Origin of the sequence: Kocuria sp. KRD140, from assembly GCF_017168375.1 — a bacterium.
Lineage (GTDB): Bacteria > Actinomycetota > Actinomycetes > Actinomycetales > Micrococcaceae > Kocuria > Kocuria marina.
Window position 1 is genome coordinate 456,881 of sequence record NZ_JABFAW010000001.1, and the last position, 40,666, is coordinate 497,546.

A 40,666-nucleotide genomic window follows, 5' to 3' on the forward strand; every position below is an offset into this window, starting at 1 on the left:
GTCGGGAACCTGTCAGCAATGGGGAGACCTGCCCGTGGTCGACTTCCCAGGATGGGGCCGACAGCCTGAGCACCTCCGACACAGCTCACACCACGACGGGAGACCCCATGCCGATGCCCAAGCGGATCGATGCCGAGGACTATTCCGCTCGACTGGAGCCCCACCAACGTCCCCACCTCGAGGCGCTTCGAGACCTCAGCCGTGGCGTGGCGCCGCACGCGCGGGAGGTCCTGAAGTGGAACCAGCCCACGTACGTGCTCGACGACAACACCACTCTGTGCATGCTGTAGAACTTCAAGCACCACTGCTCCCTGCGGTCCACCCCCGAGTTCTTCGCACCCCACCAGTCACGGGTAGCGGCTGTGGGGGAGGCGTACGGCGCCGGGTTCATCAAGCTTCCCTACGACCGGCCCCTGCCCATCACGCTGCTCGAATCCCTCATGCGGGACCGGCTCCGCGATCAAGGCGCGTAGCAAAACCTTTCGGAGACCGTAGGGCCCCAGCCGCTGTTCGCGCGATCGATCACAGCGTCCACGGTCAGGACGCAGAGTGGAGTAAAGGCAGCTCGGACGGCGTCCGGACTGCCTTTACTCCACTAGAACATCGGATCGACACCCACACGCAGATGCCGCGACGAGAACAGCTCGCAGCGGTCCGCCATACGGCCGACCCGCGTGGGTCAGCGACCGATCACGGCTCCCGCCACGTGGCGGAACCGGCCATGCCGCCCCACGGCCCCACGCGCTCGCGGGGTTCGCGCTGGGGTGCCTCGCCGGCGTCCTGGAGGTCGCCCACGCGGTGCACCTTCACGAGGTTGGTGGACCCGGCGTGGCCCGGGGGCGAACCGGCGCAGATGATGACCATGTCCTCGGTGTTGGCGAGATCATGCTGGAGCAGGTAGTGGTCCACCTGACGAGTCATGTCGTCGGTGTGCTCCACGCGATCCACCCGGATGGGCTGGACGCCCCACAGCAACTGCAGCCACGCCTGCACGCTCTTCTCGGGGGTGAACGCGAGGATCGGGCGTTCCGGGCGCAACCGGGACAACCGGCGGGCCGAGTCACCCGTCTGGGTGAACGTGCAGATGTAGTTCACGTCCAGCTGCCGGGCGATGGTCACCGCCGCGCGGGTGATGGCGCCGCCGCGCGTGCGGGGCTCGGTGCCCAGCGGGGGCATGCGGTCCATGCCCTGCGTCTCGGTGGCCAGGATAATGTTCGACATGGTCTCGAGCGTCTTGATGGGGTACTTGCCCACCGAGGTCTCGCCCGAGAGCATCACGGCGTCCGCGCCGTCGAGCACGGCGTTCGCGCAGTCCGAGGCCTCGGCGCGCGTGGGGCGCGGGTTGTCGATCATGGACTCGAGCACCTGGGTGGCCACGATCACGGGCTTCGCCCAGCGGCGGGCGAGCTCGATCGCGCGCTTCTGCACGATCGGCACGGCCTCCAGCGGCAGCTCCACACCGAGGTCGCCGCGGGCAACCATGATGCCGTCGAACGCGTCGATGATCTCGTGCAGCGCATCCACGGCCTGAGGCTTCTCGATCTTGGCGATCACGGGGATCTTGCGATCCTCCTCCGCCATGATCTCGTGCACCCGGGTGATGTCCTGGGCGTCCCGCACGAAGGACAGCGCGATGATGTCGACGCCGCGCTGCAGGGCCCAGCGCAGGTCCGCCTCGTCCTTCTCGCTCAGTGCGGGGACGTTGACGGCCACGCCGGGGAGGTTGATGCCCTTGTGGTCGGACACGGTCCCGGCGACCACGACCTCGGTGGTGACGGCGGTGTCCGACACGGCCGTGGCGCGCAGGGCGACCTTGCCGTCGTCGATCAGCAGCGGGTCCCCCACGTTGACGTCGCCGGGCAGGCCCTTGTGGGTCGTGGAGCACAGCTCCTTGGAGCCGGGGACGTCCTCGATCGTGATCGTGAAGGTGTCACCCACGTCCAGCGCATGGGGGCCGTCCGCGAAGTTGCCCAGCCGGATCTTGGGCCCCTGCAGGTCCGCGAGGATCGCGACCGTGGTGCCCAGCTCTTCGCTGGCCCGGCGCAGGTTCTCGTAGGACGTATTGTGCACGGTGTGGTCACCGTGACTCATGTTGAGGCGAGCCACGTTCATTCCGGCCTGGATCGCCTGGGTGACGTTCTCGTACGAGGAGATGGCGGGGCCGATGGTGGCCACGATCTTCGCTCGACGCATGGGTGACTCCCTTTCGAATGGCGGATGGTTGGCGCATATGACGAAGCGGCCGGGTCGAGCAGCCTGGTGCTGCCCGACCGCGGCCGCTTCGCCGATGTCCGTTCCTAGCTTAGCAACGAGCCCTGGGAATTGATATGGCAGAACTCATGGCGGGTGCCGGGAGGATCACGGATGCGTGCGGGTCACAGGCTCAGGTCGATCGCCCGCTCGGACGGGGTCACGGGTTCTGGCAACCGGGTCTGGCCTGTCAGGTGGCGTTCCACGTGAGCGGCGCACGCCCGGCCCTCCGCGATGGCCCACACCACGAGGGACTGCCCACGACCTGCGTCACCGCACGAGAACACCCCGTCCACGGCGGTCATGTAGGTCTCGTCCCGCGCCACGTTGTCCCGGGAGTCCAGCGCCACGGGTAGCTGCTCGGTGAGCTCGCGGGACTCATTGCCCGTGAATCCCAGGGCGAGCAGGATCAGGTCCGCAGGCAACACCTTCTCGGTGCCGGCCACGGGACCGCGGGAGCCGTCCTCGCGGTACTCGGTCTCCGCCACGCGCAGTCCCGTGACCCGGCCGTCCTGCCCCACGAACTCCACCGTAGAGGCCAGGTACGTTCGTTCGCCGCCCTCCTCGTGGGACGTGGAGACCTCGAAGACCCGGGGCATCATGGGCCACGGTTCCTCGTCCGCGCGGTCCACGGGAGGCTTGCGACCGATCGCGAGCGACGTCACGGACGCCGCACCCTGGCGCAGCGCGGTGCCGATGCAGTCGGAACCGGTGTCACCGCCGCCCAACACGATCACGTGCTTGCCGCGCGCGTCGATGGGGTCGGGGACGTGGTCCTCGGCCACCAGGTGGTTGGCTCGCACGAGGAAGTCCATGGCGTAGTGGATCCCCGCGAGCTCACGGCCGGGGATCGCGAGCTCACGGGGCCGCGTGGCACCCGTGGCCACGATCACGGCGTCGTAACGCCTGCGCAGCGCGTCCCACGTGATGTCCGTGCCGATCTCCACGCCCGGGCGGAACTTGGTGCCCTCCTGGCGCATGATCTCGAGCCGGCGTTCGAGCACGGACTTCTCGAGCTTGAAGTCGGGGATGCCATAGCGCAGCAGACCGCCGATCCGGTCGTCCCGTTCGTACACGGCCACCGTGAACCCCGCCTGCGTGAGCTGCTGGGCCGCTGCGAGTCCGGCGGGACCGGAACCGACCACCGCGACCGTCTTGCCCACGAGCCGCTGCGGGACGTAGGGCTTGATGAGGTCGTCGTCGAACGCCTTCTCGCCGATCGCGTACTCGACCTGCTTGATGGTCACGGGCTCCTGGTTGATCCCGAGCACGCACGAGGACTCGCACGGCGCGGGGCACACGCGCCCGGTGAACTCCGGGAAGTTGTTGGTCGCGTGCATCCGCTCGGAGGCCTCGTCCCACCGGTCACGCCACACGAGGTCGTTCCACTCGGGGATGAGGTTGCCCAGGGGACACCCCTGGTGACAGAACGGCACACCGCAGTCCATGCAGCGCCCGGCCTGCTCGTGCAGCGTCCCCGCCTCCTGGCGTTGCTGCACCTCCGCCCAGTCCATGAGGCGCACCGGGACGGGGCGCTTGGGACGGTCCTCGCGTGTGCGGACCTTGAGAAAACCACGGGGATCAGCCACGGCCGGTCACCTCCAGAATCTTGTGCCAGGTGCCGTCGCCGTCCGGGTCGTCCCCGGCGGCTTCGGCCTCGTTGCGCAGTGCAAGCACCGCGGAGTAGTCCCGCGGCAGCAGTTTGGTGAAGCGCGACATCGTGCGGTCCGGGTCCGCGAGCAGTTGACGCGCGAACTCGGACCCGGTCTCCTCACCGTGGCGCTTGATGAGGTCGGCGAGCAACTCACGGTCGTTGGCGTCCGGGTGCTCGAGGTGCAGTTCACCGCTCTCGCGGGCCTGCTTGTTCACGTCCCGCTCGTCCAGGTCCAGCACGTATGCCACACCGCCGGACATCCCGGCCCCGAAGTTGCGGCCCGTCTCACCCAGCACCACGGCCACACCCCCGGTCATGTACTCGCAGCCGTGGTCACCGATGCCCTCGACCACCGCGGTGGCCCCGGAATTGCGCACCAGGAAGCGCTCCCCCACGGTGCCGTTGAAGAACATCTCGCCGCTCGTGGCGCCGTAACCGATCACGTTGCCCGCGATCACGTTCTCGTGGGCCACGAACCCGGCGTCGCGCGGGGGCCGCACGACGATCCGTCCGCCGGAAAGACCCTTGCCCGTGTAGTCGTTCGCGTCCCCCTCGAGCCGCAGCGTGATACCGCGGGGCACGAAGGCGCCCAGCGACTGGCCGGCCTGACCGGTCAGGGTCACGTCGATCGTGTCATCCGGCAGTTCCCGGGTCCCGAGCGCGCTGGTCACGGTGTATCCGAGCATCGTGCCCACGGCGCGGTCCGTGTTGATCACGCGTTCCTGTACGCGCACGGGTTCACCGCGTTCGATCGCCGGTTGCGCGAGCGGGATGAGCTTCGTGTCGAAGTGCTTCTCGAGTTCGTGGTCCTGGACGCCGGTATTGCGCAGTCCGCCCGTGACCCCTTCCGCGCGGAACGAATCGAGCACGGGGCTCAGGTCCAGCCCCTTGGCCTTCCAGTGCGCCACGGCCTCCCGCGTGCGCAGTACCTCGGCGTGCCCCACGGCCTCCGCGATGCTGCGGAACCCGAGTTCGGCGAGGATCTCGCGCACCTCTTGGGCAATGAACTCGAAGAAGTTCACCACGTGCTCGGCCTTGCCCGTGAAGCGCTTGCGCAGTTCGGGGTTCTGCGTGGCAACTCCCACGGGGCACGTGTCCAGATGGCACTTGCGCATCATGATGCAGCCCTCCACCACGAGCGGCGCCGTGGCGAAGCCGAATTCCTCGGCGCCCAGCAACGCGGCGACGACGACGTCGCGCCCCGTCTTGAGCTGGCCGTCCGCCTGCACGACCACGCGCTCGCGCAGCCCGTTCAGCCGCAGGGTCTGCTGGGTCTCCGCGAGTCCCAGCTCCCACGGCATGCCCGCGTGCTTGAGCGAGTTCAGGGGCGCCGCGCCCGTGCCGCCGTCGTGGCCGGAGACCAGTACGACGTCGGCCTTGGCCTTGGTCACGCCCGCCGCGACCGTCCCAATCCCGCGTTCCGACACGAGCTTGACGTGCACGCGAGCGCGAGGGTTGGCGTGCTTGAGGTCGTAGATCAGCTGCGCGAGGTCCTCGATCGAGTAGATGTCGTGGTGCGGCGGCGGGGAGATCAGCGAAACCCCCGGGGTCGCGTGGCGCGTGCGCGCGATCCATGGGTAGACCTTCTGCGCCATGAGCTGCCCGCCCTCGCCGGGCTTGGCGCCCTGGGCCATCTTGATCTGCAGGTCGTCCGCGGTCGCGAGGTACAGGCTCGTGACCCCGAACCGGCCAGAGGCCACCTGCTTGATCGCCGAACGCCGCTCGGGGTCGATCAGCCGCTCGACGTCCTCACCGCCCTCGCCCGTGTTGGACTTGGCGCCCAGACGGTTCATGGCGATCGCGAGCGTCTCGTGGGCCTCCGCGGAGATCGAGCCGTAGCTCATGGCACCCGTGGAGAACCGCTTGACGATCTCGCTCACGGGCTCCACCTCGTCGATGTCCACGGGCTCGCGCGTGGACGCGAAACTCATGAGTCCGCGCAGGGTCGCGAGCTCCTTGGCCTGGTCGTCCACACGGGACGTGTAGGACTTGAAGATGTCGTAGCGGCCCGTGCGGGTCGCGTGCTGCAACCGGAAGACCGTGTGCGGGTCGAACAGGTGCCGCGGTCCCTCGCGGCGCCAGTCGTACTCGCCGCCCGTGGCGAGGTCCCGGTGCGGTTCGGTGACGCCGTCCTCCGGATAGGCCAGGCGGTGTCGGGACTGGATCTCCGCGGCGATCACGTCCAGACCCACACCCTCGATCTGGGTCCGTGTGCCCGCGAAGTAGTCGTCCACGAGCTCGCTCGACAGGCCCAGGGCCTCGAACGTCTGCGCACCGCAGTACGACTGCACGGTGGAGATGCCCATCTTGGACATGATCTTCTGCACGCCCTTGCCCAGCGCCTTGATGAGGTTCGCCACGGCCTGTTCTTCCGTGACCCCCCGGATCTCCCCGCGGCGCACGAGTTCCTCGGCGGATTCCATGGCCAGGTAGGGGTTCACGGCCGACGCCCCGTAGCCCAGCAGCAGGGCCACGTGGTGGACCTCCCGCACGTCCCCCGATTCCACGATCAGGGCCACCTTGGTGCGGGTCGCCGAGCGCAACAGGTGGTGGTGCACGGCGGAGGTCAGCAGCAGGGACGGGATGGGAGCCCACACGCCGTTGGAGTCCCGGTCGGAGATGATGACGAACTGCACCCCGCGGTTCACGGCCGCGGAGACCTTCTCGCAGATCTCCGCGATCCGGGCCCGCAGCGAGTCCGCACCGTCCACGGGACGGTACAGCCCGCGCACGCGCAGGCTCAGGGGCACGCCGTCGTCGTCCAGGTGCACGAACTGGTCCAGCTGGTCGTTGTCGATCACCGGGAAGTTCAGCTGGATCTGGCGCGTCCGGGTCTGCTGCGTGGAGAGCATGTTGGCCATGGGCCCCACGGCACCGGCCATGGACGTGACGAGTTCCTCGCGGATCGCGTCGAGCGGCGGGTTGGTCACTTGCGCGAAGGACTGCACGAAGTAGTCGAACAACAGCCGCGAGCGGTTGGACAGCACCGCCACGGGCGTGTCCGTGCCCATCGCGTAGATGGGCTCGGCGCCGGCCGCGGCCATGGGACCGATGATCAGCTTGAGCTCTTCCTCGGTGTAGCCGAAGGTCTTCTGTCGTAACCGGATGGAGTGCGGCGGGTGGGTCATGTGCTCGCGTTCGGGCAGCTCCGTGATGGGCAGCACCGAGTCCCGCACCCAGTCCTGCCACGGCTTGGTGGCGGCGAGTTCGGCCTTGATCTCGCTGTCCTCCACGATCCGGCCCTCGTCCGTGTCCACGAGGAACATGGTCCCCGGGGACACCCGGCCCTTGCGGACGACGACGCGCTCCCCCACGTCCACGACGCCCACCTCGGAGGCGAAGATCACCAGACCGTCGTCGGTCTGCCAGAACCGCCCCGGGCGCAACCCGTTACGGTCCAGGACCGAGCCCACGCGCACGCCGTCCGTGAAGGACACGCACGCGGGACCGTCCCACGGCTCCATGAGCGTGGCGTGGTACTGGTAGAAAGCCTTGAGCTGCGGATCCATGGTCTCATGGTTCTGCCACGCCTCCGGGATCAGCATGAGCATGGTCTCGGTCACGGGCCGGCCCGCGAGCTGGAGCAGCTCGGCAACCTCGTCGAGCGACTGCGAGTCGGACGCGCCCTCCGAGCAGATGGGGAACAGGTCCTCGGGCTGGCGGCCCAGCACGGCCCCGGACAGCGAGGACTGGCGTGCGCGCATCCAGTTGCGGTTGCCCACCACGGTGTTGATTTCACCGTTGTGCGCGAGCGTTCGCATGGGCTGGGCGAGCGGCCAGGACGGGAACGTATTGGTGGAGAAGCGCGAGTGCACCACCGCGAGCTTGGTCGTGAACCGCGGATCGGACAGGTCCGGGTAGAACGGTTCGAGCTGAGCCGTGGTGAGCATGCCCTTGTACACGAGCGTGCGGGACGAGAAGGACGGGAAGTACACCCCGAACTTGTTCTGCGCGCGCTTGCGCACGCGGAACGCCTTCTGGTCCAGTTCGAGCTGGGCGGCCACGGGATCGTAGGACGTTGCGTCCTGCGCAAACAGGGACGCCGCCCGCTCGTTGTGACTGCTGTCGGAGACGAAGAACTGCACGAACGTTGGCATCACGGCGCGCGCGGACGCGCCCACGGCGTCGTCGACCACGGGGACGTCCCGCCAGCCCAGGACCGTGAGGCGTTCCATGCGGGCGAGTTCCTCGAGCGAGCGCTTGAGCTCCTCGAGGTGCTTACCGCCGGTGGGCATGAACGCCGTGCCCACCACGTAGGCCCCCTGGGGCGGCAGCGGGAAGTCCACCACCTCGCGCAGGAACTCGTCCGGGATCTGGGTCAGCAGACCGGCGCCGTCCCCGGTGCCCTCGTCCCCACCTACCGCACCGCGGTGCTCGAGGTTGCGCAGGGCCGTGAGCGCGGCGTCCACGATGTCGTGGGAGGCCACGCCGTCCAGGGTGGCCACGACGGCCAGACCGCACGCGTCCTTCTCGTCCTCCGAGCGGTACAGGCCCTGATCCTCGGGCACTGCCGAGAAACGCTCGAACGGGGACACCGGTTCGGCGGCGTCGCGTGGTTCGGGTGCGTCCCGGTGGACGGGATCCGTGGTGCTCACGCGATGCTGCTCGCGGGAGTTCGGGGCTGCTATCTGGTCACTGCTCATGGCGGTACTCCTCACCAAGGGCCGGCAGGTCGAATGCGTCGGACGAGGCCCGGGGAGCACTCGGTGGGTGCGCAGCGGGCGACGCGGGATCCAGGTGACGCGCGTGTCCGCCCCGTTGCGGAAGGAAGCGGCCCGTGGGCCGTGGATCGAACCGGCGGGTCCCACGGATGAGCGGGACAGGCACGGTGCTCGGGTAATTTACCACGTAGGCCACGTCACACGAACATGCGTGACGGATCGCACGGACGACGACGCGGGCCCCGCGGAGTCGTGAAGAGCTCTGCGGGGCCCGCGTGCGGCGTCGTGGTCGGAGACCCGGAGGACGCGTCAGGAACGCACGGCCCGGGCAGGCTCGGCCGCTGCCCCGGCACGAGAGCGGGCACGCCTACCCAGGACCGCGAAGAGGATGATGCCCGCGATGACGATCAGCAGCGAGGTCCACACGTGCACGCGCACACCGGCGATCATCAGGGCCGGGTCCACGCGCAGGAACAGCTCGATGAGCAGTCGCCCGATCCCGTAGTAGATCATGTACAGCGCGAAGATGCGCCCGTGCGGGTCCCGCATGCGGCGGTCGATTGCGAGCAGCAGCACCACACCCAGCAGGTTCCACAGGCTCTCATACAGGAACGTGGGGTGGAACAGCGTGTCCGCGGGCAGCCCCGCGGGGAAGTTCGGGGACGCCGGGGAGATCTCGAGCCCCCACGGCAGTGTGGTGGGTCTGCCGAACAGTTCCTGGTTGAACCAGTTGCCCCACCGTCCCACGGCCTGGGCAAGCAGGAGTCCGGGGGCCACGCAGTCCGCGAACACGGCGAGCGACAACCCGTTCTTGCGCGAGACGAACCACGCGGCCACGGCGCCGAACAGCACGGCGCCCATGATGCCGAGTCCGCCCTCCCAGATCCGGAAGACGGCCAGGGGGTCCGCGCCGGGCCCGAAGTACCCGGCGGGGTCCGTGATCAGCACGTGGTAGGCGCGCGCCCCCACGATCCCGGCGAGCACCGCCCAGAACACGATGTCCCACAGTACGTCCGGGTCCTGACCGCACTGCTTCCAGCGCCGCATGGTGAGCCAGATGGCCAGGGCCATCCCGAGCAGGATGCACAGCGCGTAGAAGTGCACCGTGAGCGGCCCCAGGTGGATGCTGCTGATGCTCGGGGACGGGATGGAGGCGTGCAGCACCGGCGGCATCAGTCGCGTCCCGCGAGGTGCGCGGCGAGCTCACCCACGGCCTGCGGCCCGCCCTCACCGAGCGCGCGCACGAGAGCCGTGCCCACGATCACGCCGTCCGCGTACGCCCCGATCTCCAGCACGTGCTCGCGGCTGGACACCCCCAGGCCCACGCACACCCGCTCCGCACCGGCCCCGCGTGCGCGGGCGACGACGTCCTCGGCGGCCGAGGACACCTGGTCCCGGGTCCCGGTCACGCCCATCACGGACACCGCGTACACGAAGCCGGAGGCCGCGCTCACAGTCATGTCCATGCGCTCACGGGTGGTGGACGGGGCCACCAGGAAGATCCGGTCCAGACCGTGCTCCTCGGAGGCCGCGAACCATTCCGAGGCCTCGTCCGGGATCAGGTCCGGGGTGATGATCCCGGCTCCCCCGGCGTCCTTGAGCCGGCGCGCGAACTCGTCCACCCCCGCCTGCAGCACGGGGTTCCAGTACGTCATCACCACGGGGACCGCGTCCGTCTGCTCGGCGACGGCGCGCACCACGGTGAACGCGTCCTCGACCCGGAAACCGTTGGCGAGCGCCTGGGTGGTCGCCGCCTGGATGACCGGTCCGTCCATCACGGGCTCCGAGTAGGGGATGCCGATCTCGATGATGTCCGCGCCGTTGCGACCCAGGGCCACGGCGGCGGCGGCGGACTCCTCGACGGTGGGGTACCCGGCGGGCAGATAGCCCACGAGGGCCGGGCGGCCCTCGGCCTTGCACCGTTCGATCCGCCGCGACAGCGCGGAGTCCGCGCTGCGCGTGAGGTCACGCGGGACGATGCGTTCGGTCAAGCCCGCAGGGGTGTGCTCGGTGGTGCTCACAGTTGTTCGCCTTTCTGCGCCACGCGTTCCTCGTGGCTGTCCTGCGGGAGGAGGTCGAACCATTCCCCCGCGGTGGCCACGTCCTTGTCGCCGCGCCCGGAGAGCGAGACCATGATGATCTTCTGCGCCGCTTCCTCGGGCCCGAGTTCCGCGACCCAGCGGGCAGCGACCTCGCGGGCGCCGGCGAGCGCGTGGGAGGACTCGATGGCCGGGAGGATGCCCTCGGTGCGGCACAACAGCCGGAAGGCGTCCATGGCCTGGACGTCCGTGACCGCTTCGTAGTTCACGCGCCCGATCGAGTGCAGGTAGGAGTGTTCCGGCCCCACGGCGGGGTAGTCCAGGCCGGCGGAGATCGAGTGGGACTCCACGGTCTGCCCGTCCGGGTCCTGCATGAGGAACGTCTTGGCGCCGTGCAGCACGCCCGGTCGGCCCAGTGTGATGGTCGCGGCGTGGCGGCCGGTCTGCACGCCGTCACCCCCGGCCTCGTTGCCGTAGAGCTGCACGGACTCATCGTCCAGGAAGCCGTGGAAGATCCCGATGGCGTTGGACCCGCCGCCCACGCACGCGGTCACGGCGTCCGGGAGGCGGCCTGCCTGCTCGAGGATCTGCGCGCGGGCCTCCTCACCGATCTGTTCGTGGAAGTAGCGGACCATAGCCGGGAACGGATGCGGTCCGGCGGCGGTGCCGAGCAGGTAGTGAGTGGTCTCCACGGACGCGACCCAGTCCCGCAGGGCCTCGTTGATCGCGTCCTTGAGGGTGCGGGAACCGTTCTTCACGGCCACGACCTCCGCTCCCAGCAGCCGCATGCGCGCGACATTGAGCGCTTGGCGGCGCGTGTCCTCCTCGCCCATGTACACGCAGCACTCCATGCCGAACAGAGCCGCTGCGGTGGCCGTGGCCACACCGTGCTGGCCCGCGCCTGTCTCGGCGATCAGCCGTGTCTTGCCCATGCGCCGGGCCAACAGGGCCTGCCCCAGCACGTTGTTGATTTTGTGGGAACCGGTGTGGTTGAGGTCCTCACGCTTGAGGAACACGCGCACCCCGAGTTCCGCGCCGAAGCGCTCGGCCTCGGTGAGCAGGGAGGGTCGGCCGGAGTACTCGCGGGAGAGCCGCTGGAACTCGTCCTGGAAGGTCTCATCCGTACGAGCCTTGTCGAACGTCTCGGTCAGTTCGTCCAGGGCCGCCACGAGGGACTCGGGCATCCACCGGCCACCGAAGTCCCCGAAGTAAGGGCCCGGGGCGTGCCGGAGGGACTCGGCGTCCCGTGCGGAAGCCTCCCCCGAGACCTGGGCCGCGGCGAGTTCCTCCTGCGCGGCGCTCGGGGTGGCCCCCGCCAAGTACTCGGCCCGGGACATTGCGCCGACCTCCCGGAAGCGACCGATGGTCTGCGCGGGGTCCTCGGCGCGCACGAGCACCTCACCGGTCAGCACCGCGTTGGCGCCGTGGCCCGCGTACAACCGGATCTGCTCCTCCCCCAGGACACCGGACTCCGCCACGATCACGGCCTCGCGTGGCAACCGCTCGGCGAGCCGACCGAACGTGTCCACGTCCACGTCCAGGGTCTTGAGGTTGCGGGTGTTCACCCCGATGATCCGCGCACCCACGGCGACGGCGCGATCGATCTCCTCCTCGGTGTGCGTCTCCACGAGCGCATGCATGCCGAGGTGGTGGGTCAGCTCGAGCAGCTCCCGCAGGGTGGCGTCGTCGAGGGCCGCCACGATGAGCAGCACGATGTCCGCACCGTGCGCGCGGGCCTCCCACACCTGGTACTCCTCGACCACGAAGTCCTTGCGCAGCACGGGGATGCCCACGGCGCGGCGTACGGCGTCGAGGTCCGCGAGCGAGCCCCCGAAGCGGCGCTGCTCGGTGAGCACGGAGATCACGGAGGCCCCACCGCGCTCGTACGCGGCGGCCAGCTGCGCCGGGTCCTCGATCGCTGCGAGCGCACCCTTGGACGGGCTCGAGCGCTTGACCTCGGCGATCACCTGCACGGACGCGGGATCCGAACCGCGCAGCGCGGACTCGGCGTCCAGCGCGGGAGTCTGTTCCGCGGCGGCATGGCGCACGTCCTGCAGGGACACCGATGTCTTCCGGGTCTCGAGGTCCTCGCGCACCCCCTCGATGATCCGGTCCAGCACCGTACCGGTGTGCTGCTGCGTCATGCGATTCCTCACTTAGTTCTCGGTGCACGCCGGCGTGCGGTGCACCCGGCGCACGGACGACGATGACCAGTTCCCCGACAGCGCGGAACTGGTCATCGACGGATGAATGCGGTACCGATCCCCTGCGGCGATCAGTGGGACTTGGTCTTGGACCCGCCCTTGCCGTACCCCATGGACTTGAGCACGCCGCCCACGATCACGCCCACGATGATCAGACCGATGCCCACGACCGTCACAGGGACCGAAGCCATCACGAAACCCACGCAGCCCACGATGACACCCACGGTCATCACGCCCACACAGGCCCACGCGGCCACGGTGTTGCCGTGGCCCACCGCGGCGGTGTGGTCCAGGATGATCTGATCGGTGTTCGACATGCGTGTCCACTCTCCCGTGCCGGTTGAGCCGCTCGGCTCTTGGATTGCCGGTCCCGCGTGAGCCGTGGGACCGAGGATTCTCTGACCCCATTGTGCCACTTCCCGGCGCGTGCGCGCCGCAGCCCACGCGGTTCAGTCGGTTTGTGTAGGATCCTCGCCGCGGGTCAGCGCGTCCCACGTGTCGATGTCGTCCACGTGCTCCGCGGCCTGGGTCTCCCCTGCCGAGGCCTCGCCACCCCGCGGATGCATCGCGGCCGTCGTCGCGGCGGTTCCCACGCTGCCGGCGACCGCAGCGCGATCGTAGCGTTGCGCATTGCGCCGTCGCGCGTGCCGGGCGACCACCGCGAGCCACACGCCGCACAGTGCGAGCAGCACCGCGGCGGTCACGGCGGCCCACGGCCACCCGGTAAGGGCGTAGTCCCCGCCGTCGTTGATCACACCCGTCTGCGCGCCGACCGTGGGTTGCGCGGCCGCACGCGAGTCCCCTGTGACGGCCAGCACCGCGAGCACCGCGCCCACGCCCGCTAGCGCGACGACGGCGCCCACGATCATGCGCAGCACCCGGCCTCCCAGCGTGGAGGCCACCGCGGCCACGGCGGCGACAAGACCCAGGGCGGTGACGGCCGGAGCGGCGTCGGCCCCGGGGACGTCCACCGTGACCGACTGCAGGGACGTGGGGACGTCCGCGTGGATCCAGGTGGCGGTGGTCGTGGCGAACAACGCCAGGGCACACAACAGCGTGACCAGGACGGCGGGTGCGGTGCGGCGCAGCAACGTCAGCTCCTCGGGGGACGGGAGGCCCGGGTGTCCGTGCCCGGCTCGCGCAGGGTCTGGGCGATCAGCGCGGCGCGCAACGGCGCGGTGGCCTTGTTGAGGGATTCCTGGGCCTCGGACTCGGGATCCGAATCAGCCACGATACCGCCGCCCGCCTGGACGTACGCCGTACCCTCGAGCAGCAGCGCCGTGCGGATCGCGATCGCCATGTCCATGTTCCCCGCGAAGTCCATGTAGCCCACGACGCCGCCGTAGACGGCCCGGCGCAGCGGCTCGTACTCGTCGAGCAGGCGCAACGCGCGAGGCTTGGGCGCGCCCGAGAGCGTGCCCGCGGGGAACGTGGCGGCGAGGACGTCGTAGGCGGTGACGTCCTCGCGCATGCGCGCGACCACCGTGGAGCACAGGTGCATGATGTGGCTGAAACGCTCGATCTCCATGAACTCGCTCACGTCCACGCTGCCGGGCTCGGCGACCTTGGAAAGATCGTTGCGGGCCAGGTCCACGAGCATGAGGTGCTCCGCGCGTTCCTTCTCGTCCGCGAGCAGGTCCTGGCCCAGGGCCACGTCCTCGTCCACCGTGGCACCGCGCGGGCGGGAGCCCGCGATCGGGTGGGTCATGGCCTGGCGGCCCGTGACCGTCACGAGCGCCTCGGGTGAGGAACCCACGATCGAGTACGGCCGACCTTGGGCGTCCTCGAACGAGTACAGGTACATGTACGGGCTCGGGTTGATCCGGCGCAGCGTGCGGTAGACGTCCAGCGAGCTCGCGTGGCACTCAGCCTCGAAGCGGCGCGAGACCACCACCTGGAAGATGTCGCCGTCCACGATCGCCTGCTTGCCGCGGTCGATCGCGGACATGAACAGCTCCCGGTCCCACGACTGGCGCGCGACGGACTCCACGTCCGTGAGCTCCGGTGCTCCCTGCTCCGCGATGGACACCGTAGTGCGCTCGAGCGGGGTGGCCAGGCGGGTCACCATGGAGCGCAACCGGGACACGGCGTCGTGGTAGGCGGCATCCACGTTCTCGTCCGTGCCGTTGACGTTCACGGCATTGGCCACGAGCAGCACGGAGCCGTCCTTGCTGTCGTGCACGGCCATGTCCGCGACCAGGTTCATGGCCAGCTCGGGCATGTGCAGGTCGTGCGGTGTGCAGCAACTGCATGGTCGCGCGCAGTGCGTCGAGGGGATCGCCGTCCACCGGTGCCCCGGCCGGTGCGTCACCGATCCAGTGCGCCTGCCCGTCCCGGGAGGTCAGCGTGGCCACGGAACCGGCACCCACGAACGAGTAGCGGGACCACACCCCGCCCTCCGCAGCGGACTCGAGCAGGAACGTGCCCGGGCGGGGTTCGCCCTCGCGGGTCACGAGCGCGCGGTACAGACCCACGGGGGTCAGTGAGTCCGCGAGCACCGTGGTGCGCACCGGGATCACGCGGCGGGTCGCGGCATACTGCCGGAACTCCTCAAGGGTGGGGGTGATGTTGCCGAGTTCGTGCATTTAAACCGCCTGTTCCGCGTGGAGGTCTCGATCGTCGAAACACGTGCGCGAGCCCGTGTGGCATGCCGCGCCGTGCTGGTCCACCTGCACGAGCAAGGCGTCCCCGTCACAGTCCAGGCTCACGGAGTGCACGCTCTGGTAGTGCCCGGAGGTGTCCCCCTTGCGCCAGTACTCCTGGCGGGACCGCGACCAGAAGGTCACGCGACCCTCGGTCAGGGTGCGGTGCAGGGCCTCGTCGTTCATCCAGCCCAGCATGAGCACCTCCTTGGTGTCGTACTGCTGGATGATCGCCGCCACGAGTCCCGCCTCGTTGTGCGAGAGCTGCTCGGCGATGCGGGGGTCCAGGTTGTGGGTCGTGAACTCGGCCGTGGCGGTACTCATCCGCGTCTCCTGGTTCTGGGACATCAGCGCACCTCGTAACCTGCGGCACGCAGGGCGTTCTTGACGTCCGCGATCGCGTCGTCCGGGCCGAAGTGGAACACCGAGGCCGCCAGCACCGCGTCCGCGCCGACGGCGACCGCGGGCGGGAAGTGCTCGGGTGCCCCGGCCCCGCCCGACGCGATGAGCGGAACGTTTACCCGATCCCGCACGGCGGAGATCATCTCCAGGTCGAAGCCCTCGCGGGTCCCGTCCGCGTCCATCGAGTTGAGCAGGATCTCCCCGACCCCGCGTTCCTCGGCCTCCCAGGCCCACTCGAGCGCGTCCAGGCCCGTGAGCGTGCGCCCACCGCGCGTGGTGACCTCGAAACCGGACGGGGTGTTGCCCGTGCGTTTCGCGTCCAGGGACAGCACGAGCACCTGGTTGCCGAAGCGGTTCGTGATCTCGTCGATGACCTCCGGGCGCGTGACCGCCGCGGTGTTGATCGAGGCCTTGTCCGCGCCGCAGCGCAGCAACCGGTCCACGTCCTGCGCCGTGCGCACGCCGCCCCCCACGGTCAGGGGGATGAACACCTTCTCTGCGGTGCGGGCCACGACGTCGAACATGGTGTCCCGCTCGCTCGAGGACGCGGTCACGTCCAGGAACGTGAGCTCGTCCGCGCCGGCCAGGTTGTAGCGCGCCGCGAGTTCCACAGGATCCCCCGCGTCCCGCAGGTTCTCGAAGTTCACGCCCTTGACCACGCGCCCGGCGTCGACGTCCAGACACGGAATGACTCGTACGGCCACACCCATTACGCCACCGTCCTTACTGCTCTCGACTTCTCTTCGCCCGCGCCCGCGTCAGATCCGCGCGGCCTGGATGGGTGAGACCAGGATGGCCCGGGCCCCCACTTCGTAGAGCGCGTCCATGACCTTGTTGGTGTCGCTCTTGCGCACCATCGCGCGAACGGCCACCGCGCCGTCGTGACCGAGCGGGGAGATCGTGGGGCCCTGCATACCCGGGGTGATCTCGGTGGCGGCGGCCAGCAGGTCCTCGGTGATGTCGTAGTCCATCATCACGTACTGCCGCGCGACCAGCACACCCTGCAGACGACGTCGCAGCACGCGCAGTCCCTCGGGTTCCGGTTCGTCGCGGCGGCGGATGAGCAGCGCCTCGGAGGTCATGATCGGTTCGTCGAAGATCTCGAGGCCCGCCGCGCGCAGGGTGTTGCCGGTCTCCACGACGTCCGCGATCGCGTCCGCGACACCCAACCGAATGGAGGATTCTACGGCGCCGTCCAGGCGCACGACCTCGGCATCCACGCCGCGGTCCGCGAGGTAACGCTCCAGCAGCAACTGGTAGCTCGTGGCGATCCGCTTGCCCTCGAGTTCCTGCACGGACTCGAACTGGCCGCGCGGGCCGGCCAACCGGAAGGTGGAACGGGCGAAGTCCAGGCCCAGCTCCTCCTCGGCCTCCGCGTCGGAATCGAGCAGCAGGTCCCGTCCGGTGATCCCCAGGTCCAGGGTGCCGCCACCCACGTAGATCGCGATGTCCCGCGGGCGCAGGTAGAAGAACTCCACGTGGTTGTCGTTGTCCACGAGCACGAGTTCCCGGGTGCTGCGCCGCTGCCGGTAACCGGCCTCGGTGAGCATGGTGATGGCGGCTTCGGACAGCGCGCCCTTGTTGGGCACGGCTACTCGCAGCATGGGATTCCTTTCCGCGGGGCGCAGATGACGGGGATCGGGGCGGTGCCCGGAGCGGGTGACGCGCGGGGCTCAGAGGTACTTGTAGACGTCCTCGAGGCTCATACCCTTGGCGATCATCATGACCTGCACGTGGTAGAGCAACTGGGAGATCTCCTCAGCGGCCTCGGCGTCAGACTCGTACTCGCACGCCATCCAGACCTCGGCGGCCTCCTCGACGACCTTCTTCCCGATGCCGTGGATCCCGGAGTCCAGTTCCGTGACGGTCCTGGATCCCTCGGGGCGTTGCTCGGCCTTGGTGCGCAGTTCGGTGAAGAGGTCTTCGAAGGTTTTCACCCCTTCAGGGTAATGGGTGCGCGTGCCCGTCCCGAACGCGTGGCACATGCACGCCGCTCGCGGCCGGCCTCCGCGGATCGAGCATGGCGGACCGGCCGCGAGCGTCTGCTCCGTTCAGACCCCGTGCTCGCGCAGGGTCAGGGCGGTGCTCAGGGCGGCGTGGGCGGCCTCGTAGCCCTTGTCCTCGTGCGAGCCCTCGAGGCCGGCGCGGTCCAGGCCCTGTTCCTCCGTGTCACATGTGAGTACGCCGAAGCCCACCGGGGTCCCGGTGGCCACGGACACGTCCGTGAGTCCGGAGGTCGCGGCGTGGCACACGTAGTCGAAGTGCGGGGTGCCGCCGCGGATCACGACGCCGAGCGCGACCACCGCGTCCGCCGTCTCCGCCAGGCGGCGGGCGGCCACGGGCAGCTCGAAGCTCCCGGGCACGCGCACCCGCACGACCGTGCCGGTGTTCGCTTCCGTGAGGGCGCGCAGGGCGCCGTCGAGCAGCCCGTCCATGATCGTCGTGTGCCAGCTCGCGGCGACCACGGCCACGGTCAGGTCCGAGGCGTCGAGGTCCGAGGCGAGGGTGGTCGGGGCGCCGTGTCCGCTCATGATGTTTCTCCTGGGTTGAGGTGGGTCAGGTGGTGGTGCATGCGGTCGCGCTTGGTGCGCAGGTAGTCCAGGTTCTCGGTGCGCGCGTGGACCTCGTGGGGGATCACGTTCGCCACGGTGATCCCGAGCGCCTCGAGCTTGGCGACCTTGTCCGGGTTGTTGGTCAGCAGCCGCACCGTGGTCAGGCCCATGGCCGCGAGGATCCGGGCGGCGGCGGTGTAGTCCCGGGCCTCCGCGGGCAGCCCGAGCATGGTGTTGGCGTCCACGGTGTCCGCTCCGCCGTCCTGGAGCTTGTAGGCGCGCAGCTTGTTGATCAGCCCGATCCCGCGGCCCTCGTGGTTGCGCAGGTACAGCACCGTGCCCCCGTGGCGGGAGATCCGTTCCAGCGCAAGGTGCAGTTGCGGTCCGCAGTCACAGCGCCACGAGCCGAAGACGTCCCCGGTGAGGCACTCGGAATGCAGCCGCAGCAACGGTGGCAGAGCGGCTTCGTCGGCGGGCGGGGGTGCCGTGAGCGAGACGTGCTCGGCGGCGGGGATCCCCGACGGCTCCGGAACGCGCCAACCGGTCACCGAGAACGTGCCGTACTCGGAGGGCACGGTCACGGGGTCGCTGTGGTGCAGGGGCTCCGCTCCCGGAGCCGCGTGATTGTCGGCCGGTGACGCGTGTTCGGGGATCTCACCGTGGTCGAAAACGCTCATGCGATGCGGTCTCCCTCCCCCGTGGTGTCCACCGACGGCGCGGTGGCGCCCCCGGCGACGTCGACGGCGCTCGGTCGAGTTGTGCCCTTCGCGTCCTGAGCCGCGGCACCGGCGTCGTTCGCGACCGCCCGCGGGACGGCGTCCTCAGCGGCATCCGTCGCGTCCAGGTGGGCGATCAGATCGGCGATGCTGATCATTACGAGCCCGTGCTCGTCCGCGAACCGCCGCAGGGCGGGGGCGCGCAGGGGCTGCCCGGCGTCGTCGACGATCTCCGCGATCGCACCCACGGGCTCGCACCCTGCGAGCCGCGCGAGCTCCACGGCGGCCTCGGTGTGCCCCGCTCGTTCGCGCACCCCGCCAGGGACCGCGCGCAGCGGCAGGATGTGGCCGGGCCGCGTGAGCTCGGCCGCGGTGGTGCCGGGCAGCGCGAGCAGTCGCGTGGTCAGCGCCCGGTCCCGCGCGCTGATCCCGGTGGTGATCCCGGTGCGGGCGTCGCACGTCACGGTGTACGCCGTGGCCTTGGCGTCCTCGTTGTGCTCGGTCATGGGCGGCAGGGCAAGCCGGTCCGCGCGCTCGTCGGTCATGGGCACGCACACCACCCCGGAGCTGTGCCGGATCGTGAAGCCCATGAGGGGCTGGGTCGCGTGCTGGGCCGCGAACACCAGGTCGCCCTCGTTCTCCCGGCCCTCGTCGTCCACGACAACGACCGCGGCACCCGAGGCCATCGCGGCCACGGCGTCCGCGACCGGATCGAGGGCGACGCCGCGCGGTGTCGCGGGTGCCGCGTACGAGGCCAGGCGCTCGGCGTACTTGGCGAGCACGTCCACCTCGAGGTTGACGGTGGAACCCGGCGTGCGAGCGCCGAGCGTGGTCGCGCGCAGGGTCTCCGGGATCAGCCCCACCTCGAACCACGCCTCGGGCTCGTCCGTGGAGTTCACCGCAGTGACCGTGAGGGACACGCCGTCCACGGCGATCGAACCCTTGACCGCGATGTAGCGCGCAAGTGCCACGGGAACTCTGATCCGCACGGTCTCCCATCCGGTGTGGGACGTGCGCTGCACCACGGTGCCCACGCCGTCCACGTGCCCCTGAACCACGTGCCCGTCCAGGCGCTGCCCGGCTGCGGTGCAGCGTTCCACGTTCACCAGGTCACCGTGTCCGAGCGCCCCCAGGGTGGTCAGGCGCAGTGTCTCACCCATGACGTCCGCGGTGAAGTCCCCCGCCGCGCCCGAGGGGACCGCGGTCAGGCACACCCCGTTAACCGCGAGTGAGCCGCCGTGGGGCAGGTCCGCGACGAGTGGCCCCGCGGACACGTGCAGCCGGGCGGCGTCCTGCGCCAACCGTTCCACACGTTCCACGGTGGCCTGGGCTTCGACAATTCCGGTGAACACTGATTCTCCTTGGGGATCCGGGGTGCGCGGGGTTCTCGGGAACTTCCCGGCGCGAGGTCTTGGTGTGCTGCGTCAGTTCAGGGGCGTGTCATGGGGCGTCGGGTACGGGACCCGCGGGCCGCAAGTGCCACCGTCCATCGACGCCCACGCGGCTGATCGCCTCCATCTGCTCCGTGGCCTCTTCGTGGCCGGGGTGCGCGAGGTCCGCCGGGTGCCGCACGGGGTCACCGCGCCATGACGACGCCGCGGCAAGCGTCCCGATCCCGAGCGACGCGACCGACGCAGCGCCGTCCCCGAGGATCAGTGGGGCCTGGTACAACCACAGCTCGTCCACGAGATCGGCGGCGAGGAACGTGGCGGACACCGTGGGCCCGCCTTCCACGAGCACGTGGGAAACCCCGCGTTCACGGAGGTGTTGTAACGCCTCGGCGGGATCGTGCGTGGTGAGGTGGATGAACCGCCCGTCGTGCCCGCGGTCGGCGTATGCGACCTCTCCGTGATCCGTTCCGGTGTCTCCCGGGGCTCCACGTTCGGTGTCTTCCCGGGGCGCGCGGTCGACGACGCCGCGCCGGACCTTGGCATCCGCGGGCACGGGGCGGGTGCTCATGACTGCCCGCAGGGGTTGTCGCGCGAGGGGTTCACCCGCGGCATCCCGCGCGGTCAAGGTCGGGTCGTCCGCGCGCAGGGTCCCGCCGCCCACCAGGATCGCGTCCACCCGGGTGCGCAGGGCGTGGCCCTGATCCCGAGCGGGTGCACCCGTGATCCATTGGCTCGTCCCGTCCGCGGCGGCCACGCGGCCGTCGATCGTCTGCGCGAGTTTCAGCGTCACGAACGGTCGCGCATCATGCTGGGCGATGAACCAGCGGTCATTGAGATCGTGGGCTTCCCTCGCGAGCAGCCCCTGACGCACGTCCACCCCGTGTGCGGCGAGGAACGCGCCGCCCCCGCGGGCGGTGTCGGTGCCGTCGGCCACCGCGTAAATGACCCGGGGGATCCCCGCGTCGAGGATCGCGCGCGAGCACGGGCCGGTGCGTCCGGTGTGGTTGCAGGGTTCGAGGGACACGACCATGGTGGTGTCCTCGAGAGGTGTCCCCGCCTCACGGGCCAGACGCAGGGCGTCCGCCTCCGCATGCGGGGTGCCCGCCCCGCGGTGATGACCCACGTGCAGGATCTCCCCCGCGGCGGAGAGGATCACGGCGCCCACCACGGGATTGGCCCCGCGGATCCCTCGCCGAGCCGCTTCCAGAGCGGCGCGCATCGCCTCGTTTTCCGCCGCCGAGTAGTCGCGGGACGGCCCCGCCCCCGGACGGGAGCGGGGCGCGGGCCCCGGCGCAGCGGCGTCGTCGTACGCCGTCACTTCTCGTCCTCACCCACGGACAGGCGCAGGTCCGGGAAGCCCGTCTCGATCGTCGCGCGACGGCGCTGGCGCGTATTCACGCGCCACCACACGAAGAACCCTGCGAGCGTGAACGCGCCGTAGAACACGTACATCAAGCCCGAGGCGTAGTAACCGGCGGAGAACAGGAGGGGCACGCCCACGATGTCCACGGCGACCCACAACAGCCAGAACTCGACCCAACCCTTGGCCATCCCGAGCGTTGCGAGCAGCGAGCCCATGAAGATCCAGGCGTCCGCCCACACGGGTTCGTACGAGCCCAGGGCACGGAAGATGGGCGTGAGAAGTGCCGTCCCGAACACGAGGGCGACCACCAGGAACACGCGTTCGCGGGCGGTGGCCCAACGCGGGGACACGGCCTCCTCGGACGCCCCGCGGGACCGACGCCACTGCACCCAGCCGTACACGGACACCGCGATGAACATGACCTGACGGCCGGCCTGACCCAACAGGTTCACGGGGTTGGGGGTGTCGAACACCGCGCCCAGGAAGACGGTCAGCAGGATCGCGTTGCCCACGATCCCCACGGGCCACGCCCACACTTTGCGGCGCATCCCGCCCAGCGCGGACAACAGCCCGAACACGTTGCCGAGCACCTCGCGCCACAGGATGAAACCGTCACCCACCCGCAACTGCGCGTCGAACAACCAACGCAGGACGTCCACGGTGTCTCCTCTCACCCGCCACTGTCGGTGGTCCCGGGGAGGAATGCGCACACGCGTCGAACACGATCACGCGGCGGAGCACGTCACAGCACCACCCGACGGACCGCGATCGCGTGCGACCGCGCACGGTCAGGACGCCGTGACGCTCACGTGTGCCTACCATCCAGACTGTACTGTCGGTACCGGATTTCCACCGGTTCGGCCGATCCCTCCGTGCGCATCCTCGGTGGTTCCCACGGGAACCTGCTCGGTGCTGTGCACGGTGTTCACGGTTCGCGGACTGTCACCGCCGGTTCGGAATTGCACCGACCCCGGAACACGTTGCTGCGCTCATTATGCCACGCGGCCTCACCATGCCCATGATCGGGGACACCGCGCGGTCACGTCCTGGTTTTCCGGCCGTTCTCCCGGCCCTGCAGATCCGAGAGCAGTCCGGCGACGCGGGCCTTGATGTCGTCGCGGATCCTGCGCACGTCCGCGAGGGGCTGACCGGCCGGGTCGTCGAGGTCCCAGTCCTCGTAGCGCTTGCCCGGAAACACGGGGCAGGTGTCCCCGCAGCCCATGGTGATGACGACGTCGGAGGCCCTGACCTGCTCCGCCCGCAGGAGCGTGGGCACGGCTGCGGTGATGTCTATGCCCTCCTCAGCCATTGCCTCCACGGCCACCGGGTTCAGGCTCTCTGCCGGTTCGGACCCGGCCGAACGGACATCGATGCTGCCGCCTGACATCGCGGCCAGGTAGCCCGCCGCCATCTGGGAGCGGCCCGCGTTGTGGACGCAGACGAAGAGCACGGTCGGTTTCGTGGGTGATGGTGCGCTCATGACGCGGTCTCCCGGGTTCGGTGGGTGGGGACGGAGGGATCGTTCGGGAACACGCGCGGGCCGGCCCACAGTGCCACGTAGACCAGGCCGATCAGGACGGGCACTTCGATCAACGGCCCCACGACGCCGGCCATTGCCTGCCCGGAGGTAACACCGAAGGTGCTGATGGCCACGGCGATCGCCAGTTCGAAGTTGTTGCCCGACGCGGTGAAGGCCACCGTGGCCGACTTGCCGTAGTCGAGCCCCACCGCTTTCGAGGCGAAGAGGCCGATGACGAACATCAGAACGAAGTACACGAGCAACGGCAGCGCGATCCTGACCACGTCGAGGGGCTGTGAGGTGATGGCGTCCCCCTGGAGCGCGAAGAGCATCACGATGGTGAACAGGAGGCCGTACAGGGCCCACGGGCCGATCGCGGGGAGGAACTTCTCTTCGTACCAGTCCCGGCCCTTCGCCCGTTCACCCAGGACGCGGGTGAGGAAGCCGGCGAGCAGGGGGATGCCGAGGAACACCAGGACGGATCCCACGATCGCCCCCACGGAGAATTCGGCCGTGGTGGTCGGCAGCCCCAGCCACGACGGCAGGACCTGGAGGTAGAACCACCCCAGAGCGCCGAAGGCAACGACCTGGAAGACGGAGTTGATGGCCACGAGCACGGCCGCACTCTCCCGGTCACCGCATGCCAGGTCGTTCCAGATCAGGACCATGGCGATACACCGAGCCAGGCCCACGATGATCAACCCGGTGCGGTACTCGGGCAGATCGGGCAGGAACACCCAGGCGAGCACGAACATCACCGCCGGTCCCACGACCCAGTTGAGCACGAGCGACAGGCCCAGCAATCGTTTGTCACCGGTCACCCGGCGGGTCTCGTCGTAGCGCACCTTCGCCAGGACGGGATACATCATCACCAGCAGACCGAGTGCGATCGGCAGCGACACCTGTCCGATCGTCATGGCTTCCAAAGCCGTGTTCAGCCCCGGCACCAGGCGCCCCAGCAGAAGGCCCGCACCCATGGCCAGCAGGATCCAGGCCGGCAGCCACCGGTCCAGGAACGACATGCTCTGCCTCACCGGTGCGGAGGCGATGGTGGTACTCACGGGCGGCGAGCTCCTCGTATCGACGGTCATCTATGGGACATACGCTACGAGGTCATATAGATGTCCGTCAATGTAAAATCTCGGTATGAAAGCACCCGCGCAACGACCCGAGCTGATCGATGAGAAAGCAACCGAGTGCTGCTCGCTCGCCTCCTCGCCGCTCGGGGCCGGCGAGGCCGAGCGCATGACCGCGAAGCTCAAGGCGCTCTCCGACCCGACGCGCCTGCGGTTGCTCTCCCACATCGCCGCGCAGGGCTGCGACGCAGTGTGCGCCTGCGACCTGCTGGACGTCCTCGACATCAGCCAGCCCACCGTGAGTCATCACCTCAAGAAGCTGGTGGACGCCGGACTGCTCACACGCGAGCAGCGCGGCAAGTGGGCGCACTACACCGTGGTGCGCGGCGCCTTCACGGAACTGCGTGAACTCCTGGACCTGCGCTGACAGGCAAGGCGTTCTCCGCGGACCCGTCATCGGGGCGCGCATAAATTCAGGCCCGGTGCTCCCGCGCGGTCCTGCGGAGTGCCTCGATCGCGGCGGCGGGGTCGTCCTGGCCGTAGACCGCGGAACCGGCGACGAACGTGTCCGCCCCAGCCTCCGCGGCGCGCACGATGGTCTCCTCCGTGATCCCGCCGTCCACCTGCAGCGCGATCGTGCCCCCGTGGGCCTTGACCGCCGCCGCGGCGCGGCGCAGCTTGGGCAGGGTCACGTCCAGGAACTTCTGGCCGCCGAAGCCGGGTTCCACAGTCATTATGAGCAACATGTCCAGCTCCGGCAGTAGGTCCAGGTACGGCTCGATCGGCGTGGCCGGACGCACCGCGAGTCCCGCACGGGCACCCGCCGCGCGCAGTTCACGCGCGAGCTTGATCGGCGCCGTGGCGGCTTCCGCGTGGAACGTCACGGATGCGCACCCGGCCTCCGCGTACGCCGGGGCCCACCGGTCCGGGTCCTCGATCATCAGGTGCAGGTCCAGGGGGATCGGGGAGACGGCCTGCAACCGTTCCACGACCGGCAACCCCAGGGTCAGATTGGGGACGAAGTGGTTGTCCATCACATCCACGTGCGCCGCATCCGCGTTCGAGATGTGCTGGAGTTCCTCCGCGAGCCGGGAGAAGTCCGCGGAGAGGATTGACGGGTGGATGTCACAGCGGGACATGGTTCCTCCTGGGAATAGTTCCGGATCAATGACCGAGCCGCGGCTCACGCGCTCTTGCGCAGCGCGACCATGAACATGGCGTCGGTTCCGTGGACGTGCGGCCACAACTGCACACTCGTGCCCCCGCCGGGGACGTCGTGCCCCGCCGCCCGAGCGTCGTCGAGCGCGCCGGGCAGGGCGGCATCCACGGCGAGCTGCGCGGTGTCCAGGACCGACACGTCGCCGCGCCGTGCCAGGACGTCCTGGAGCACGTCGTGCGTCTCGGCGGTGTGCGGTGAGCACGTGGCGTAGAGCACCACGCCGCCGGGGCGGGTGGCGTCCAGCGCGGCGTCGAGCAGCTCACGCTGCAGCGGGGCCAGGTTCGCGACGTCCGACGGCGTGCGCCGCCACCGCGCTTCGGGACGACGCCGCAGCGCGCCCAGTCCGGTGCACGGCACGTCCACGAGCACCCGATCGAAACGCGTGTCCTGGCCGGACGGGATCTGCCGGGCATCGCCGGTGCGGACGTGCCACGCCTCGTGGTCCACGGCCGACAGCGCCTGGCTCACGAGGTCACTACGGTGCCCGCTGACCTCGTTGGCCAGCAACGTGGCACCGCGCTCGTGGGCCAATGCCGCGAGCAGCGCCGCCTTCCCGCCGGGTCCGGCGCAGAAGTCGGCCCACGCGCCGGCGTCATCGGCCACGGGCACCTGCGCGAGCACGCGGGCCACGAGCTGGGAGCCGGCGTCCTGAACGCGCACCGTGCCCTCCCGCGTGCCCGGGACGCGGTGGACGTCTCCCCCTGCGCTGACGGCGCTGCCCGGGACCAGGTCACCGGGTTCGGCGCCGGCTTCGAGTACGGGCTCGAGCGAGCCGATGCCGGGCAGTGCCACGAGGTGCACACGGGGCGCCTCGTTGTCCGCTCCCAACAGGGCCTCGATCTCCGCGGTGTCTCGGCCGTTGGCGCGCAGGGACCGGCGCAACGCGCGGACCTCCCACACCGGGTGGGCGTGGCGGACACCGAGCTGCCGCAGCTCGTCGGTGTGCTCGGCGGCGAGCGCGTCCAGCCATTCGTCGTGGCTGCGCCGGGTCACCTTGCGCAGGACGGCGTTGACGAGTCCCGAGGGTCCCTGCCCGATCTCCCCGCGCACCAGACCCACGGTCGCGTCCAGCGCGGCGTGATCGGGGACGCGCATCGCGAGCAACTGGTGCACGCCCAGGCGCAGGGCGTCCAGCACCGCGGGGTCCAACTGGTCCAGCGGGCGGTCCACGCACTTCTCGAGCACGGCGTCCCACGTGCCACTCCACCGCATGGCCCCGTAGGCGAGCTCGGTCGCGAACGCCGCGTCCCGCTTGTCGAGGCGGTTTTCACGGACCAGGCGTGGCAGCACGAGATTCCCGTAGGCGTCCTCCGAGTTGACCGCGCGCAGGGCCTGATATGCGGTCAGCCGTGCGGGATCGGAGCGCTTGCGACGCTGCGAGGGCGCCTGTGCGGAGTAGGAGCGCTCGTGCTGGGCCAGGCGGTTGCGCTCGTGGCCCTGGGCGTCGCGACGCGAGCCGTCCCCCGCTCGTCGATCCCTCCCGCCGGCCTCCCGGGGCGAGCGGTCGTCGCGGCCCCGGCCGCCGGCATCACGGGACGGACGATCGTCACGACGGCGGTTGTTCCCCCGAGACCGGTCGTTGCCGCTACCGGCGTGGCCGCGGTGCTGCTGGTCCCGACTCATCCGAAGGCCACCTGTTCCGTGTTCTGCTTGCCGCGCGCCCAGTCGAGGGCCGCCATGGGTTTCTTGCCATTGGGTTGCACGCGGGTCAGCTCCACGGCGTAGGACCCGGTGCCCACGAAGACCCGCTTCTCCCGCAGCTCCACGTGGCCCGGGGCGATCCCGGTGACCTCCGGGGCGGGGATCACGCGGTCGAGCTTGAAGCGCTGGCCGTCGAGTTCGGTCCACGCACCGGGTTCGGGGGTCACACCGCGCACCCGGTGAGCCACGGCCACGGCGGGATGTGACCAATCGACGCGCCCGTCCTGGGCCGTGAGTTTAGGGGCAGCGGTGGATTCACCGCGTTGCGGCGTGGGGTGCACGCGGCCCGAGGCCACACCGAGCAAGGATTCCACGAGCAGGGGCGAACCTTCATGTGCGAGCCGATCCAGCACCGACCCGGAGGTGTCCTCCGGACGCACCTCGTCCGTGAGGGTGCCTACCACGGGGCCGGTGTCCATGCCGTCGTCCAGGACGAAGGTGGTGGCCCCGACCACGGAGTCCCCGGCCATGAGGGCCCGCTGCACCGGGGCGGCGCCGCGCCACTGGGGCAGGAGGGAGAAATGCAGGTTGATCCACCCGTCCTGGAAGACCTCCAGGGCCGGTCGCGGCAGCAGGGCGCCGTAGGCCACGACCGCCGCGATGCTCGCGCCGGTGTCACGCAGGGTGTCCAGGAGTTCACCCCGGACCCGATTGGCCTTGATCACGGGCAGCCCGAGCTCATCGGCCCGACGACCCACCGCGGACGGGGCCATGACCTTCTTGCGGCCCACAGGGGCGTCCTCACGGGTCAGCACCGCGGTGATCTCGATCCGGGGATCCTGGTGCAGTGCCTCGAGCGGGGGGACGGCGGTCTCCGGGGTTCCCGCGTACAGGATCTTGAGGGGCTGCTGGTTCGTGTCGGGGCTCATCGGGCATCACCCGCCGCGCCGAACGCGGAACCGGCCGTGTGTGCGGCGCCGGATGCGGCTCCCGAGGTGCGGGCCGCACCGAAAGCCGACCCAGCGGCGTCGTGTGCGTCCGGTGTTGAGTGACTCGCGCGCTGCGCCTCGCGTTCGCGCGTGACACGGGCGGTCGTGTCCGTGAACGACTGCGCGCGCAACTGCCGCATGGCGTCCTTGCGCTCGTCACCCACGAGACGGTCGACGTAGAGCATGCCGCCCAGGTGATCGTACTCGTGCTGGAAGCAGCGGGCCAACAGGCCGGTGGCCTCACGGTGCACGGGCTCGCCGTGGCAATCCACCCCGGTGAGGACGGCGTGCTCGGCGCGGGGGGTCTCGTAGGACAGGCCCGGGACCGACAGGCAGCCCTCGCCGCCTTCCTGCGGCTCCTCCCCCATGCTCAGCTGGGGGTTGATCACGTGCCCTTCGTCCCCGTCGATGCCCCACGTGAAGACGCGCAATCCCACGCCCACCTGCGGTGCGGCCAGACCCACACCGCCCACGGCGTACATGGTCTCGAGCATGTCCCGGACGAGGGCAGCCAGGGCGTCGTCGAACTGCGTGACCTCCTGGGCCGGGGTGCGCAGGACGGGGTCACCGATGGTACGAATGCGCAGAATACTCACCGCGGAGTGCACTCCTCATGGGGGTCGTGGGACGGGGTGTGCCTGTCAGTCTACGGCGGGGCCCGCGACCGTCTCGGCCGTCACGACCTGCGTGCCGCCCGCCACGCGACCCGTGGGGGAGGAATCCAGGGGCGGGGGCGCGATGCTGCGCAGTTGCGCCCCGGCGGTGGCCAACTGGGAATTGCGCGCCCACACCTTGGCCAGGGCGCAGAACTTGTACCAGTGCACGGGGAGGTGCTCGGGCGCGGCCTGCACGGTGAGCGCCTCGGTCTCACCGATCGCCACGGCCATCAAGACCTCCGCGTCCCGGTAGCGCCACGGTTCCCACTCCCCCGCCGTAGCGTCCACGAGGGATTCCTCGGCCTTGAGCCCGGCCACCAACTGGGTCACCACCTTGGGGTCCGGGGCCTTGACCCGCCCGGCGCGGTCGGTCCCGCGGGTCTTGTAATCGATCAGACACACCTTGCCGCCGATGCGTGCCACGAGATCCAGAGTGCCGGCGTAGCCCACCGTGGAGTTCCATACCGTGATCTCCGCGGCCAGCGGTTCGGGGCGGAACAACTGCCACCATTGGTCCGCACTGTCCGCGAATCGGGTCTCATGGTGTTCTGCGAGCGTGTCCCGGGCCCGGTCCACCTCGTGGTCGCGGCCCATGGCCCGCAGCGCGAGCTGCTCGCAGTAGTCGTGTACGCGGTCACCGCGCTGCGCCGCGTGGTCCCGGTGCCGCTCCGCCGCCTTGGCCGCGTGGTTCACGAGCGAACGACGACGCCGCGTGTCCCGGAGCGCGTCCGGCAACTGGGGATCCGTGGCCAGGGCCTGCGCTGCGGTGTAGGCGTACCAGCCTCCGAGGTCGTTGGCCTCGCACCCGATGACCGTGGTGATGGAAGGGACCTCGAGGTCCCCGCCCTCACTCCGGGCGTACATCCGGCCGGTGGCGGTCTGCTGGGCCAAGCGGGGTTGAGTCATGGGCTCAGCGTAAGGAGGGGTCCAGACACGGACAACGATCACGGGCTCACCCGGGCGGAGCGGGCTCGGACGTCCGTCCAGGAGCCGGACTTCACGCGGCCGGGGCCGGACCGACCGGTCCGATTGGCCTTGGACGCGAAAGAACCCGGCCCCTCCCGGGACCGGGTTCCTCGTTACCGTGCGCGATACTGGGATCGAACCAGTGACCTCTTCGGTGTGAACGAAGCGCGCTACCGCTGCGCCAATCGCGCTTGCAACGTTGAAGACTCTAGAACACTTCGTCCAGGAACGGCAAATTCCTCGGCCTCCGCGATCGATTTGCCCGGGCCCGTTCCGGTGGGTAATGTTCTTGCTCGTTGGCAACGCCCCGAAAGCGGAGTCCTCCGGTGGCAACACCCCGGATGGACAAACACTGAAGGGCATGAAGTCTTGTGATAAAGTTTCCGCTCGGAAGAACGGAGTACTGATTTCCAGGGCCTCGATCGACCAACAATGCGGACGTAGCTCAGCTGGTAGAGCATCACCTTGCCATGGTGAGGGTCGCGGGTTCGACTCCCGTCGTCCGCTCGCAGTTTTCGACCCTGGTCGAGACCTGAGACCTTGTCCTCCAAGGATCTGGTCCCCGGTGGGGTGGCCGAGTGGTTAGGCAGCGGCCTGCAAAGCCGTCTACGCGGGTTCGAATCCCGTCTCCACCTCGGTGCAACCACCTCGTTCAATATGATGAACATTGAGCGCGATTGGCGCAGCGGTAGCGCGCTTCCCTGACACGGAAGAGGTCACTGGTTCGATCCCAGTATCGCGCACCAGACAAGGCCCCGGAACACTACTTTCCGGGGCCTTTCGCGTGCCACCGCTGACCTACGACCCGGCGGCGCGCACCGAGTGGGAGACATGGCCCAGAGCCCGCAGCACCCGGGTCAGCCGATTGTAAGAGACCATTCCCCGCACCGCGCGGGCCACGATGACGTCCCAGGACGGCGTCTCCCCCGGTCCACGGGTGACCCAGTGGCCCGCATGCCCTCCAACAACTCACCGAGCGCCCGGCGCGGCCCGCTTGCCACGTCCGGCCACCCCAGCTGCGTGAGCATGTCCCGGATCATCGGATCCTCCCGGCGCTCCGGGGGCCCGCTGGCCTCGGCAGGTGACAGGCCCGCGGCGAGCGCCTGGGCGATTTCGAGGGCGTCCACGAGGGGCCCGCCGCGGATCGTCGATCAGGGTGACCAGCGCACGGATGTCGGGGATCGTGGCACCGGCCTCCTCCCGCAGTACCCGGATGAGCTGCAGGCGTTCCGCGTGACCCTGATCGTAGTCCTGCCGCGTGGCGGTGAGCCTGGTACCGGCGGGCAACAGTCCCTCCCGACGGTAGAACTTAATGCCGGCCGTGGTGGTGTTACTGACCTCGGCCAGGGCATTGAGCAGCATGACGCAGCCCCCTCGGATAGTCCTCCGCGCGCCAGTTGTCCTGATGGCGCGCGCTGGATACCCCCACCTTCATCCACCCCCACGGCCTGACCTGGCTGCACGGACTCGCCGCGTTCACGCTCTTCTCGGTGGGGTTGGCCATGTGGGGGATCCTGCACGGCGGCGTCCGAATGCGCCGGCGGGACATGCTCGTGGGATCCCATGGCCACGACGCACGCGGTGTCCGGCACCAGGGCACCGTCGAAGAGGGGCTCCGCCGCCGACGTCGTGCACACCACCACGTCCGCGTCGCGTACCTCGCTCGCGTCCCCCGATCGGGCCGCGAGACCCAGCGTGCGGGCGTAGTCGACGGCGGCGTCCACCTTGCGCGGAGTCCGGCCGCACACCACCACCTCCGTGAACGAGCGAATCTCGGCGAATGCCGCGATGTGGGCGAGCGTCTGCGGCCCCGTGCCGAACACCACGAGCTTGGTCGCCTCCTTCGGGGCCAGGTAATCGGTGGCCACGGCCGAGATCGCGGGGGGTCCGCAGGGTGGTGAGGACGTTGCCTTCCAGCAGAGCTCGAAGACTCAGGGTGGCCGAGTCCATGAGCATGTAGGTGGCCTGGATGCGGGGCAGATCGCGTTCGGGATTCCCGGGCGAGACCGATGCAATCTTGATGCCTGCCCAGTCACCAATGACCGACGGCATCAACAGCAGGTGGCCCTCGCCGGCGGGGACATTGCTGCGCCCGGGGTCATCTTCCGGGCGGAATCCGGAACGCAGCGTGGCTTCGAGAAGCCGACGTGCACGCTCGGCGGGAACCGCCCGCACGATCTGTTCCTCGGTGTACCACGCGGGTGCACCCTGGATTCCTGTCGAGCACTGCTCCTGGGGGGTCGATCCCTCGGTGGTCATGATGCGGTTCCTCCCAGGGATGCGGTGCTCCGGCATTGGCCGATTCACTGTCTCGACCGTTCCGTCAGCATATCCCCGGCCAGGGCCGGACTTCAGGGAAAAACTCCCGCCCCACCCGGCTAAGAGACCCGGGTGGGGCGGGAGCGGCGTCGTTGCCGACGCGGTGCCGTCAGGAGACGGCGGGGATCACAACATGCAGGAGACGCAGCCCTCGACCTCGGTACCCTCGAGCGCCAGCTGGCGGATGCGGGAGTAGTACATGGTCTTGATGCCCTTGCGCCACGCGTAGATCTGCGCGCGGTTGATGTCGCGCGTGGTGGCGGTGTCCTTGAAGAACAGCGTGAGGGACAGGCCCTGGTCCACGTGCTGGGTCGCGGCGGCGTACGTGTCGATGATCTTCTCGTAGCCGATCTCGTACGCGTCCTGGAAGTACTCCAGGTTCTCGTTGTCCATGAACGGCGCCGGGTAGTACACACGCCCGAGCTTGCCCTCCTTGCGGATCTCGATCCGCGAGGCGATCGGGTGGATCGAGGACGTGGAGTTGTTGATGTACGAGATGGACCCCGTGGGCGGGACCGCTTGCAGGTTCTGGTTGTACATCCCGTCCGCCATGACCTTCTCGCGCAGCTCACGCCAGTCGTTCGCGGTGGGCAGGGCGATGCCCGCCCGCTCGAACAGCTCGGCGACGCGCGGCGTGGCGGGCTCCCACACGCCGTCGACGTACTTGTCGAAGAACGTGCCGCTCGCGTAGGCCGACTTCTCGAAGCCCACGAAGGACTCGCCGCGCTCCTTGGCGATCAGGTTGGACGCGCGGATCGCGTGGTAGGTCACCGCGTAGAAGTACATGTTGGTGAAGTCCACGCCCTCGGTCGAGCCGTAGTGAATGTGCTCCTTGGCGAGGTACCCGTGCAGGTTCATCTGCCCCAGGCCCACCGCGTGGGACATCTCGTTGCCGCGCCGGATGGAGGGCACCGAGTCGATGTTGGACATGTCCGAGACCGCCGTGAGACCGCGGATCGCGATTTCGATGCTCGCGCCGAAGTCCTGGGACTCCATGGCCATGGCGATGTTCATGGACCCCAGGTTGCACGAGATGTCCTTGCCCACCTGCGCATACGTGAGGTCCTCGTTGTACACGGAGGGCTCGGAGACCTGCAGGATCTCGGAGCACAGGTTGGACATGATGATCTTGCCGTCGATGGGGTTGGCGCGGTTCACCGTGTCCTCGAACATGATGTACGGGTACCCGGACTCGAACTGCACCTCCGCCACGGTCTGGAAGAACTCGCGGGCGTTGATCTTCTTCTTGGCGATGCGGGAGTCGTTCACCATCTCGTGGTACTTCTCGCTCACGTTGACGTCCGCGAACGGCACGCCGTAGATCCTCTCCACGTCGTACGGGGAGAACAGGTACATGTCCTGGTCCTTCTTGGCCAGCTCGAACGTGATGTCCGGGATGACCACACCCAGCGAGAGGGTCTTGATGCGGATCTTCTCGTCCGCGTTCTCGCGCTTGGTGTCCAGGAAGTTGAGGATGTCCGGGTGGTGGGCGTTCAAGTACACCGCGCCGGCGCCCTGGCGGGCACCCAGCTGATTGGCGTAGGAGAAGGAGTCCTCGAGCAGCTTCATCACGGGGATGACACCGGAGGACTGATTCTCGATCATCTTGATGGGCGCACCGGACTCGCGCAGGTTGGTCAGCGCGAACGCCACGCCACCGCCGCGCTTGGACAGCTGCAGCGCGGAGTTGATGTTGCGCCCGATCGACTCCATGTTGTCCTCGAAGCGCACCAGGAAGCACGAGACGAGCTCGCCGCGCTGCTTCTTGCCCGCGTTGAGGAACGTGGGCGTGGCCGGCTGGAACCGTCCGGAGATGATCTCCGCCACGAGCCGCTGCGCGAGGGCCTCGTCCCCGTCCGCGAGGTACAGGGACACCATGACCACACGGTCCTCGAACCGTTCCAGGTAACGCTGACCATCGAAGGTCTTGAGCGTGTATGACGTGTAGAACTTGAACGCGCCCAGGAAGGTCTGGAACCGGAACTTGTAGCCGTAGGCCTGCTTGGACAGCGCCTTCACGAACTCGAAGCTGTACTTCTCGAGCACCTCGGCCTCGTAGTACTGGTGGTCCACGAGGTACTTGAGCTTCTCCTCGAGGTCGTGGAAGAACACGGTGTTCTTGTTCACGTGCTGCAGGAAGTACTGTCGCGCGGCCTGGCGGTCGGCCTCGAACTGGATCTTGCCGTCCGCGTCGTAGAGGTTCAACAGCGCGTTGAGCTCGTGGTAGCCCAGCCCGCGGTACTTCTCGGGGCAGGTGGGATCCTCGTGACCGGGTTCGACGCTCACGCCCGGGGTTGCATGGATGCTTGCCAAAACTTGTCCAATCCTTGGGTAACCTTCTCGACGTCCTCGTCGGTTCCCATGAGCTCGAACTTGTAGAGCAGGGGAACCTGACACTTGGCTGCGACCTTCTCCGCGGCGACGCAGAACAGGGGGCCGAAGTTGGTGTTGCCCGCGCCGAGCACCCCCAACAGGTGCGCGCGCGAGACGGGATCGTTGAGAAACTTCACGACTTGCGGTGGGACCGATCCCGCTCCCCCGGGACGCCCGTAACTGGGCACTGCCAGCACGTAGGGTTCGTCAATGCGGGGAGTGGTTTCGGTGGTCTTCAGGGGCAACCGGACGGACCGCACCGGGAGTTTGGTGACGAACCTGTCCGTGTTGCGCGTCACGGAGGAGAAGTACACCACTAGGGGTGCATCATCCCCCGCGACGACGGGTGCGCGGTGGAGTTCCCGCTCCTTCGCCTGGGCGAGAACCGTGGCGAGAGCACTCATGCCGGGTCACTTCGATTCTGGGGGGGTCGTACCAATTCGTGTGATTCAATTCGTGTGATTCCGGGGGCGGGCTGGCGGTGGGGTTCGGGGCCACTCGCCCGGGTGGTGCCGGGCCGCCCGCGGCGGCCCGCGGCGGCCCGTCCGTTTCCGGCTCAGGCGGAGCGCAGCAGGGCCAGCGCGTTGATCTTGTCCGGGCGGAAGCCGGACCAGTGCTCGGTGGCGGTCTCCACGACGGGGACCTGCTGGTATCCCAGGCCCACCACGTGCTCGTAGGCGGCGGTGTCCTCGGTGACGTCCACGACGGTGTAGTCGATGCCCTTCTTGGTGAGAGCACGGTAGGTGGCGTTGCACTGGACGCACGACGGCTTGGAATACACGGTGACAGACATAGCCCATTCTCCTTGCGGGAAGTACCAATTTTCGGGCGCTTCCGGGGCCGTTCGGCTCTGGATCCGGGTGGTGCGCCAGGTGGTTGAAGATCTACGTCAATACTACATCTAGTGTCGTGTGCCGGAACAGGACCCAACATGATGTGGTCGTGTGAACCACAGGGGGATGTCGTCTTTTCCCCGGGTTGTCCACAGGGACCGCGTCCGGGAGCCCTGAGAACACGCGGTTCTCGCGGGGCCCATGTGGACAAGACGGGCGGGGGAAGTCACGAAAATTTTTTTTGCACGGCGTGTCTCACGCGCCGCGCAGGACGCGGTCGGCGCTGGCGAAGTCCGGGAAGACGTCCAGGTAGAAGTTGTCCCGCAGGAAGGTGTACTCGAGACCGGCGCGCTCGATGGCCTGCTCCGTGGCGTAGTGGGTGCGGGCGAACGTGAAGGTCGCGTCCGGTGCGGGTGCCGCGAAGGACGTGTAGACCACCCGGCGCACGCCCGCGCGGGACAGCGCCTCGACCATGGCCAGTTGCTGTTGCTTGCGATCCGCCGATTCGGACGCGGACACCAGGAACACAGTGTCCAGTCCCGCCATCGACTCCGCGGCCCCTTCCGGGTCGGCGAAGTCCATGGTGGCGGCGTCGAGCAGGCCGTTCGCTGCGGCCACGTGGGACGCGACCTGGTGCGGGGAACGCACGAGCAGCCGGTGGGCGACGCCGCGTTCTTCGAGCCGGCGCGAGACGGCCCCGCCGATGCGTCCCGTGGCGCCGGTGATGCCGAGGGTCGTGTGTGCCATGGTTCTTCCGTTCGGGGGTGCATCCGACAATGTGCTCGGGGCGGGTCGACGGGCGCCCGGATCGGGGCGCCCCCGTGGCCCGCGCGGGTTCAGAGCAACCCGGCGTCCTTCAGCTGATCCGAGATGGAGGCGCCGTCGTTGGCCTCGATCCACAGCGTGCCCTCCGGAACGGTCACGTGATGGCCCTCCGAGGCGCGGGTGCCCGCGGCCAGGACGGCCTCGGTGGGTGAGAGGTTGCGGATCACGATGGCGGCCACCGAGTCCGGGTGACGCTGCGCGAAGCCCGAGTAGATCTGCGGATCGTGCTGACCGTCGTCGCCGATCAGGATCCACCGCACGTGGGGGAAGTTGCGCGCCAGACGCTGCAGGTTCTGCACCTTGTGCTGGGAACCAGACCGGAACCAGCGCTCCGTGGTGGGCCCCCAGTCGGTGAGCAGCAGCGCTCCGGCGGGGTACGCGTTGCGCGTGAGGAACCGACGCAGGGTGGGCGCCACGTTCCACGCCCCCGTGGAGAGATAGAGGAAGGGTGCGTGCGGATGGCTGCGGCGCAACCGGTCCATCATGGTGGACATCCCCGGCGTGGGGATGCGCGCGTGCTCGTTGGCCACGAACGAGTTCCAGGCCGCGAGCATGGGGCGGGGCAGGGCGGTGACCATCACGGTGTCGTCCACGTCGCACACGACCCCCACGTGCTGCTCGTCCGAGACCACGGTGACCTTGGCCTCCGTGACCTCCGAGCCCTCAGCCTGCATGTAAATGGTGTGCACCCCGGGGGTCATGGAGACCTTGAGGTCCGCGTCGATCACGCCGCCCTTGTCCGCCACGAGGTGGAACTCGTGCTCGCCCAACCACACGTTGACGTGGGCGAACGCGAAGGGCACGGACGTGAAGGAACGCCACCCGCGGATCGACTCCGCGGCGTCGTCGGTGTCCTCGATCAGCAAGCCCGTCTTGAGGAGCACGCGCCCCAGGGCCCGCACGTAGCGGGGGCTGCCGTAGCCGTCGAAGGCGAGCATGGTGGGGATGTCCCCGCGCTGCACGGCCCGTCCCTGACGCCATCGCTGCAGCTTCTGGTCGAAGCGGTACGCGATGTTGATCGCCTCTTCCGTGACCTGGTCCACGGTCTGCAGCAGATCTCCCCCGCCACTGTTTTTCGCCATGCCTCACAGTTTTGCACAGCACTCCCGGCCCACGACGTCGCGGCGTACCGTGCCGCGGACGACGGCGCGCGGCGTCGTGGAGCGGGGCCGCGCCGTCGAACCCCTGGCAGGGCTGCGGGCAGGGCGTCGGGCCCCGGGCGCGAGGACGGACCCGGGGCCCGGTCCCGGTGCCCGCGGCTCAGCCGCGCACGTAGCGCGGGAAGCGCTCGGGGTGGTCGATGGGCTGGGTCTCGGGGCTCATGTCGATCCCGAGGTCCTTGGCGAAGACCAGGCGCGTGCGGGTGTAGACGCGCTTGGTGCGCTCGTCGAGCTCGAACACGCGGGCACCGCGCAGGGTGTGCTCGTCACGGGTGCCGTCGTTGAGCCCGTAGGTCCCGAAACCCGTGCCGGGGCCGTAGCCCAGTTCGACCCCGAAGTAGTTGCCCATGTAGGTGTTGATGTGGTCGTGGCCGCAGTACAGGCCCAAGACGTCCCCGCGTTCCAGGACCGCGGCGTAGATCCCCGAGTTGACCATGCCCGTGTAGACGTTCTCGTGCTTCTCCCCCACGATCCCGTGACGCTTCACGGCGGCCGCGTGCCCGGACTCGTCCGAAGTGAACTGCTGACCGAACCACATGTGGTGGTGCTCCCACGTGGGGATGTGGAAGTACATGAGCCCCGGGATCTTCTTCCCGTAACGGCGCTCGGTCTCCACCGAGAGGTCGTTGTACCAGCGGATCTGCTGGGGACGGATCCAGTCGTAGCCCATGAGACCCTCACGGTCCTGCCCGCCGGGGCGTTCCTCCGCGTACCGGCCGGAGTCCAGCAACCACACGGCGAACGCGGGGGCGTGGCCGCGGGACCCGCGGATCAACAGCTGGGCGTTGGACGAGCCGAAGACCTTCTGGTCGTCCCCGGGGTTGAGGTTGTGCTTGTACTGGCGCACGAACTCGACCAACTGCGGTTCACGCATCCCGGTGCCGTGCTCCTCGGTGGAGTCCTCGTCGTGGTTGCCGAATGTCACCGCCCACTTGATGCCCCGGGACTCCATGGGCAGCACCACGTTGTTCACGGCCTGCTTGACCTCGCGGTCGGTGCGCGGGGAACCGTCGATCACGTCCCCGTTGATCAGCACGAACTGGGGCTTCTCCCGGTCCAGCACCTTGTTCATGAGCTCGATGGTGCGCCGGTCGGTGCGCGGGCCGTCCTGGGTGTCGTTGAACTGGACGATCTTGAACCTGCCGTTGCGCCCGAAGGAGAGGGGCATCCGGCTGTGACCGTGGCCGTGCTGGGTCACAAGCGCCGGTGCCGCGTGGGCGGTCGACGGCGCGGCGGCGAGCACACCGGCGGCCGCGATGGCGCTGCCTCCGGTGATCAGGTTCCGGCGCGAGGGACGTGAGGTGTTCTCGGTCATGTGGTGCTCCTGGTGCGAAGGGTTCCGACCGCTGCGGGCGGAGGGGGTCCGGCTACTACGGGCGGTGAGCATCCGACCGCGACGGGCGGTGGGTGAGTCACACGCTAGGGTCACCGCGTTACGGCCACGTGGCGCCCCGGTGTCCCGTGGGGCACGAGCCGCGCGCCGGTTATTCACCTTCTGACCTGGGGTTTCACCTCGGTTCTGGTGCGGGGGTGCGCACCGGCGACGGCGCTGTCCCCCTGGGGAGCGCGGCCCCGGGAGGCACCGGGCCGTTCGGGGCCGTGGCTGCGGCGTCGTCCGGGGCCCTCAGCGGACTCCGGTCGCGGCGGACGGGACGGTGTGGGCCGCGAACCCAGCAGGGACCGGGGATCCGGGAGGGTCTCCGGGCGGGAGAGGTCCCACGCCTGGGCCGCCTGGATCCCGATCCCCCGCGGGCCCGTGCGGCGCGTGTGGCCGTGGACCAACAGCAGCGTGGGGGCGAACAGTACCTCACCGGAGGCGGCCTGGGCCTCGTCGAAGAACGTGCAGTCCACGGCCCCGGAGCCGTCGTCCAAGGAGATGAAGACCACGCGTTTGCCGCTGCGCATGGGCGGGGTCATGGTGGAGACCCGCACGCCAGCTACGATCACTTCGGTGCCGTTGCGCAACCCCAACAGGTCCTCGGCGCGGGTGGCCCCGTAGGAACGCATGAGCTCACCGTGCGAGTCCATGAGGTGGGCGCTGACCTCGATGCGCATGGTGTCCATCTCCGCTTTGACCCGCTCCCCCGTGCTCGGTTCAGGCAGCCGCGCCGGAAGGGCGGCCAGGTCCACGTCCCCGAGGGGGAGGGCCAGCTGCCCCTCCCCGGGCTGCGCACGGGCCGAGGTCCCGCGCCCGGTCGCGGGCCGATCCGCCTGTTCCCGCAGGAAGTGGACCATGTCCGTGTGGGAGGCCCGCGTCTCGGCGCGGTGCAACAGGGAGTCCAGGGCGCCCGCCTCCGCGAGCCGTTGCAGCGTGCGCCGGGTGGGCCGGGCGCGCACCCGCAGTTCGGCGAGGGTGCTGTAGGGCTGGGCGGCCACGAGACGTTCGATCTCCGCGGCGCTGATCCCCGTGATGGAACCCAGGGACATGCGGATCCCCCACGCACCGTCCTGGGTGTGGGGGATCCCCCGGTCCAGGTCCCCCGAGACCACGGTCCCTGGCCGCGGCGTGACCGACTCCACCCGGTGGTGGTCCGTGCTGCGGTTGACGTCCGGGCCCAGCACGGGGATCCCCATGCGGCGGGCCTCCCCCACGAGCAGGCGGGCGGGGTACATCCCGGGGTCATGTTCCCACACCCCGGCCATGAACGCCTCCGGGTGATGGGTCTTCAACCACGCCGACTGATAGGTGGGCACCGCGAAGGCCACCGCGTGGGCCTTGCAGAAACCGAAACTGCCGAACGCGTGCAGGATCCCCCACACCGTGTCGATCACGTCCGGGGCGTAGCCGCGAGCGCGGGCGCCGTCGCGGAAAGCGGTTTCCACGGGCTCCTCCGAGGCAGAGCCGAGCAGTCGCCGCCAGATGTCCGCGCGGGCCAGACCACACCCGGTCATCCGGTCCATGATGCGCATGATCTGTTCGTGGTAGACGGCCACCCCGCGGGTCTCGGCGAGAATCTCCTGGAGGTCCGGGTGGGGGTAGGTGGGCGTGGACCAGCCGTGGCGGGCGTTGAGGTAGGGCCGGACCATGGCGGCCTGCATGGGCCCGGGGCGGAACAGGGAGATGTCCACGACGAGGTCGTTGAACTCCTCCGGTCCCATGGTCCCGATCAGTTCCCGCTGCCCGGGGGACTCGATCTGGAAGCACCCCAGTGTGTGGGTGGAGCTGATCAGCCGGAAGGTGTCGGGGTCGTCCCGGGGCATGGTGTCGCGGTTGGG

Annotated in this window: 34 protein-coding genes, 4 tRNA genes, 3 pseudogenes and 1 riboswitch; of the genes and pseudogenes, 5 read left to right on the forward strand and 36 right to left on the reverse strand. The window is 69.2% G+C overall.

Going from position 1 to position 40,666, the window contains the following annotated elements:
* Positions 1–107: 107 nt before the first annotated feature.
* Positions 108–290 (forward strand): DUF1801 domain-containing protein, encoded by a 183-nt coding sequence (locus J1M36_RS01980; RefSeq protein ID WP_206478534.1) that lies wholly within the window; start codon positions 108–110, stop codon positions 288–290.
* 400 nt (positions 291–690) lie between these two features.
* Here the strand turns inward: J1M36_RS01980 and pyk are convergent, their stop codons facing one another.
* The 20 genes and pseudogenes from pyk to arsB form a co-directional block, all read right to left on the reverse strand.
* The gene (gene pyk, locus J1M36_RS01985; RefSeq protein ID WP_064846830.1) at positions 691–2,193 is read right to left on the reverse strand and encodes a pyruvate kinase; all 1,503 of its coding nucleotides are present in this window, start codon (positions 2,191–2,193) and stop codon (positions 691–693) included.
* A gap of 182 nt (positions 2,194–2,375) precedes the next feature.
* Positions 2,376–3,839 (reverse strand): glutamate synthase subunit beta, encoded by a 1,464-nt coding sequence (locus tag J1M36_RS01990; RefSeq protein WP_064846829.1) that lies wholly within the window; start codon positions 3,837–3,839, stop codon positions 2,376–2,378.
* Positions 3,832–8,547 carry a glutamate synthase large subunit gene (gene gltB, locus J1M36_RS01995; protein WP_231885605.1) on the reverse strand — a complete coding sequence of 1,572 codons (4,716 nt, stop codon included), beginning with the start codon at positions 8,545–8,547 and terminating at the stop codon, positions 3,832–3,834. The genes J1M36_RS01990 and gltB overlap by 8 nt, the downstream gene beginning before the upstream one ends.
* A 327-nt stretch (positions 8,548–8,874) precedes the next feature.
* On the reverse strand, positions 8,875–9,738 hold the full coding sequence (gene lgt / locus J1M36_RS02000) for a prolipoprotein diacylglyceryl transferase (protein ID WP_206478535.1): 864 nt from the start codon (positions 9,736–9,738) through the stop codon (positions 8,875–8,877).
* Positions 9,738–10,544 (reverse strand): tryptophan synthase subunit alpha, encoded by an 807-nt coding sequence (gene trpA / locus J1M36_RS02005; RefSeq protein ID WP_342358274.1) that lies wholly within the window; start codon positions 10,542–10,544, stop codon positions 9,738–9,740. Before trpA ends, lgt begins: the two co-directional genes overlap by 1 nt.
* A gap of 38 nt (positions 10,545–10,582) precedes the next feature.
* Positions 10,583–12,748: a bifunctional phosphoribosylanthranilate isomerase/tryptophan synthase subunit beta gene (locus J1M36_RS02010; RefSeq protein WP_206478537.1), complete on the reverse strand. Its 2,166-nt coding sequence runs from the start codon at positions 12,746–12,748 to the stop codon at positions 10,583–10,585.
* Positions 12,749–12,879: 131 nt separating this feature from the next.
* The gene (locus tag J1M36_RS02015; protein ID WP_098054460.1) at positions 12,880–13,125 is read right to left on the reverse strand and encodes an HGxxPAAW family protein; all 246 of its coding nucleotides are present in this window, start codon (positions 13,123–13,125) and stop codon (positions 12,880–12,882) included.
* A gap of 132 nt (positions 13,126–13,257) precedes the next feature.
* On the reverse strand, positions 13,258–13,899 hold the full coding sequence (locus J1M36_RS02020; protein WP_193519547.1) for a Trp biosynthesis-associated membrane protein: 642 nt from the start codon (positions 13,897–13,899) through the stop codon (positions 13,258–13,260).
* Between the two features lie 2 nt (positions 13,900–13,901).
* Positions 13,902–15,393: pseudogene (locus J1M36_RS02025) on the reverse strand (chorismate-binding protein).
* Positions 15,394–15,774: a phosphoribosyl-AMP cyclohydrolase gene (gene hisI, locus J1M36_RS02030; protein ID WP_206478538.1), complete on the reverse strand. Its 381-nt coding sequence runs from the start codon at positions 15,772–15,774 to the stop codon at positions 15,394–15,396.
* A gap of 23 nt (positions 15,775–15,797) precedes the next feature.
* On the reverse strand, positions 15,798–16,562 hold the full coding sequence (gene hisF / locus J1M36_RS02035; RefSeq protein ID WP_206478539.1) for an imidazole glycerol phosphate synthase subunit HisF: 765 nt from the start codon (positions 16,560–16,562) through the stop codon (positions 15,798–15,800).
* A gap of 48 nt (positions 16,563–16,610) precedes the next feature.
* Positions 16,611–17,456 (reverse strand): ATP phosphoribosyltransferase, encoded by an 846-nt coding sequence (gene hisG / locus J1M36_RS02040; RefSeq protein ID WP_206478540.1) that lies wholly within the window; start codon positions 17,454–17,456, stop codon positions 16,611–16,613.
* Between the two features lie 69 nt (positions 17,457–17,525).
* On the reverse strand, positions 17,526–17,789 hold the full coding sequence (locus tag J1M36_RS02045) for a phosphoribosyl-ATP diphosphatase (protein ID WP_035962118.1): 264 nt from the start codon (positions 17,787–17,789) through the stop codon (positions 17,526–17,528).
* A gap of 114 nt (positions 17,790–17,903) precedes the next feature.
* Positions 17,904–18,383, reverse strand: a complete 480-nt coding sequence (ribH, locus tag J1M36_RS02050) for a 6,7-dimethyl-8-ribityllumazine synthase (protein ID WP_064846821.1) — start codon at positions 18,381–18,383, stop codon at positions 17,904–17,906.
* Positions 18,380–19,081 (reverse strand): GTP cyclohydrolase II, encoded by a 702-nt coding sequence (ribA, locus tag J1M36_RS02055; RefSeq protein WP_082943382.1) that lies wholly within the window; start codon positions 19,079–19,081, stop codon positions 18,380–18,382. Before ribA ends, ribH begins: the two co-directional genes overlap by 4 nt.
* Positions 19,078–20,472, reverse strand: a complete 1,395-nt coding sequence (gene ribB, locus J1M36_RS02060; RefSeq protein WP_082943381.1) for a 3,4-dihydroxy-2-butanone-4-phosphate synthase — start codon at positions 20,470–20,472, stop codon at positions 19,078–19,080. Before ribB ends, ribA begins: the two co-directional genes overlap by 4 nt.
* Positions 20,473–20,560: 88 nt before the next feature.
* The gene (gene ribD, locus J1M36_RS02065; RefSeq protein WP_064846820.1) at positions 20,561–21,829 is read right to left on the reverse strand and encodes a bifunctional diaminohydroxyphosphoribosylaminopyrimidine deaminase/5-amino-6-(5-phosphoribosylamino)uracil reductase RibD; all 1,269 of its coding nucleotides are present in this window, start codon (positions 21,827–21,829) and stop codon (positions 20,561–20,563) included.
* Positions 21,826–22,533: a nicotinamide riboside transporter PnuC gene (gene pnuC, locus J1M36_RS02070; RefSeq protein ID WP_131332861.1), complete on the reverse strand. Its 708-nt coding sequence runs from the start codon at positions 22,531–22,533 to the stop codon at positions 21,826–21,828. Before pnuC ends, ribD begins: the two co-directional genes overlap by 4 nt.
* A 147-nt stretch (positions 22,534–22,680) precedes the next feature.
* Positions 22,681–22,856: riboswitch (FMN riboswitch) on the reverse strand.
* A gap of 57 nt (positions 22,857–22,913) precedes the next feature.
* Positions 22,914–23,354, reverse strand: coding sequence for an arsenate reductase ArsC (locus J1M36_RS02075; RefSeq protein WP_206478541.1), 441 nt, complete (start codon positions 23,352–23,354; stop codon positions 22,914–22,916).
* Positions 23,351–24,415, reverse strand: a complete 1,065-nt coding sequence (gene arsB, locus J1M36_RS02080; protein WP_241246774.1) for an ACR3 family arsenite efflux transporter — start codon at positions 24,413–24,415, stop codon at positions 23,351–23,353. Before arsB ends, J1M36_RS02075 begins: the two co-directional genes overlap by 4 nt.
* Positions 24,416–24,539: 124 nt before the next feature.
* On the opposite strand from arsB, the gene J1M36_RS02085 reads away from it, so the two are divergent.
* The gene (locus tag J1M36_RS02085) at positions 24,540–24,896 is read left to right on the forward strand and encodes a helix-turn-helix transcriptional regulator (protein ID WP_052160694.1); all 357 of its coding nucleotides are present in this window, start codon (positions 24,540–24,542) and stop codon (positions 24,894–24,896) included.
* A gap of 46 nt (positions 24,897–24,942) precedes the next feature.
* Here J1M36_RS02085 and rpe read toward each other — a convergent pair whose 3' ends face one another.
* The 6 genes from rpe to J1M36_RS02115 form a co-directional block, all read right to left on the reverse strand.
* Entirely contained in the window at positions 24,943–25,608 is a 666-nt protein-coding gene (gene rpe, locus J1M36_RS02090; RefSeq protein ID WP_206478543.1) for a ribulose-phosphate 3-epimerase, read from the reverse strand.
* 44 nt (positions 25,609–25,652) lie between these two features.
* Positions 25,653–27,311: a transcription antitermination factor NusB gene (locus J1M36_RS02095; protein WP_206478544.1), complete on the reverse strand. Its 1,659-nt coding sequence runs from the start codon at positions 27,309–27,311 to the stop codon at positions 25,653–25,655.
* Positions 27,308–28,258: a methionyl-tRNA formyltransferase gene (locus tag J1M36_RS02100; protein ID WP_193519557.1), complete on the reverse strand. Its 951-nt coding sequence runs from the start codon at positions 28,256–28,258 to the stop codon at positions 27,308–27,310. Before J1M36_RS02100 ends, J1M36_RS02095 begins: the two co-directional genes overlap by 4 nt.
* Positions 28,255–28,914, reverse strand: coding sequence for a peptide deformylase (def, locus tag J1M36_RS02105; RefSeq protein ID WP_206478545.1), 660 nt, complete (start codon positions 28,912–28,914; stop codon positions 28,255–28,257). Before def ends, J1M36_RS02100 begins: the two co-directional genes overlap by 4 nt.
* 45 nt (positions 28,915–28,959) lie before the next feature.
* Positions 28,960–29,880: a cytochrome gene (locus J1M36_RS02110; RefSeq protein WP_143467427.1), complete on the reverse strand. Its 921-nt coding sequence runs from the start codon at positions 29,878–29,880 to the stop codon at positions 28,960–28,962.
* A 179-nt stretch (positions 29,881–30,059) separates the two neighbouring features.
* Positions 30,060–30,131 (reverse strand) — tRNA-Val (locus tag J1M36_RS02115).
* A 243-nt stretch (positions 30,132–30,374) separates the two neighbouring features.
* Between J1M36_RS02115 and J1M36_RS02120 the strand changes: the two genes are divergently transcribed.
* From J1M36_RS02120 to J1M36_RS02130, 3 genes are all read left to right on the forward strand, one after another.
* Positions 30,375–30,447: transfer RNA gene (locus J1M36_RS02120), tRNA-Gly, on the forward strand.
* Positions 30,448–30,504: 57 nt separating this feature from the next.
* A tRNA-Cys gene (locus tag J1M36_RS02125) sits at positions 30,505–30,575 on the forward strand.
* A gap of 36 nt (positions 30,576–30,611) precedes the next feature.
* Positions 30,612–30,686, forward strand: a tRNA-Val gene (locus J1M36_RS02130).
* A gap of 223 nt (positions 30,687–30,909) precedes the next feature.
* Here J1M36_RS02130 and J1M36_RS02135 read toward each other — a convergent pair.
* From J1M36_RS02135 to J1M36_RS02175, 10 genes and pseudogenes are all read right to left on the reverse strand, one after another.
* Complete coding sequence (locus J1M36_RS02135) at positions 30,910–31,302, reverse strand: MerR family transcriptional regulator (RefSeq protein ID WP_241246692.1); 393 nt, start codon at positions 31,300–31,302, stop codon at positions 30,910–30,912.
* Between the two features lie 254 nt (positions 31,303–31,556).
* A pseudogene (locus J1M36_RS12975) lies at positions 31,557–31,808 on the reverse strand (ornithine cyclodeaminase family protein); the annotation flags it as partial.
* A gap of 76 nt (positions 31,809–31,884) precedes the next feature.
* A pseudogene (locus J1M36_RS13070) lies at positions 31,885–32,235 on the reverse strand (hypothetical protein); the annotation flags it as partial.
* Between the two features lie 150 nt (positions 32,236–32,385).
* On the reverse strand, positions 32,386–34,545 hold the full coding sequence (nrdE, locus tag J1M36_RS02145) for a class 1b ribonucleoside-diphosphate reductase subunit alpha (RefSeq protein WP_206478546.1): 2,160 nt from the start codon (positions 34,543–34,545) through the stop codon (positions 32,386–32,388).
* Positions 34,542–35,036, reverse strand: a complete 495-nt coding sequence (gene nrdI, locus J1M36_RS02150) for a class Ib ribonucleoside-diphosphate reductase assembly flavoprotein NrdI (protein ID WP_098054441.1) — start codon at positions 35,034–35,036, stop codon at positions 34,542–34,544. The genes nrdE and nrdI overlap by 4 nt, the downstream gene beginning before the upstream one ends.
* A gap of 152 nt (positions 35,037–35,188) precedes the next feature.
* A complete protein-coding gene (nrdH, locus tag J1M36_RS02155; RefSeq protein ID WP_064846808.1) occupies positions 35,189–35,425 on the reverse strand; it encodes a glutaredoxin-like protein NrdH in 237 nt (78 codons plus the stop codon).
* Between the two features lie 295 nt (positions 35,426–35,720).
* Positions 35,721–36,212 (reverse strand): NAD(P)H-binding protein, encoded by a 492-nt coding sequence (locus tag J1M36_RS02160; RefSeq protein WP_206478547.1) that lies wholly within the window; start codon positions 36,210–36,212, stop codon positions 35,721–35,723.
* A gap of 89 nt (positions 36,213–36,301) precedes the next feature.
* On the reverse strand, positions 36,302–37,372 hold the full coding sequence (locus J1M36_RS02165; protein ID WP_206478548.1) for an App1 family protein: 1,071 nt from the start codon (positions 37,370–37,372) through the stop codon (positions 36,302–36,304).
* 178 nt (positions 37,373–37,550) lie between these two features.
* Positions 37,551–38,765, reverse strand: coding sequence for a metallophosphoesterase family protein (locus J1M36_RS02170; protein ID WP_064846805.1), 1,215 nt, complete (start codon positions 38,763–38,765; stop codon positions 37,551–37,553).
* Between the two features lie 173 nt (positions 38,766–38,938).
* Positions 38,939–40,666 (reverse strand): OB-fold nucleic acid binding domain-containing protein (locus tag J1M36_RS02175; protein WP_342358269.1); only part of this gene is annotated, 1,728 nt, incomplete at its 5' end.

Bases quoted from the DNA above. Each gene is read 5' to 3' on its own strand.
- hisG (WP_206478540.1), bottom strand. From the start codon at position 17,456: ATGCTGCGAGTAGCCGTGCCCAACAAGGGCGCGCTGTCCGAAGCCGCC.
- J1M36_RS02095 (WP_206478544.1), bottom strand. From the start codon at position 27,311: ATGAGTCGGGACCAGCAGCACCGCGGCCACGCCGGTAGCGGCAACGAC.
- J1M36_RS02110 (WP_143467427.1), bottom strand. From the start codon at position 29,880: ATGACTCAACCCCGCTTGGCCCAGCAGACCGCCACCGGCCGGATGTAC.
- J1M36_RS02100 (WP_193519557.1), bottom strand. From the start codon at position 28,258: ATGAGCCCCGACACGAACCAGCAGCCCCTCAAGATCCTGTACGCGGGA.
- J1M36_RS01980 (WP_206478534.1), top strand. From the start codon at position 108: ATGCCGATGCCCAAGCGGATCGATGCCGAGGACTATTCCGCTCGACTG.
- J1M36_RS02085 (WP_052160694.1), top strand. From the start codon at position 24,540: ATGAAAGCACCCGCGCAACGACCCGAGCTGATCGATGAGAAAGCAACC.
- J1M36_RS02170 (WP_064846805.1), bottom strand. From the start codon at position 38,765: ATGACCGAGAACACCTCACGTCCCTCGCGCCGGAACCTGATCACCGGA.
- ribH (WP_064846821.1), bottom strand. From the start codon at position 18,383: ATGAGCGGACACGGCGCCCCGACCACCCTCGCCTCGGACCTCGACGCC.
- J1M36_RS02165 (WP_206478548.1), bottom strand. From the start codon at position 37,372: ATGGCGAAAAACAGTGGCGGGGGAGATCTGCTGCAGACCGTGGACCAG.
- J1M36_RS02010 (WP_206478537.1), bottom strand. From the start codon at position 12,748: ATGACGCAGCAGCACACCGGTACGGTGCTGGACCGGATCATCGAGGGG.
- ribA (WP_082943382.1), bottom strand. From the start codon at position 19,081: ATGAGCGTTTTCGACCACGGTGAGATCCCCGAACACGCGTCACCGGCC.
- lgt (WP_206478535.1), bottom strand. From the start codon at position 9,738: ATGCCGCCGGTGCTGCACGCCTCCATCCCGTCCCCGAGCATCAGCAGC.
- J1M36_RS02160 (WP_206478547.1), bottom strand. From the start codon at position 36,212: ATGGCACACACGACCCTCGGCATCACCGGCGCCACGGGACGCATCGGC.
- hisF (WP_206478539.1), bottom strand. From the start codon at position 16,562: ATGGGTGTGGCCGTACGAGTCATTCCGTGTCTGGACGTCGACGCCGGG.
- nrdI (WP_098054441.1), bottom strand. From the start codon at position 35,036: ATGAGTGCTCTCGCCACGGTTCTCGCCCAGGCGAAGGAGCGGGAACTC.
- gltB (WP_231885605.1), bottom strand. From the start codon at position 8,547: ATGAGCAGTGACCAGATAGCAGCCCCGAACTCCCGCGAGCAGCATCGC.
- J1M36_RS02075 (WP_206478541.1), bottom strand. From the start codon at position 23,354: ATGAGCGCACCATCACCCACGAAACCGACCGTGCTCTTCGTCTGCGTC.
- arsB (WP_241246774.1), bottom strand. From the start codon at position 24,415: ATGTCGTTCCTGGACCGGTGGCTGCCGGCCTGGATCCTGCTGGCCATG.
- J1M36_RS02135 (WP_241246692.1), bottom strand. From the start codon at position 31,302: ATGCTGCTCAATGCCCTGGCCGAGGTCAGTAACACCACCACGGCCGGC.
- hisI (WP_206478538.1), bottom strand. From the start codon at position 15,774: ATGAGTACCGCCACGGCCGAGTTCACGACCCACAACCTGGACCCCCGC.
- pyk (WP_064846830.1), bottom strand. From the start codon at position 2,193: ATGCGTCGAGCGAAGATCGTGGCCACCATCGGCCCCGCCATCTCCTCG.
- nrdH (WP_064846808.1), bottom strand. From the start codon at position 35,425: ATGTCTGTCACCGTGTATTCCAAGCCGTCGTGCGTCCAGTGCAACGCC.
- rpe (WP_206478543.1), bottom strand. From the start codon at position 25,608: ATGTCCCGCTGTGACATCCACCCGTCAATCCTCTCCGCGGACTTCTCC.
- J1M36_RS02015 (WP_098054460.1), bottom strand. From the start codon at position 13,125: ATGTCGAACACCGATCAGATCATCCTGGACCACACCGCCGCGGTGGGC.